At 31.3% G+C, this 57,671-nt stretch carries 53 protein-coding genes, 1 tRNA gene, 2 pseudogenes and 1 riboswitch (1 of these 57 cut by a window edge); of the genes and pseudogenes, 46 read left to right on the top strand and 10 right to left on the bottom strand.

Annotated elements, in window-relative coordinates:
* Nucleotides 1-144: 144 nt before the first annotated feature.
* The 8 genes and pseudogenes from IY230_RS06525 to IY230_RS06495 form a co-directional block, all read left to right on the top strand.
* Nucleotides 145-2,370: pseudogene (locus IY230_RS06525) on the top strand (heavy metal translocating P-type ATPase); the annotation flags it as partial.
* Nucleotides 2,371-2,373: 3 nt separating this feature from the next.
* Nucleotides 2,374-2,583 (top strand): heavy-metal-associated domain-containing protein, encoded by a 210-nt coding sequence (locus IY230_RS06520; protein ID WP_012243071.1) that lies wholly within the window; start codon nucleotides 2,374-2,376, stop codon nucleotides 2,581-2,583.
* Nucleotides 2,584-2,675: 92 nt separating this feature from the next.
* Complete coding sequence (locus tag IY230_RS06515) at nucleotides 2,676-3,335, top strand: DNA alkylation repair protein (protein ID WP_196370845.1); 660 nt, start codon at nucleotides 2,676-2,678, stop codon at nucleotides 3,333-3,335.
* A 77-nt stretch (nucleotides 3,336-3,412) separates the two neighbouring features.
* Entirely contained in the window at nucleotides 3,413-3,847 is a 435-nt protein-coding gene (locus tag IY230_RS06510) for an SHOCT domain-containing protein (protein ID WP_196370844.1), read from the top strand.
* Between the two features lie 16 nt (nucleotides 3,848-3,863).
* Nucleotides 3,864-4,238, top strand: coding sequence for an SHOCT domain-containing protein (locus IY230_RS06505; protein WP_196370842.1), 375 nt, complete (start codon nucleotides 3,864-3,866; stop codon nucleotides 4,236-4,238).
* Nucleotides 4,239-4,291: 53 nt separating this feature from the next.
* Nucleotides 4,292-4,579, top strand: coding sequence for a hypothetical protein (locus IY230_RS06500; RefSeq protein ID WP_196370841.1), 288 nt, complete (start codon nucleotides 4,292-4,294; stop codon nucleotides 4,577-4,579).
* Between the two features lie 57 nt (nucleotides 4,580-4,636).
* A pseudogene (locus tag IY230_RS06650) lies at nucleotides 4,637-5,080 on the top strand (GGDEF domain-containing protein); the annotation flags it as partial.
* Between the two features lie 27 nt (nucleotides 5,081-5,107).
* The gene (locus tag IY230_RS06495; protein WP_230852624.1) at nucleotides 5,108-5,890 is read left to right on the top strand and encodes an EAL domain-containing protein; all 783 of its coding nucleotides are present in this window, start codon (nucleotides 5,108-5,110) and stop codon (nucleotides 5,888-5,890) included.
* 49 nt (nucleotides 5,891-5,939) lie between these two features.
* On the opposite strand, the gene IY230_RS06490 is transcribed toward IY230_RS06495, so the two are convergent.
* A complete protein-coding gene (locus IY230_RS06490) occupies nucleotides 5,940-6,623 on the bottom strand; it encodes an SHOCT domain-containing protein (RefSeq protein WP_196370837.1) in 684 nt (227 codons plus the stop codon).
* A gap of 124 nt (nucleotides 6,624-6,747) precedes the next feature.
* Between IY230_RS06490 and IY230_RS06485 the strand changes: the two genes are divergently transcribed.
* Nucleotides 6,748-7,638, top strand: a complete 891-nt coding sequence (locus IY230_RS06485; protein ID WP_196370835.1) for a Ppx/GppA phosphatase family protein — start codon at nucleotides 6,748-6,750, stop codon at nucleotides 7,636-7,638.
* 39 nt (nucleotides 7,639-7,677) lie between these two features.
* On the opposite strand, the gene IY230_RS06480 is transcribed toward IY230_RS06485, so the two are convergent.
* Nucleotides 7,678-9,804 carry an ATP-dependent Clp protease ATP-binding subunit gene (locus tag IY230_RS06480; protein ID WP_196370833.1) on the bottom strand — a complete coding sequence of 709 codons (2,127 nt, stop codon included), beginning with the start codon at nucleotides 9,802-9,804 and terminating at the stop codon, nucleotides 7,678-7,680.
* 168 nt (nucleotides 9,805-9,972) lie between these two features.
* Between IY230_RS06480 and trhO the strand changes: the two genes are divergently transcribed.
* The 5 genes from trhO to IY230_RS06455 all read left to right on the top strand — a co-directional run bounded on the left by trhO (nucleotide 9,973) and on the right by IY230_RS06455 (nucleotide 12,499).
* Nucleotides 9,973-10,929, top strand: coding sequence for an oxygen-dependent tRNA uridine(34) hydroxylase TrhO (trhO, locus tag IY230_RS06475; RefSeq protein ID WP_196370831.1), 957 nt, complete (start codon nucleotides 9,973-9,975; stop codon nucleotides 10,927-10,929).
* Nucleotides 10,930-11,034: 105 nt separating this feature from the next.
* A tRNA-Cys gene (locus IY230_RS06470) sits at nucleotides 11,035-11,109 on the top strand.
* Nucleotides 11,110-11,296: 187 nt separating this feature from the next.
* Complete coding sequence (locus tag IY230_RS06465) at nucleotides 11,297-11,572, top strand: transposase (RefSeq protein ID WP_196370829.1); 276 nt, start codon at nucleotides 11,297-11,299, stop codon at nucleotides 11,570-11,572.
* A gap of 255 nt (nucleotides 11,573-11,827) precedes the next feature.
* A complete protein-coding gene (locus tag IY230_RS06460; protein ID WP_196370827.1) occupies nucleotides 11,828-12,316 on the top strand; it encodes a DDE-type integrase/transposase/recombinase in 489 nt (162 codons plus the stop codon).
* A complete protein-coding gene (locus tag IY230_RS06455) occupies nucleotides 12,317-12,499 on the top strand; it encodes an IS3 family transposase (RefSeq protein ID WP_196370825.1) in 183 nt (60 codons plus the stop codon). It begins immediately after the preceding gene.
* A 119-nt stretch (nucleotides 12,500-12,618) separates the two neighbouring features.
* On the opposite strand, the gene IY230_RS06450 is transcribed toward IY230_RS06455, so the two are convergent.
* Nucleotides 12,619-13,335, bottom strand: coding sequence for a hypothetical protein (locus IY230_RS06450; protein ID WP_196370823.1), 717 nt, complete (start codon nucleotides 13,333-13,335; stop codon nucleotides 12,619-12,621).
* A 257-nt stretch (nucleotides 13,336-13,592) separates the two neighbouring features.
* Here IY230_RS06450 and IY230_RS06445 point away from each other — a divergent pair, with 257 nt between their 5' ends.
* From IY230_RS06445 to IY230_RS06415, 7 genes are all read left to right on the top strand, one after another.
* The gene (locus tag IY230_RS06445) at nucleotides 13,593-13,859 is read left to right on the top strand and encodes a helix-turn-helix transcriptional regulator (protein WP_196370822.1); all 267 of its coding nucleotides are present in this window, start codon (nucleotides 13,593-13,595) and stop codon (nucleotides 13,857-13,859) included.
* On the top strand, nucleotides 13,860-14,069 hold the full coding sequence (locus IY230_RS06440) for a hypothetical protein (RefSeq protein WP_196370820.1): 210 nt from the start codon (nucleotides 13,860-13,862) through the stop codon (nucleotides 14,067-14,069).
* On the top strand, nucleotides 14,066-14,332 hold the full coding sequence (locus IY230_RS06435; RefSeq protein ID WP_196370819.1) for a hypothetical protein: 267 nt from the start codon (nucleotides 14,066-14,068) through the stop codon (nucleotides 14,330-14,332). The genes IY230_RS06440 and IY230_RS06435 overlap by 4 nt, the downstream gene beginning before the upstream one ends.
* A gap of 762 nt (nucleotides 14,333-15,094) precedes the next feature.
* Nucleotides 15,095-16,234, top strand: a complete 1,140-nt coding sequence (locus tag IY230_RS06430) for a C39 family peptidase (RefSeq protein WP_196370817.1) — start codon at nucleotides 15,095-15,097, stop codon at nucleotides 16,232-16,234.
* Between the two features lie 133 nt (nucleotides 16,235-16,367).
* A complete protein-coding gene (locus IY230_RS06425; RefSeq protein WP_196370816.1) occupies nucleotides 16,368-17,372 on the top strand; it encodes a YeiH family protein in 1,005 nt (334 codons plus the stop codon).
* Nucleotides 17,373-17,456: 84 nt separating this feature from the next.
* Nucleotides 17,457-18,044 (top strand): hypothetical protein, encoded by a 588-nt coding sequence (locus IY230_RS06420; RefSeq protein WP_196370815.1) that lies wholly within the window; start codon nucleotides 17,457-17,459, stop codon nucleotides 18,042-18,044.
* Between the two features lie 159 nt (nucleotides 18,045-18,203).
* A complete protein-coding gene (locus IY230_RS06415) occupies nucleotides 18,204-18,635 on the top strand; it encodes an acyl-CoA thioesterase (protein ID WP_196370814.1) in 432 nt (143 codons plus the stop codon).
* A gap of 45 nt (nucleotides 18,636-18,680) precedes the next feature.
* Here IY230_RS06415 and IY230_RS06800 read toward each other — a convergent pair whose 3' ends face one another.
* A complete protein-coding gene (locus tag IY230_RS06800; protein WP_374978447.1) occupies nucleotides 18,681-18,776 on the bottom strand; it encodes a hypothetical protein in 96 nt (31 codons plus the stop codon).
* Between the two features lie 326 nt (nucleotides 18,777-19,102).
* On the opposite strand from IY230_RS06800, the gene ribD reads away from it, so the two are divergent.
* The 4 genes from ribD to IY230_RS06390 all read left to right on the top strand — a co-directional run bounded on the left by ribD (nucleotide 19,103) and on the right by IY230_RS06390 (nucleotide 23,054).
* Nucleotides 19,103-20,176: a bifunctional diaminohydroxyphosphoribosylaminopyrimidine deaminase/5-amino-6-(5-phosphoribosylamino)uracil reductase RibD gene (gene ribD / locus IY230_RS06405; protein WP_196370813.1), complete on the top strand. Its 1,074-nt coding sequence runs from the start codon at nucleotides 19,103-19,105 to the stop codon at nucleotides 20,174-20,176.
* Nucleotides 20,177-20,364: 188 nt separating this feature from the next.
* Nucleotides 20,365-20,709, top strand: a complete 345-nt coding sequence (locus IY230_RS06400) for a CidA/LrgA family protein (protein ID WP_196370812.1) — start codon at nucleotides 20,365-20,367, stop codon at nucleotides 20,707-20,709.
* The gene (locus tag IY230_RS06395; RefSeq protein WP_196370811.1) at nucleotides 20,702-21,391 is read left to right on the top strand and encodes an LrgB family protein; all 690 of its coding nucleotides are present in this window, start codon (nucleotides 20,702-20,704) and stop codon (nucleotides 21,389-21,391) included. Before IY230_RS06400 ends, IY230_RS06395 begins: the two co-directional genes overlap by 8 nt.
* 79 nt (nucleotides 21,392-21,470) lie before the next feature.
* Nucleotides 21,471-23,054, top strand: coding sequence for an ABC-F family ATP-binding cassette domain-containing protein (locus tag IY230_RS06390; protein ID WP_196370809.1), 1,584 nt, complete (start codon nucleotides 21,471-21,473; stop codon nucleotides 23,052-23,054).
* Nucleotides 23,055-23,098: 44 nt separating this feature from the next.
* On the opposite strand, the gene IY230_RS06385 is transcribed toward IY230_RS06390, so the two are convergent.
* Nucleotides 23,099-23,977 (bottom strand): GNAT family N-acetyltransferase, encoded by an 879-nt coding sequence (locus tag IY230_RS06385; protein ID WP_196370807.1) that lies wholly within the window; start codon nucleotides 23,975-23,977, stop codon nucleotides 23,099-23,101.
* A complete protein-coding gene (locus IY230_RS06380; RefSeq protein WP_196370805.1) occupies nucleotides 23,974-24,441 on the bottom strand; it encodes a methylated-DNA--[protein]-cysteine S-methyltransferase in 468 nt (155 codons plus the stop codon). Before IY230_RS06380 ends, IY230_RS06385 begins: the two co-directional genes overlap by 4 nt.
* A gap of 91 nt (nucleotides 24,442-24,532) precedes the next feature.
* Here IY230_RS06380 and IY230_RS06375 point away from each other — a divergent pair, with 91 nt between their 5' ends.
* The 6 genes from IY230_RS06375 (at nucleotide 24,533) to ald (ending at nucleotide 29,788) form a co-directional block, all read left to right on the top strand.
* Complete coding sequence (locus IY230_RS06375) at nucleotides 24,533-25,480, top strand: metal ABC transporter substrate-binding protein (protein ID WP_196370803.1); 948 nt, start codon at nucleotides 24,533-24,535, stop codon at nucleotides 25,478-25,480.
* Nucleotides 25,481-25,484: 4 nt separating this feature from the next.
* On the top strand, nucleotides 25,485-26,180 hold the full coding sequence (locus IY230_RS06370; protein ID WP_196370801.1) for a metal ABC transporter ATP-binding protein: 696 nt from the start codon (nucleotides 25,485-25,487) through the stop codon (nucleotides 26,178-26,180).
* Nucleotides 26,173-26,988 (top strand): metal ABC transporter permease, encoded by an 816-nt coding sequence (locus IY230_RS06365; protein WP_196370799.1) that lies wholly within the window; start codon nucleotides 26,173-26,175, stop codon nucleotides 26,986-26,988. Before IY230_RS06370 ends, IY230_RS06365 begins: the two co-directional genes overlap by 8 nt.
* Complete coding sequence (locus IY230_RS06360) at nucleotides 26,989-27,354, top strand: Fur family transcriptional regulator (RefSeq protein ID WP_196370797.1); 366 nt, start codon at nucleotides 26,989-26,991, stop codon at nucleotides 27,352-27,354. It begins immediately after the preceding gene.
* Between the two features lie 74 nt (nucleotides 27,355-27,428).
* A riboswitch (purine riboswitch) is annotated at nucleotides 27,429-27,531 on the top strand.
* Nucleotides 27,532-27,662: 131 nt separating this feature from the next.
* Nucleotides 27,663-28,661: an oxidoreductase gene (locus tag IY230_RS06355; protein WP_196370796.1), complete on the top strand. Its 999-nt coding sequence runs from the start codon at nucleotides 27,663-27,665 to the stop codon at nucleotides 28,659-28,661.
* Between the two features lie 20 nt (nucleotides 28,662-28,681).
* Nucleotides 28,682-29,788 carry an alanine dehydrogenase gene (gene ald, locus IY230_RS06350; RefSeq protein WP_196370794.1) on the top strand — a complete coding sequence of 369 codons (1,107 nt, stop codon included), beginning with the start codon at nucleotides 28,682-28,684 and terminating at the stop codon, nucleotides 29,786-29,788.
* Between the two features lie 47 nt (nucleotides 29,789-29,835).
* Here ald and IY230_RS06345 read toward each other — a convergent pair whose 3' ends face one another.
* From IY230_RS06345 to IY230_RS06335, 3 genes are all read right to left on the bottom strand, one after another.
* Nucleotides 29,836-31,266 carry an O-antigen ligase family protein gene (locus IY230_RS06345; RefSeq protein WP_196370792.1) on the bottom strand — a complete coding sequence of 477 codons (1,431 nt, stop codon included), beginning with the start codon at nucleotides 31,264-31,266 and terminating at the stop codon, nucleotides 29,836-29,838.
* 93 nt (nucleotides 31,267-31,359) lie between these two features.
* Nucleotides 31,360-32,697 carry an NADP-specific glutamate dehydrogenase gene (gene gdhA / locus IY230_RS06340; protein WP_196370790.1) on the bottom strand — a complete coding sequence of 446 codons (1,338 nt, stop codon included), beginning with the start codon at nucleotides 32,695-32,697 and terminating at the stop codon, nucleotides 31,360-31,362.
* A gap of 119 nt (nucleotides 32,698-32,816) precedes the next feature.
* Complete coding sequence (locus tag IY230_RS06335) at nucleotides 32,817-34,061, bottom strand: 6-phosphofructokinase (protein ID WP_196370788.1); 1,245 nt, start codon at nucleotides 34,059-34,061, stop codon at nucleotides 32,817-32,819.
* 273 nt (nucleotides 34,062-34,334) lie between these two features.
* Here IY230_RS06335 and pfkA point away from each other — a divergent pair, with 273 nt between their 5' ends.
* The 9 genes from pfkA to IY230_RS06290 all read left to right on the top strand — a co-directional run bounded on the left by pfkA (nucleotide 34,335) and on the right by IY230_RS06290 (nucleotide 46,493).
* Nucleotides 34,335-35,285, top strand: coding sequence for a 6-phosphofructokinase (gene pfkA / locus IY230_RS06330; RefSeq protein WP_196370786.1), 951 nt, complete (start codon nucleotides 34,335-34,337; stop codon nucleotides 35,283-35,285).
* A 17-nt stretch (nucleotides 35,286-35,302) separates the two neighbouring features.
* Nucleotides 35,303-36,673 (top strand): pyruvate kinase, encoded by a 1,371-nt coding sequence (gene pyk, locus IY230_RS06325; RefSeq protein WP_269059433.1) that lies wholly within the window; start codon nucleotides 35,303-35,305, stop codon nucleotides 36,671-36,673.
* 85 nt (nucleotides 36,674-36,758) lie between these two features.
* Entirely contained in the window at nucleotides 36,759-37,244 is a 486-nt protein-coding gene (locus IY230_RS06320) for a nucleoside deaminase (RefSeq protein ID WP_196370782.1), read from the top strand.
* A gap of 57 nt (nucleotides 37,245-37,301) precedes the next feature.
* Complete coding sequence (locus tag IY230_RS06315; RefSeq protein WP_196370780.1) at nucleotides 37,302-39,653, top strand: ABC transporter ATP-binding protein/permease; 2,352 nt, start codon at nucleotides 37,302-37,304, stop codon at nucleotides 39,651-39,653.
* 55 nt (nucleotides 39,654-39,708) lie between these two features.
* A complete protein-coding gene (locus IY230_RS06310) occupies nucleotides 39,709-39,990 on the top strand; it encodes a hypothetical protein (protein ID WP_196370779.1) in 282 nt (93 codons plus the stop codon).
* 118 nt (nucleotides 39,991-40,108) lie between these two features.
* A complete protein-coding gene (locus IY230_RS06305; RefSeq protein ID WP_196370777.1) occupies nucleotides 40,109-41,965 on the top strand; it encodes a polysaccharide biosynthesis protein in 1,857 nt (618 codons plus the stop codon).
* Between the two features lie 17 nt (nucleotides 41,966-41,982).
* Entirely contained in the window at nucleotides 41,983-43,122 is a 1,140-nt protein-coding gene (locus IY230_RS06300) for a nucleotidyltransferase domain-containing protein (RefSeq protein ID WP_196370775.1), read from the top strand.
* Nucleotides 43,123-43,168: 46 nt separating this feature from the next.
* Nucleotides 43,169-46,129, top strand: a complete 2,961-nt coding sequence (locus IY230_RS06295; RefSeq protein WP_196370773.1) for a DEAD/DEAH box helicase — start codon at nucleotides 43,169-43,171, stop codon at nucleotides 46,127-46,129.
* The gene (locus tag IY230_RS06290; protein WP_196370771.1) at nucleotides 46,113-46,493 is read left to right on the top strand and encodes a (deoxy)nucleoside triphosphate pyrophosphohydrolase; all 381 of its coding nucleotides are present in this window, start codon (nucleotides 46,113-46,115) and stop codon (nucleotides 46,491-46,493) included. Before IY230_RS06295 ends, IY230_RS06290 begins: the two co-directional genes overlap by 17 nt.
* Here IY230_RS06290 and IY230_RS06285 read toward each other — a convergent pair.
* A complete protein-coding gene (locus IY230_RS06285) occupies nucleotides 46,488-47,066 on the bottom strand; it encodes a recombinase family protein (RefSeq protein ID WP_196370769.1) in 579 nt (192 codons plus the stop codon). The genes IY230_RS06290 and IY230_RS06285 overlap by 6 nt on opposite strands.
* A 224-nt stretch (nucleotides 47,067-47,290) precedes the next feature.
* Here IY230_RS06285 and IY230_RS06280 point away from each other — a divergent pair, with 224 nt between their 5' ends.
* The 6 genes from IY230_RS06280 to IY230_RS06255 all read left to right on the top strand — a co-directional run.
* On the top strand, nucleotides 47,291-47,614 hold the full coding sequence (locus tag IY230_RS06280) for an SHOCT domain-containing protein (protein ID WP_196370767.1): 324 nt from the start codon (nucleotides 47,291-47,293) through the stop codon (nucleotides 47,612-47,614).
* A gap of 83 nt (nucleotides 47,615-47,697) precedes the next feature.
* Nucleotides 47,698-47,949, top strand: coding sequence for a hypothetical protein (locus IY230_RS06275; RefSeq protein WP_196370765.1), 252 nt, complete (start codon nucleotides 47,698-47,700; stop codon nucleotides 47,947-47,949).
* 169 nt (nucleotides 47,950-48,118) lie between these two features.
* Nucleotides 48,119-48,364 carry a GlsB/YeaQ/YmgE family stress response membrane protein gene (locus IY230_RS06270; protein ID WP_196370763.1) on the top strand — a complete coding sequence of 82 codons (246 nt, stop codon included), beginning with the start codon at nucleotides 48,119-48,121 and terminating at the stop codon, nucleotides 48,362-48,364.
* A gap of 189 nt (nucleotides 48,365-48,553) precedes the next feature.
* Nucleotides 48,554-49,987 (top strand): flotillin family protein, encoded by a 1,434-nt coding sequence (locus IY230_RS06265; RefSeq protein ID WP_230852619.1) that lies wholly within the window; start codon nucleotides 48,554-48,556, stop codon nucleotides 49,985-49,987.
* 424 nt (nucleotides 49,988-50,411) lie between these two features.
* A complete protein-coding gene (locus tag IY230_RS06260; RefSeq protein ID WP_196370761.1) occupies nucleotides 50,412-52,553 on the top strand; it encodes a UvrD-helicase domain-containing protein in 2,142 nt (713 codons plus the stop codon).
* 461 nt (nucleotides 52,554-53,014) lie between these two features.
* Nucleotides 53,015-57,671 carry the 5' portion of an InlB B-repeat-containing protein gene (locus IY230_RS06255; protein ID WP_196370759.1) on the top strand. The gene runs 1,082 nt beyond the window's last position, so only the first 4,657 of its 5,739 coding nucleotides appear in the window; the start codon lies at nucleotides 53,015-53,017; its stop codon lies off the right edge, out of view.

Raw genomic sequence — 57,671 nt, 5'->3', positions numbered from 1 at the left:
AATGATAAGACTTGCTGAAAGTCTTTTTTTTATTTTTGAGTCTGATCCTTGACAAATAAGCAGTAACTAGTGTAAGATATACATACCCCCCATATAGGGGTATAAGAAAGACAAGGTGATTGAATGAAACATGAAAATTTAAGTGTTAAAGGTATGACATGTGCTGCTTGTGTAACATCTGTTCAAAAAGCAACAGCTAAATTAGATGGTATAACGAATGTGAATGTCAATTTAACGACTGAAAAATTAACCTTTGACTATGATATAGATAAAGTTTCAATTGATGATGTTAAAAAAGCTGTGAAAGCTGCTGGATATGAAGTCCTAACAGAAACAGAAACTGCCGATGAGCATCAATTAAGAAAAGAAAAAGAAATTAATAATTTATGGACAAGATTTTTAGTATCAGCAATTTTTGCATTACCACTACTTTATATTGCGATGGGTCCTATGATTGGTTTATGGTTACCAGATTTCATACATCCAGATATTAATCCATTAAATTTTGCGGTTGTACAAATTATTTTAACTACGCCTGTCATGATAATGGGTTATTCATTCTTTAAAGTAGGTTTTAAAACCCTTTTTAAACTAAACCCTAACATGGATTCATTAATTGCTATCGGAACATCTGCAGCCTATTTGTATGGCATCTACGCACTCATTATGATAATCAATGGCAACCATCACTTTGTACATGATCTTTATTTTGAATCAGCGGCTGTAATTCTAACCCTTATTACATTAGGTAAATACTTAGAGGCTATTTCAATTGGTAAAACATCAGCTGCAATTAAAAAGTTAATTGGGTTATCACCAAAAGAAGCAATTGTCTTAAAAGAGGGCATAGAAGTTAAGGTTGCTATTGAAAATGTAGTTGTAGGCGATATTATCGTTGTCAAACCTGGGGATAAACTTCCAGTAGATGGGGTTGTCACCTTTGGTCATACATCGATTGATGAATCGATGTTAACAGGTGAATCTATTCCAGTAGAAAAACAAATTGGTGATTTAGTTGTAGGTGCAAGTATTAACAAGTTTGGTACGATACATTATAAAGCAACTAAAATAGGTAAGGATACAGCACTTGCTCAAATTATTAAACTGGTTGAAGATGCTCAAAGTTCTAAAGCTCCAATTGCAAAACTAGCAGATATTATCAGTGGATACTTTGTACCGGTTGTTATTGGACTTGCTATTATATCAGGATTACTTTGGTATGTATTTGGTGGCCAAGATCTAAACTTTTCAATGACAATCTTTATCGCAGTATTAGTGATTGCATGTCCGTGTGCACTTGGACTTGCAACACCAACTGCAATCATGATTGGTACGGGTAAAGGTGCGGAATATGGTGTATTAATTAAGGGTGGAGCATCACTTGAAACACTTCACAAAGTAGATACAGTCATTTTAGATAAAACAGGTACCATCACGCAAGGTAAACCCGTTGTTACAGATATAGTTACGACGAGTGAAATTGATGGACTAAATCTTCTTAGATTAGCAGCATCAGCAGAAAAAGGATCAGAGCATCCATTAGGTGAAGCGATTGTACTAGATGCGACATCAAAGGGTATTGAATTGACCACGCCTTCTAAATTCCATGCAATACCAGGACATGGTATTGAAGTGGTGATAGAAGACCAAAATGTTTTACTAGGTAACCTAAAACTTATGAAAGAACAATCCATTGATTTATCTGAATTATTTGATCAATCTGAAATCTTGGCTAACCAAGGTAAGACACCAATGTTTGTAGCAATCAATAAAAAGTTAGCAGGTATTATTGCAGTAGCTGATACCATCAAACCAACTTCTAAACAAGCCATTGAGAAACTCCATCAAATGGGTGTAGAAGTAGTCATGATAACAGGTGATAATAAACTCACCTCAGATGCAATAGCAAAACAAATTGGCATTGATTTAGTCTTATCTGAGGTGTTACCGGAAGATAAGGCATATGAAGTTGAAAAACTTCAAAATAGCGGTAAAAAAGTCGCTATGGTTGGTGATGGTATAAACGATGCACCTGCACTTGTTAAAGCTGATGTGGGTATTGCTATTGGAAGTGGTACGGATGTTGCAATTGAATCGGCTGATATTGTATTAGTAAAAAATGATTTATTAGATGTAGCAAATGCAATTCACTTAAGTCAAAAGACAATTAAGAACATTAAAGAAAACTTATTTTGGGCATTCGGGTATAATGTACTTGGTATACCTATAGCTATGGGGTTATTACATCTATTTGGTGGACCATTATTAAATCCAATGTTTGCAGCAGCAGCAATGAGTTTAAGTTCTGTATCAGTACTTGCGAATGCATTAAGACTAAAACGATTTAAACCAATCGTAAAGAAAGGATAAACTATGAAAACAACAGTATACATTGATGGTATGCATTGTAAAAATTGTATGGCTAAAGTAGAAAAATCACTTTCAACAGTTGAAGGGGTTCAATCTGCTAAAGTGAATCTTGACAAAGGTTTTGCGGTTCTAAAAACTAAAGACCCAGTCAATCATGATGTCATTTTAGATACAATCCATACACTTGGTTACGAAGTTAAAGAAATTAAATAAACTAGATCAAAAGTATATTGTCATATCAATGTACTTTTTTCATATCTTAAAGATATAATCTAGGTATCTATAAATACGAAAGGAATAAATATATGACTGTAGAACAAGTAATGAGTGATTTGAAATCAAACTCAAACCCTTCTAGGAAAAAGAGTTTATTAAAAGCGGGTGCAAGTGAAAATACCTATGGTGTATTATTAGGCTACCTTAGATCTTATGCAAAAAAGATAGGGGTGAATCATGAACTAGCATTCAAACTTATGTACACATTAAATACAGATGCCATGCTACTTGCTGTAATGTTGTTTGATGTATCCAAATTAAGTGCTAAAGAAGCGTATGATGTTTTGAGTATTATTACATTTGAACAAGTACTAGACGATTTTATGTTTAGAGTGGTTACATTGATTGAAGAAGTAGATGTATTATATGATATGTTAAAGGATAGTGACTCTGATATGATAAAACGTGCACTTTGGGCGATTAACGTCGAGCGTGTTCGACATAAATCAATTGATGATAATGAAGTTCTATACCTTTTAGAAGTAATAAAACGTAATTTGGTAAACGAAACACCTAAAGCACAGTGGATGATGAATCGTTGTTTTGCACAAATAGGGATTACTTATGAAAAATATCGAACAAAAGTGTTGGATTTATCAGAAAAACTAGGTGTTTATAAAGAGATGAAAGTATCTCCAGGTTGTACATCAGCCTATGTTCCTAACTGGATACATGCAGTTATAAAATAAAATTATCAATTACTTTTGAAATATCGAACTAATTATAATATAATAATTTATGTACGTACGAAAGGGGATTATTCTAAATGAATAAAACGTTATTAACAATATCTCAGGTGTTTGTAGCTATCGGTGCTGTAGTGATAGGTATTTATGCACTAATCTTTATGTTTGTTTTAGGACAACTTGAAAGTGATGTCACCTTCAATATCGTTGGTTTGGTGATGCTTATCATTGTAGGATTTAATATCTTTGTGTTTATAAGAATTGGTCAAGCTAAAGATAATCCATATATGAAAACTGAAATTATCGTATATAGTGTTATACTTTTGATTACTTCAAACATACTAGGTGGTGTATTTGCACTACTTGGTGTGATGATTGAAAATACTGATCAAAATCAAAGTGATAATTCATCGTTGGAAAAAAGATTAAAAGACCTAGATAATTTGTTTGATAAAGGCTTAATCACTTTAGATGAGTACCATGAACGACGTAAAAAAATAATAGAAAGTGTCTAAAAGGGGCAAAAAAAATATGAATAAAACATTTTTAACTGTAGCACAGGTATTCGCGATTATTTCAGGGGTACTATTTATTTTCCCGGGTGGATTATTAATCTTCCCACTCGTTCTAGCATACTTTAACTTTAAAGCAGCATCAGTATTTGATAAAGCTAAAAAAGGTGAAGCAACAAAGGAACAAGTTACAAACTATAGTATTTACCTAATATTCACTTCAACAATTGGTGGTATATTTGGTTTACTAGCTGGAACTGGTGTGAGTTCAACAGATACTGAACCAGTAACTGTAGAACAAAAATTAAAACAATTAGATGGATTGTTTGACCGTGGTGTGATTTCAAGAGAAGAATATGAAGCACGCCGTAAAGTAATATTAGAAAATATATAGAACTACTATCTTCATGAATTTCACTCACACTACATAGACCAATGGAGTTACAAATGCAAAATAATGTTCATCAGGATGACAAAAAAGTAAAATCAGCGTTTAGAGAATCAACAGAAATCACATTATCATACTTTATACTTGTTTATGCATATATATGGTTTAGTGATTGGTTGATTTCAAAATATGTATTAGATCCAAGCACCGCTCAAGTGATTCAATCGATCAAGGGATTTATTTCTCTGGGTCTTATTGGTTTGGTGTATTATATCATTGTGTATAGAAGAGTTAAGAAATACTTATCAAACAACGAACAATTAAAAAAAGTTCTATTTGAATTATAATATCAAAACAAACAACTCGCCACCTTAGAAGAAAAACACTTCAATTTAGCTTATTTTGACGCTTTAACAGGCTTAATCAATCGTAACCGATTAGAGATCAGGATAAACCGTTTAATTCAAAATAAAACTCCTTTTGCGCTTCTTTATCTAGATATTGATGACTTTGGTGCAATCAATGAATTGAAAGGTCATAAATGGGGTGATGAGGCATTATTACTCATTGCTAAAGAACTTACGAAGGTTGGTAAAGAACATATTGTAGCTCGAATGAGTGAAGATTCATTTGTTCTAGTATTCTATCAGTTTGAACATCTAGATGAAATTAAGACACTTGCTGATGTAAGTATCAATAAAGTAAAAAACTTAATGTCTAAACAAAGTGAGGCTTACTTTTACTCAGCATCAGCAGGGGTGGCACTTTACCCAGATCACGGTCTTGTATATGGAGATATTTTAAGACACGCAAATCTTGCATTATCAGCGGCAAAGAAAAACGGTAAAGACCAAGTAGTTTTTTATAATACCTTCATGCACCAGTCTAAGGAACGTGAATATGAGATTACAAACGCCATCAAACCTTCACTTCAAAACGATGAGTTTTATGTAGTCTATCAACCGATTCTTGATTTTAAATCAGGTGAAATTAGAAAGTTAGAAGCACTACTTAGATGGAATCATTCATCCATGGGTTATATTCCACCGAATGATTTTATTTATCTTTCTGAAATATCAGGGTCTATATTAGAACTCACACATCTCTTATATGATAAGGTATTTGGTCAAATTAAAACTTGGAATCAGATGGGTAAATACTTTACAGTGGATATTAATATCTCACCCAAAGTATTAATGCATCCAACATTCATAGAAGATATTGAACGTTACATCGAAAAACATGAAATTGATAATAAACAAATTATTATAGAAATTACTGAATCGATGGCACTTGAAAATATTGATCAAACAATCATCGTCTTAAAACAACTCAAAGATAAAGGGTTTTTAGTCGCACTAGATGATTTTGGTAGCGGGTATTCTTCATTAACTTACTTTAAACATTTACCAGTAGACATCATTAAGATGGACAAGGACTTTATAGCTAAAATTGATAAATCACCAAGTGAAAGACATTTCTTAAAGTTTGTCTTAGACTTATCGCATGCGATGTCTAAAAAAACTGTTTTAGAAGGTGTTGAAACAATTGAACAAGTAGAGATATTAAAACTACATGATGTAGACTATGTCCAAGGTTTTTATTATCATAAACCACTTGAAGTATCACAATTAAATAAAACTATTCAATCCAAATAAAAACTGCGTTATATCCTAACTTAAGATATAACGCAGTTTCTTTTTAAAATTATTCTTTATCAATTAAATCTAATCTTGTTTGATATTCTTCTTGAGTAATGATACCACGTTCGTATAACTTGGATAACTCTAATCTTTTATTTGGCACTGCTTTAGCTGGTGCCTCAACTACAATCGGTGTATCTGTAACCATTTGTTGGATACAAAAATATAACATTGCAATAGAAATAACAGAGAAGACCATACGAATAATGGATTGAAAAGTCATAAATGTAACAAGTGGTGTAATAGAAATAAGTAATACAAGTGAAACTAATAATGCAACAATGACAAACTTCTTAGTGAACTTATACTCAAATCTTTGTTGAGTTAAGTGAAGTAGTACAAAGAGTACCGCAATTTCAAATAAGACATGTCCTAATAATAAACCTAAGATGAAGATCACTTCAAGTTCTGTTGAATTGATCACATCAGATAAAGTCTGACTACCTACAATACCATAGAGGATATTAAAGGCACCATAGATGACTAGTACGATTGCTGCAATCTTATCAAATGATTTGAATTGTAAGATGAGCATAAATGCGACTGCGATTAATACAAATGTATCAAATGTGAAACTCAATGTCAGAAAAGATTCTGAAAAGTAATCCTGTAGCACAAATGAAGCAATCAGTGCGAGCATTAAAGAAATACCACCTGTTAGTAAACCTAGATTATATGTTTTTTTCATTGTTTAAATCTCCTTTAGTTAATGATACCAAGTATTCTACATATTTTCAAATCATTTATATGTAAAAAATGCACATAAAATGCATGTTCTTTGATATTATATAATTAAAGGGGCGGTGATGTATATGAACTATGGCATTATTGATTTAGGATCTAATTCACTTAGGTTAGAAATATTCAAATATGAGAATCATAAACTAACCAATATATATTCAAAAAGAGAAGTGGTTGGTTTAGCGAGTTATTTATTACCGGAAGGCTATTTATCTGATTTAGGTATTGATTCTGTGATTCGGGTCGTTAAAGATTTCATCGAAATTAGTCAAAGTTATAAATTAGAAAAACTATTTATGATTGCGACTGCAACGATTAGAGAAGCACGCAATCAAAATGAAATTTTAACCCGTATTAAAACAGCATCAGGTATGAAAGTAGAGTTACTAGATGAAGAAAAAGAAGGCTATTACGGTTATAAAGGTATCTTAATTGATCACCAAATTGATAGAGGGTTAATCGTTGATATTGGTGGTGGTTCCACGGAACTATCACTAGTTACTGATGGTAAGCTTAAAGACTCTGTATCGTTAAATTTAGGGTCGTTAAATACCTATATTACCTATGTAAAAGAGATATTTCCGACAGCACTTGAAGCAAAACGTATTTCATCCGCAGTAGTTTCAGCATTAAAACTACATAAGGTTGATAAAGTGGATGTAAAGGTTTGTTATGGCATTGGAGGCACGATTCAAGCAAGTCTTGTATTACTACAAAACTTTTACCAAAAGAAGTTTGATAAGTTAACACGCCATAACATTCAAGATTTAATCTCAAAGATAGATCCTACTAAGAAAAAGACGTATCTATCAATTATTCGTATGATTCCAGAACGTATTCATACCATTATGCCAGGTCTAATTATTCTAGAAACTATAATGAATCACTTTAATATTGAAGAAATCATTGTAAGTAAATCGGGTATTAGAGAAGGTTACCTGTTAGAACAAATCCAAAAATAAAAGTATCCCTATCACAGTTTGTGATAGGGATATCTTTATTTAAGAGACTAGATGAATTTTTAAATTATCGTTATCTACTAAGACTTCATAGTGATGATTTGGTAGTAATTCTTCTGAAATGATTGCTTTTGCAATAAATGTTTCTATATCTCTTTGGATATAACGTTTAAGTGGTCTTGCACCAAATTGTTCATTAAATCCGTTTTTGATAACGTATTTTTGAACATCTTCACCAAGTTTAATGTAGATATTTTCTTCTTTTAATTTATCAGAAAGTTCATTGAGTAGTTTTCTTGTGATATCCACTTGAACTTTAAATCCAAGGGAGTTAAATGTAATAATTTCATCAATTCTATTTAAAAATTCTGGTTTAAAGGATTGTTTTAGCAGCTTATCTATTTTTTCTTGGGCATCACTTGCGTTTTCTAGTAGATATTGACTGCCAATATTAGAAGTCATAATAATGACTGTATTTTTAAAGTCTATTGTGCGACCTTGTCCATCTGTTAAGTGACCATCATCTAATACTTGAAGTAGAATGTTAAATACTTCAGGGTGTGCCTTTTCAATTTCATCAAATAAGACGATTGCGTAAGGCATACGTCTTATTTTTTCTGTAAGTTGACCGCCTTGATCATAACCTACATATCCTGGAGGTGCGCCGATTAAGCGTGAGACACTATGTGATTCCATATACTCTGACATATCTATACGAACAATATGATTTTCTGAGTCAAATAAATTTTCAGCAAGTGCCTTAGCGGCTTCTGTTTTACCAACACCAGTAGGACCTAAGAATAAGAAGGAACCTATAGGTCTATTTGGGTCTTTAATACCTGCACGATGACGTAGTATGGCATTACTAATAAGTTCTAATGCATGATCTTGACCTAATACTCGTTTACCTAGGCTTAAACGTAGGTTTTTAAGTTTTTCTCTATCACCAGACACTAGTTTTGTTACAGGTATGTGGGTCCATTTACTTACAATTTCAGCAATCGATTCAGGGGTAACAGATTCTGTTAGTAGTTTATCATCTGTTGAAGTATCTGATAATTCAGATATTTCTTTTTCTAGATTAGGTATTTTTGAATATTGAAGTTCTGCAGCCTTAGAATAGTTACCTTCGTTATAAGCAGTATTAAGTTCGTTTTTAAGTTGTTCTAATGTTTCTTTTTTGCGTTTTGATAAATTAAGTTGAGATTTTTCTTTTTCCCATCTACTTTTTAGACCGGCTTCCTCTAATTTTAAATCATCAATCTCGGATTTAATTTTAGATAGACGCTCTTTACTTAATGTATCAGTTTCTTTACTTAAAGCAGATTTTTCAATTTCGAGTTGTAGTATCTTTCTTTGGACATCATCGAGTTCCACTGGCATAGAATCAATTTCCATACGAATAGAAGCACATGCCTCATCAATAAGGTCGATTGCTTTATCTGGTAAGAATCTATCAGTAATGTAACGTGCCGATAGGTTTGTAGCGGCTATAATGGCACCATCAGAGATGTGGACACCATGGTGTGCTTCAAAACGATCTTTAAGACCACGTAAGATAGAAATGGTATCCTCCATGGTTGGTTCAGTTACCGTGATTTTTTGAAATCTTCTTTCGAGTGCACTATCTTTTTCAATATATAAGCGGTATTCATTTAATGTTGTAGCACCAATACAATGTAGTTCTCCACGTGCAAGCATTGGTTTTAAGATGTTTGAGGCATCCATAGCACCATCCGCACGACCAGCACCTACAATATTATGTAATTCATCAATAAATAAGATGATTTGGCCATCACTTTCTTTAATCTTATTTAAGACAGCCTTAAGACGTTCTTCAAACTCACCTCTAAATTTTGCACCTGCAACTAATTGAGCTAAGTCTAGTTCATAAACAATTTTATTTTGTAGACTTAAAGGTACGTCTTTATCAACAATTCTTCTAGCTAGACCTTCAACAATCGCTGTTTTACCAACCCCTGGTTCACCAATTAAAACAGGGTTATTTTTAGTTTTTCTAGATAGAATTTTAATAATACGTCTAATTTCTTCCTCACGACCGATAACCGGGTTGACTTTACCTTCTTTAACCAGTTCTACAATATTTCTACCAAACTTCTTTAGAATGTCCGGATCTTTAGAATAATCATCCATTGGGTTAAATTGCATATTATTTCCTCCCTAAAATTCTATAATATAACATTATTATATGCCTAATAATTGGCACTGTCAAGTGATGAGTGCTAATTATTGATGATATAGGCAAATGTTTTGTAAGACTTACCACAATTATGTATAATAAATCGGTAAAAGAATGAACAAAAAAGGAAGATTTAAATGCAAAAAAATTATAGAGTGCTTTTATATTATAAGTACACAGCCATAGAAAACCCTGAAAAGTTTAAAGATGAGCATTTAGCATATTGCAAGAGCCAAAACTTACTTGGGCGTATTTTAGTATCTAGTGAAGGTATTAACGGTACCTTATCCGGTACATTTGAACAAACAGAAAATTACATGAACTATTTAAAAAGTCTTCAAGGTTTTCAAGATACCTTCTTTAAAATTGATGAAGTTGATGCGCACGCATTTAGCAAAATGCATGTAAGAGTTAAAAAAGAATTAGTAAACTTAAGTTTAGAAGAGGATGTGAATCCACTTGAAATCACAGGTAAGTATTTGGAACCTATTGAGTTTTATCAAAAACTACAAGATCCTAATACAGTAGTTATAGACGCTAGAAATGACTACGAGTTTGATCTTGGTCACTTTAGAGGTGCAATCAAACCTGAAATTAAAAATTTTAGAGATTTACCAAACTGGATTAGAGAAAATGAAGATCAATTTAAAGACAAGGAAATTCTAACATACTGCACCGGTGGTGTAAGATGTGAGAAGTTTAGTGGCTGGTTAATTAAAGAAGGTTTTAATGTGGCAGGTCAATTGCATGGTGGTATCCACAACTATGGTACAAGTAAAGATACTGAAGGCAAACTTTGGGATGGTAAAATGTATGTATTTGATGAACGTATTGCAGTAGATATCAATAAACACGAGCATGTCGTAGTTGGTAGAGATTACTTTACAAACGAACCATGTGAACGTTATATTAACTGTGGAAATCCAGAGTGTAATAAACAAATACTTGCAAGTGAAGCATCTGAAAAAAAATATTTAGGATCATGTTCACATGCTTGTAGAATCCACCCAAATAATAGATACGTAAAAAAACATAATCTTACTGTAGATTTTGTTTTACAACACATAGATTCTAATCTAGAACCTCAAATTTAAAAGTACAACAACCTACAAAATGAGTGAAACAACTCACTCTCGTTTGTAGGTTGTTTTTATCATTGACATTTACGGTTTCAAAACGTATAATATAATAGCGTGTTTGGCCCCGTAGCCAAGCGGTAAGGCATGGGTCTGCAAAACCTTGACGCGTCGGTTCAAATCCGATCGGGGCCTCCAAAATAATCTTGAATTGGTTCGATAAAACGGACTAATTACACAAATTTATGCCCTTATAGGGCATTTTTTAATAAAAAATAGTCCATCTGAAAGTCTTTAACGACCGACATGATGGACTTTTATTTTTGTGAACTGATACCAAAAACCTGTACTTTGATACAATATAAGTATATGCAGGAGGTATCAGATGAAGGATAAAAAGAAAAAGAATAGATTATGGAGTGGAGCATTCAAATTAAAGGTCGTTTTAGACATCATTGAAAATGAACTCTCATACAGTCAAGTAGCGCGTAAATATGATATGTATTTATCATCAGGGAGTTTAAATGATACACTACCAGCCAGATGGGTTTATCAATATAGACTTTATGGGAAGGAACGGTTTTATCAGACACCAAAAGATTACCGTAAGAATCCAGTTAGAAAGTTCCATACACCATCCAAAGAGGTAAAAAAAATTTAGAGCTCAAAATTAAACACCTAGAAATGGAACTAGAATACTAGAAAATTACTTATCGCCAAAGTTTAAAAAACAGGAACAAACAAAAATACAAGGTAGTTAAAGAACTAAGGCGAAAATATGCATTAAAAGATTTACTTCTAATATCAGGACTTCCAAAATCTATTTACGATTATTATGAACATCAAAATGAGACTGATAAATATCATGATATTAAGATACTTATTTCAGAAATCTTTGAATCTAGTAACAAAACATATGGCTATAGATGTATTAAACTCGCACCTTAAAAACTTCTATGAGGTCAAAATAGCGTATAAGACGGTTGTGAAGTTTATGAAAGAGCTACACATCGTCTGTAAGGTAAGAAAAAAGAGATATCGCTATATCTCTCAAATATCAAACAAAATTACACCCAATCTACTTAAGAGAGACTTTAAGAAAAAGAAACCAAATATTGCATGGGCAACTGATGTATCAGAGTTTAGATTTAATCGTAAACGATTATATCTATCTGTAATACAAGATCTTTACAATGGTGAAATCAAAGCATACCAAATCTCTAGGAGTCAAAATCAAGGCTTGATTCTAAAAACTCTTAAGAAAGCAATCAACCCAAATGAAGACTTATCAAAGCTTCTCATACACTCTGATCAAGGCATTCTATACCAATCACCTAAATATCGTAATTACCTTAAGAAATCATCATTTACTCAATCTATGAGTGCTAAAGGTAATGCCTATTAAATGTCAGTAATTGAAAGCTTCTTTGGGACACTTAAATGCGAAACCATCTACTTACAAAAGGTTAAATCATTATCTGATTTAATTAGAACAATTGATGAGTATATCTATTGGTATAATCACGATAGAATAAAATTAACTCTAGGTGGTTATTCACCTATCCAATATAGACTCATGAATCAATAAATGATACAATAACTACAAAGAACATAAAGTACAAGAAAATGGTATCAATTCAATTCCTACGATTATTCATCTATAAATCTAATTAAGGTTACCTGCACTAACATAAAGGATTTTAGTCATCAATTATTTTCGTGATTTATAGATTGGTGTAATTGCTTTTTTTCTGTGCGTCTTAAGAAGATGAATGCAACAATAGATACAACAGCAGCACCGAGGGTTCCTAATATTAAATCAACCATAGTATCTAAAAGACCATATCCTTGTGGGAAAATCTCACTTGGATTTGACCATAGATAGCGCTGCATGTTGGTAGGGTTTTGTGTAAAAATAAATGTTAATGTATCTGAAGCAAACTCATAAAACTCCCATAATAGCAGAAGTGAAACAGTAAAAGTAAATGAAAAGGCTATGATAAATAATGCAGGAATAACCTGTTTTTTATTATTTGAAATGTAGTGTGCATAAATAGTTACTGCCTCAAGAGCTACAAGGGATATGACAATACCACTGACGGTGTGTACAAGCTTATCAAAGCCTCTAATAGTGATATAAAACTCTTGGATAAAACCTAAAACGATTGAGATAAATAAGAATACTAAGACTAAAATTTCTACCGAGTTTTTAAAGGTCACATTAAACTTAGTTTTTAAATATCTAGGTACACTCATAAGTGATATAGCTAAAAGAGATAAAAACACGTTATTAATTGCATTATCTCTAGAGGTTCTAGAGGTATTTAAAATAATACCTAAAACAGATGCAATTAACTCAAGTAAAGCTATGCTAACAAATAAGTAATAGTAGGCGTTTGGGTTTCTAAGTATTTTCTTTTTCATATGCACCTCGACAAAGTATGTCTAAATAGTAACATAAAATATGCCATATAACAATGGATTGTATAATGTATACCGATATCTATAGTAATATAAAAAGAGGATAAGGCGGTTACTAAGCGATGTTACAGTGTTAAATCATTTATTAGTTATCTTATTAAGTTAAGACAAATAATATTAGAATATGTTAACTTGCAACTCATTGTTGCGTGACAAATTTATTCAATAGGTTAAAAATAGATTTGTAGGAGGGTATTTACATGGTAGATTTTTATAAAGTAGGGAATAAAATAAGTACATACCGAAAACTCAGTCACATGACACAAGACGATCTAGCAGAAAAATTAAATGTTACAAGGCAAGCGCTATCCAAATGGGAACTAGGTATTAGTGCCCCATCAATTAATTCTTTATTATCGCTTTGTGCAATATTTGAAACAAGCTTTGAAAATCTTTTGTGTCTAAATGATAATGATCGAAAAAATATTAATCTAGATAATATTTTTGAAAATCATACTAGGAGTTAAGTGATTAATCAAATTATTCGTGGTGAGTTAAAGTTAAATATTCATAAAATACTTTATCAGTTATCACCTGTTGAACGGATGCAAGTCCTAAAAGCAATTAAAGAACAAAAGATAACATGTGATCATGTGAATTTAAGTGCTGTTCTTACACCAGCAGAACACAGTTTTCTGTACAATCAAACAATCCATATAGGAGGAAAGTATACATGATTATTAAAAAAGTAAATATTGGTGACGAGATTATTAATGTACAAATCACCAAAGAAGAAGCACTAAAAAGTTTAATGAATAATGAAACAATCATTTTTACAGATGAAACCGAAAAAAAGGAAGTATATCAATTATTTCAAGATTTAAATGAAGATAAATTAGTTACTCATAAAACTGAACTATCAAAAAATATACGATCTAAAACATCTAGATTATCTTCAGTATTACCATTTTTAAGTGGTGAAGATATCAGGGTTTATTAAATAAAGTATTAACCGATGATGAATCACTTAAAGCTGTTGACCTAACTATCTTTTTACCCTTTATTGAATCTAAAGATGCAACTGCATTATTTAAAAAAGCCATTGAAGGCGATTTAAATATCAATCCTTCAAGTATTACACCCTTTATTGATGAAACAGATTTGACACTGATTGTAGATGCGTATTTAAATGGTGCGCATCAAAATTTAAATGTAGATGCCTTGTACCCTTTTTTGGATAGTAAAGATGTTAAAAGATTATTTGAACATTTTCTGAAACAATAGACTAAATAGATATTCGTTAAAATGAATATCTATTTTTGTGTTGAAAAATAGTTGCCACCTTAAAATTATATACTGACCAGTATGATATTGTATCAAATGATTCGAGTTGTGTATAATATGAGTGTATAGACCGTTATATAAAATATTTTAAAAGGATGTGTAGGATGAAATATACTGAAAGAATTAACTACTTAAAAAATCTTAAAATTAAAGTACTCAAATATGAATTAGATATAAAGGAAGCATTATATTTAGATTTAGGAAAAACAACTTAAATTAAAGAAGTTAAAAGAAGCACAACAAAAGCTTAAACAAAATATAAAGTCAAATGTTACAAAAACATTAACGGATTATAAAAATAAAAGATAAATATAAGCGTATCTACTTAGCTAGATACGCTTATATTTTTGATAGAATCCATGTGATGATATAATAAATGTATATTTTCAAAGTTATACACTTTAAGGAGTTTAAATTTATGAAACGTTATGTAATAGCTATACTTACTATATTATTATCAAGTCTACTAACTGCATGTAGTCTAGGTGATTCTAATAAAGATGAAGAAATCATCGAAGAACCAGTTATAGAAGAACCTATTGAAGTAAAGGTAGATAAAACTAAAACGATTTATGCAGATGAACTATGGCATGTAAAAGATGAGGCTGCCATAATTAATTTAGCACTGGATTCAAATAAAAATATCGTATTAGAAGATACAGTTCAACAAGCTACTTATGAAAGTACACCGATTGAAGTGAATCACTTTAATGAATTGGTTTTATCATGGAACGTTAAAAACTTAAAAGATGCAAGAATTACCTTCTTTGTTTCTTTAGGTGATGGAACTAATTTTGGTAGTTACCAAGTCATGGGTTTATTTAAAGATGAAAACCATATGTCATTTAATAGTTCTGATGATTCTTATGGTCGTGTAAGTATTGATACTTTAATTAATAAAGATCCAAGTAAAAATAATTTCATTAAACTTAAATTTACGGTCATTGCAGGTAGTGCAGATAACTTAGAAATTAAAAATATCAGTGTTACAACCAAAAGCGTAGATAGTACTTTAACTTATGATGCATCAAAACTTATTGATAAAGTCATTGATGTAGCCCCGATGCAACAATTAAGTATACCAAGTATTGGTAATGTGATTTGTTCACCGACTTCGGTTGCTATGGTACTAAATCATTATGGCTATACATTTACACAACAAGAAATGGCTAAAAAAGTATATGACAATAGTCAAAGGATCTATGGTAACTGGACTTTTAATGCAAGTTATGCAGGTTCTTTAGATGGTATATCTGCAAGAGTTGAATATATTGAAGACTTTAGTGTTGTTATAGACTATATCTTAAATGATATACCTGTTATCTTTTCAATTTCGACCACATCAGCAGATCAACTAAATGGAGCTATCATGGCATTTCCTGCAGGTCATTTGATTGTCTTAAAAGGATTTGAAGAAATCAATGGTGTATGGCATGGTGTCTTCAATGATCCTGCTGAATATGAAGATAGTAAAGTTGAAAGAAAATATCCAATGGATCAAGTCTTAAATGTTTGGCGTCAATATACCTATATAATCGTAAAATCTGAGATAATTTAAATCATTAATAGTTTCTCAACACTATTTATTTTTATTTGTTAAAATAGAGTTAACTAAATATTACCAAGATAAAGACTTCGTGACGAAATATTCGTTATAGGGGTTTTTATTTTATGAAAAGATGAGGAGCGTCATGATGATTAAAAAATATGTACCAGGTATTTTGGTTAGTCTTATTATTGCAGGTGTATCACTTGCTATCAACAATGTGTTACCAGTAGATTTAATTGGTATGGCATTAATTGCTTTATTATTAGGGATCTTATTAAATCCACTGTTGCATAAGTACGATGTACTAGATTCGGGTATTGATTGGTCTGCTAAGTATATTTTAAGAACAGGTATTATTTTAGCAGGTATATCTTTGAGTTTTAGTCAAGTATTTGAAGTAGGAAAGTATGCGTTTATATTATTAGGATTTACATTTATTACTGCATTTGGTGTAGGCTATATTTGTAGAAAAATATTTAAAATTGACTGGAAATTGACAAGCATGCTATCTATTAGTACCGCCATTTGCGGTGGTACTGCGGTTGCTACTTTAGGTCCAGTCATTGAAGCAGATAATAAAGATATGGCTTACGCACTATCAGCAACATTTATCTTTGACTTACTTACTGTAATTTTATTTCCTTGGATTGGTGTTTTTCTTGGCATGACAGATACCACATTTGGGCTCTGGGTAGGTACAGCTGTAAATGATACATCATCCGTTGTTGCAGCTGGTTACGCATTCTCAGAACTTGCGGGTGCACTAGCAACGATTGTGAAACTCACAAGAACTTTATTTATTGTTCCAATTGTTATTATATTCTCATATATCTACGCACGTAAAAGTCAAAAACAAGGTATTTCAAAGACAAATCAAAAAGTAAATGTATTAGCAATATTTCCATGGTTCATATTAGGGTTTATTGCATTTATTGGTATTAGAAGTTTAAATATATTATCTGATGATTGGGTCGTATCTATTTCAAATATCTCTAAATTTTTCATGGCAACCGCACTTGGTGCCATTGGTTTAAAGACAAGCTTTAAAGAATTAACAAGTGTTGGTGTTAAACCAATGATGGTTGCTATTTTAATTGATGTGTCTGTTGTGATTGTTTCATTTATTGTATTATCTATTATGTTTTAAATGTTTCATTTATTTCCTTTTATATTCATGTTAAAATATGAACAGGCTTATAAGTTACATATTCATTTAAGGGGAAAATAAAATATGCATAAATTAAAAGAACTAGCCAAAGAAGATTTAAAAGATACGAGTAAAACTGAAAAAGTAAAATATGTAGAACCTATCGATGATCAATCGTTTAAAATGGTAACATACATATTTATGGGATTAATGTTTGTGAATCTATTCATATTTTTCTTACCATTTGTAGATTTTGAAGGTGGTATGACATCAAGTGATACAGGGTATCTCGTCATAACTTGGTTTAATACATCGTTTGAAGAAGGACCGATTATCGCTTTATGTATTACAGTAATCTTTATCATTTCGATTGTTGCACTATCTCTACTTATATTTACTTTGATTAGTCATGGTGAAGTCACCAAGGCTATAGCTTATAAATACCTGAAGAAGTTCAATTATGTATACATTGCGCTCGTACTAATTTTATTAATTATTGTATTTAATATGATTGAGGTCATGCGCTTTAGATTATCGGGTGAGATCTATGAACTTCCGTATCCAGGTATTGGTCTTCATATGTTACTTTGGGTGAACATGATTGTTCCAATCCTACTAGGGTTTGTATTTAAGGTCATTCGTGCTAAAAATCAAGATAATTTTATACCATAAATTAAAGTCTAAAGGGAAGTTATCATCATAACTTCCCTTTTTATATGTAACATAATATATCATATTTTACAAAGGTCAGTTTCGATTAGTTGAAATGATTACGTGTAAATGATATCCTTATACTAGTAAAAATAGTGAATCAATAGAAAAGAGATAAACATGAAAAGTATTCCAAAATTAAACTTAAATGAATTTCCATATATCACACACGATAAATTAAGATACGGTGATACCGATAAACAAGGCCATGTAAACAATGCGGTGTTTACTACATTTTATGAAACTGGTCGAGTAGAAATCGTTTATGAACCTAAACATCAAATATTAAGTGAAAACTGTTCTTTTGTGATTGCACATATCGAAATGAATTTCATTGCTGAAATACATTGGCCAGGTAAACTAGAAATAGGTACAGGTATTACAAAAATTGGTAATAGTTCTGTAACCTTTTTACAATCACTATATCAAGATGGTAAATTAGTATCGACGAGTGAATCTGTTTTAGTTCAAGTAAGTAATGATACTAAAAAATCGGAAGCATTAAGTGAAGATTCAAAAAACAGATTAGAAAAATACATGATGAATAGATAACTTATAAATAAAACGCACTCATAAAGTGCGTTTTTTTATATGTGTTTAACAAATCTCACATGTAATATCATCATGACTTAAACCATGAATCTTTACATAATTTTTAGATGACTGTGTAATGACACCGTCTTTTTTTAATATTGTAAATTGACGAGATAAGGTCTCGGGAGTAGTACCTAAACTATTAATAACACTAGGTGTACATGGTGCAGTTCAGTTTACAACGGGTATTACAAAGTCAAAATATATAGTTGCAATAAACAATAATCCAAAAGCCCCAATATTTGACATAGCTGACTACGGATTTGTAGGAGATGCTAAAACTTTTGTTGAAGCACTACTAAAACTCATACAATAAGGTAGCACACATCGATAAATAAAAGTAAATGTCTATACTTCTATTTATTATAAAGGTAAAATAGAACATATAAATTTCTCTTATAAATAGAGTAAAGAAGGTAAGATATATGGACTTAAAATTACAGACGAAATACATAAAACAAGCGTTTAATTTAGCAATAAAAGGCGAAGGATTTGTGAATCCAAACCCGCTCGTAGGTGCTGTTATTATTAAAAATGGTAAAGTCATCGGCAAAGGATATCATAAAGCATTTGGTCAAGTACACGCTGAAGTGGATGCAATCCAAAATGCTACAGAAGATGTTGCTGGTGCAACGATGTTTGTAACACTAGAACCATGTAGTCACCATGGTAAACAACCACCATGTGCGTTTAAGCTAATCGAAAAAGGCATTAAAGAAGTTTATATTGCAAACTTAGATCCAAATCCACTTGTCTATAAACAAGGCGTTAAAGTACTAGAAGATGCAGGCATAAAGGTGCATTATGGTATCTTAGATGACCTAGGTTTAAAAGTAAATGATATATTCTTTCATTACATTACAACTAAAAGACCTTTTGTAGCTATGAAGTATGCGATGACTCTAGATGGTAAATTAGCAACTAAAGATTTTGATTCTAAATGGATAACTAATGAAAAATCAAGAAAATACGTTCATGATTTAAGAAATAAATATAGTGCAATACTTGTTGGTGTGAACACAATCATTAAAGATGATGCAAAACTCGATGTTAGAAGAAGTAAGAAATCTAAAAACCCAGTAAGAATAATCTTAGACCCAAAACTACAAACACCAAAGAGTGCTTATGTTGTAAAAACAGCTAAAACCCAACCAACTTGGATAGTCTCTGAAACATATGATCAAAGCTATGTGGATCTGGGTGTTAAAATCATTCAAATGCCAACCATTAATTTAGATAAGCTTATGACGATTCTAGGTGAAGCAAAAATAGATAGTATCTTCATTGAGGGTGGTGCATATACGCATGCGAGTTTCTTAGAAGCTAATTTAGTGAATAAAGTTTATGCATTTATAGCACCTAAAATCATAGGTGGAAAAAATGCACTTACTCCAATAAGTGGAGAAGGTGTATCTTTAATGAAAGATGCCCATGTATTAAAAGATGTTACTTATACACAATTTGATGAGGACATCTTAATTGAAGGTTATCTTAAATAAACATCTTTGGACGAACATACATCATGTTCGTCCTTTTTATTAGGTATACATATACATGAAATGTATCGAAATGTAAGAAAAGTGAAACAAATTTACATAATTTGATTTTCATTATAGGATTTGATGCAACCAACTTTGAAATATCGTATAATAGTGACGCATCGAAAAATAACTTATAAGGACCACACATGAAGATTTTATTTCAGCTATTTATTTTAATCGTATTTACGTTACTAGGAGAACTTATTTCCTATTATCTACCATTTAGTTTTCCAGGTAGTTTAATTGGATTAATCTTACTTTTTTTAGCACTTTTATTGAAACTTATAAAGGCGGATCACATTAAAGAAGTAGCGTGTTTTCTTCAAAAATATATGGCGTTTCTATTTGTTCCACTTGCGGTGGGCTTAATGGAATACTTTGATTTAATTAGTCTTCATTGGGTAGAACTAGTTTTAGTATTAATTATTTCTACAACCATTACTTTAATCGTCACCGCACTACTAGCACAAAGAGGTATCAAACATGAATGATATACTTTGGACTGTTGGTTTAACCATTGGTATTTATGTAGGGTTTTATTATCTTCAAGATAGATTTAAAATCTCTTTACTAAACCCTTTATTACTCACCTCTACATTTATAGTTATATTTTTATGTGTAACAAACATTAACTATGACACGTATCAAGAAGGTACTAAAATGATTTCGTTTTTCATAGGACCTGCAACAGTTTCGCTCGCACTTCCTTTATATGAAAAACTACCGATTTTAAAGAAACATTGGAAGACCATTATTAGTGTTTTAATTGTAGGTGTTATCGTACATGCATTAACCATTGCAGGTATTGTATTTATCCTACATACGACAGATGAAATGATTGCAACCATGATACCTAAGTCAGTAACTACACCGATTGCTATGGCAGTATCTGAAAGCCTAGGCGGTATTAAAAACTTAACGGTTGTTATTGTTGTGTTAACAGGTGTGTTAGGTATTTTAATTGCACCACCTATCTTTAAATTATTTAAAATTACATCCCCAATTGCACGTGGTTTATCCTTAGGTGCTGCATCGCATGCAGTAGGTACAACCAAAGCGATTGAATATAGTGATCTTGATGCATCCGTTGCAACTCTTTCCTTAATCATTACAGGGCTCTTAACTGTGATTGCTGCACCACTGATTTATCAAATATTAACATGGATTGTATAAAAATATAACATATAAATAGAATAAAACCTCCACTTGTGATATGATATGTAAGGTTTATCATGTTGGAGGTTTTTTTATTATGTTAAATGTGTCAAATGTTACGTATCAAATCGGTAAAGATATCTTATTTGAAGATGTCAATTTAAAATTCACTAAAGGTAATTGTTATGGTGTAATTGGCGCTAATGGTGCTGGTAAATCAACATTACTAAAAATATTGGCTGGTAAGTTACCTACTACAAGAGGTACCATTACAATGGACCAAAATCAAAGATTGTCTTTTTTAGAGCAAGATCAATTTAAATATGATGATTTTACTGTAATTGATACAGTCATTCAAGGTAATAAAAAATTATACCAAATCATGATAGAAAAAAATGAAATCTATGCCAAACCTGATTTTAGTGAAGAAGACGGTATTAAAGCTGGAGAACTAGAAAGTTTATTTGATGATATGAACGGTTGGAATGCCGAGTCTGATGCAGCTATTTTACTCACTGGATTAGGTATTGAAGTAGAAAAACATTATGAACTTATGAAAGACTTATCAAGTAATGATAAGGTTAAAGTATTACTCGCTCAAAGTTTATTTGATCAACCAGATGTTTTATTACTAGATGAACCAACCAACCACTTAGATACTAAAGCTGTGTTATGGTTAGAAAACTTTTTAATGGACTTTGAAAATACTGTTATCGTTGTATCTCATGATAGATACTTCTTAAACAAAGTGTGTACACACATTGCAGATATTGACTATAAACAAGTAACTCTTTATGCTGGTAACTATGATTTTTGGTATGAGTCTAGTCAATTAATGTTAAGACAAGCTAAAGAACAAAACAAAAAGAGTGAAGAAAAAATTAAAGAATTACAAGACTTTATTTCTCGCTTTAGCGCGAATGCTTCTAAATCTAAACAAGCAACATCAAGAAAGAAAGCATTAGAAAAAATTGAACTTACTGAAATTAGACCAAGTACAAGAAGATATCCATATATTAACTTTAAGTACGAAAAATCCTTAGGTGATGATATCTTAAAGGTAGAAAACCTAACTAAAACCATTGATGGTGTGAAAGTCTTAGATAATGTAACATTTACATTAGGTAAAACAGATAAGGTAGCGTTTATTGGTTTAAATGATAAAGCAGCAACTGTCTTATTTAATATTTTAAATGAAGTAGATACACCAGATTCTGGTTCATTTAAGTGGGGAGAGACAGTTATTAAAGGTTATTTTAGAAAAGATAACAACTTTGAATTTAAAAAGCCAACCATCATGGTTGACTGGTTAACAGATTATTCTAAAAATAAAGAAAATACGTATGTAAGAGGCTTCTTGGGTCGTATGCTATTTAGTGGCGAAGACGCTTTAAAGAAAATTAATGTATTAAGTGGTGGAGAACGTGTAAGACTCTTAATGTCTAGACTTATGATTGAAGAAAAGAATACACTTATCCTTGATGAACCAACGAACCACTTAGATATGGAATCTATTACAGCACTTAATAAAGGCTTACAAGAATTTAAAGGTGTATTATTATTTACAACACAAGATCATCAATTAGTTTCAACAACGGCTACACGCTTATTTGAAATTGATGAACACGGTAAGTTCGTTGAACATATCGTCGATTATGAAACATACTTAGAAAACAGATAATAAATTAGGTGAAATCATAAAGTCATGATTTCACCTATTTTTTTTTAAGACTTTCTTTCATACACCATAAGTGCAAACTTTTGAACGATTTCAAATCCTGCACTTAAATAAATATATTTAGCAGCGTTTTTATTTCCTGTAAAAAGTGTCATATACTTAGCACCCATTTGTTTAAGGGTTTGACAAAGTTTTTGAAAAAGAATTTTACCAAGTCCAAGACCACGTACTTCATCTACAATTTCTATACCAGAAAATATGCCTCTAAAATCATCAGCTATGAGCAGTGGTCCTGAAAAGCCCATTACCTCATTATCCTTTATGACAATTAGGAGTGGATCAGGTCGTCTTTTAGATAAATTAGCGATAATAGCATTTCTAAATGATTCACTTTGAAGTCTTGTTAAAAACTTATCCATACCAGTATGTTTAAGTGGATTATAAAGAGTTACATCATAACCTTGATAATTAAGAGATTCTAATTTCTCACTAATGGATTTATCCAACTTGAATTGTTTTAAATCTAAAAAGTAGGTTTCTTGGATAGAAGTTTCTTTAAAACCTAACTCAAGGTAGGTTTTATGTAACTTACTATCATAAACAACCCCTTGTTCATTTGGGTGAACCATATGTTCCTTAGCATACCATGCTAAGTGATATGGTTTATGATAGTGAATACGTATATCTTTAGTGGTCTTAGCAATTAATGCTTGAATTAAAGGCTTATAGCTAGATGTCTCACCAATAACTAAATTAATATCTACAAACTCATCTACACTGTAGATGAGTAGACCATTAATTTCATTATCTACTCGGTGTACAATGTATTCTAATTTTGTAAGCATATCACCAAACGCTTCAAAATTAAGTTCAACATAATGAGTATGTTTCACTTGGCTTAGATAAAAATCATAAAGTTTTTTCATAAATATGTTGCCCTTTCTTTATTTAATAAATCTATTTTTAATTGGATATCTGATGAGAATCCACCTAATTTGCCATCAGCTTTAATAACTCTATGACAGGGTATGACAATTAATAAAGGATTACTACCAACAGCATTACCAACTGCTTGGAATGCTTTTGGTTTTGAAATACCTTCGGCAATATCTTTATAGGATAGCGTCTTACCGTAAGGTATTTCCATAAGTTTATGCCATACTAATCTTTCAAATGACGTACCTTGTAAATCAAGTTTAATATCTTTAGGTATAGGTATACCATTGAAATAGTCTTTTAGTATTTTAATATAAGGATGGGTCAATTGTTGATTCATAGACAAATTCGAAAGATCTTCATTTGTATAGATATCAATAGATTTTAAACCGAATTTGGTGACTTTAATGATGAAAGTCCAATCACGATAATTTATAAAATCATAATACAACATTTTCTACACCTTTCTTTTGCAAATCGTTTGCAAAGTTGAATTAGTGTGCTATAATACTTTTGCAAATGATTCGCAAAAGAGGAAATTCATTATGAAAAAACTATTTGTTACACTTTTTATTTTATCACCTTTATTTATTTTACATGCTTGTGGCTCATCATATACATATGATATTGTAGTTTCAGACTACTTCACATATGATATTGTCAAACAAGTTACAGGTGATGAACTTACCATTAAAACCTTACAACCCATTCATATGGACTATCACACTTATGAACCAAGTAGTAGTGATTTAGTAGACTTAAAGAAATCAGGCGTATTTATCTATATATCGATTAATTCATCCCCTTGGTTAGTATCTGATGATAAGGTATCAAATGTTCTTGGTAAAGGTACTTATACATCTTTTGAAGTGCTGCTTGATTTAGAGGTTACACACGAAGAAGAAACTTGGCATGACCATGAATCAGAAACTGATCATGGTGATGAAGATAATCATGATGATCATGATCATGGATTTGATTTTATATCTAATCCATTTTATGTAGCAACAATTGTTCAAAATTTAAGTGACTACTTAGGTGAACTTTATCCAGAATTAAAACAAATTTTTGATCTAAATGCGCATGATTATCATGATAAACTTATTAATCTCATTACACCATATCATGATATGAGAGAACAATTAGCACCCTTAGATGTCTATTTTATTGGACATAATGCATTAAATGGATTTAGTAAAGCATTTAATTTAAACATTATTGCTTTAGATGAAAATGTATCACCTAATACTGAGGCAACCAGTGCACAAGTACTAGCGTTTGTAAGTGCTTTAAAAAATAATGGTGTTACAACCATATATACGGAAGAAGCACCAGATCCAACAACACTCAATTATATAAGGGCTCAAATACCTAATATAAAAATACTTGAATTACACACCTTCCATAAAATATCTAAAGAAGATTACAAAAATGATATTGGTTATTATGAATTAATTGGAAGAAATATTAAACACTTAGAAATGGAAAGTTAAAACTATGAAACCTGATTGTTCAAAATGTTTAATTGAATATAAAGATGTCACACTTTCTTATGGCTATTTGGACGTGGTTAAGCATGCAAGTTTTACCGTGCACCAAAAAGATTTTTTAAATATCGTTGGACCAAATGGTGCAGGTAAAACGACCTTAATTAAAAGTTTAATTCATCAAATTAAACCAAAACATGGCGAAATTATTATGCAAGATTTAAAAATGGGCTATGTACCTCAAAAATTAACAATCAAAAGAAATATTCCTTTAACAGTATTAGAGTTTATTTATACAGGCTTTACTAAACAAAGTTTAATCATTTCTAAAACAGATAAAGCGCTTATTTTAGATTGGTTAATCAAAATGAAGTTAGATAAATCACTTTTAAATGAAAAAGTAAGTCACTTATCAGGTGGTCAGCTACAACGTGTTTACTTAATAAGGAGTTTAATCTCTAATCCAGAAGTACTTATATTAGATGAGCCTGCCAGCGCGCTTGATCCTAACTTTAGAGAATATTTTTATGAACTTATTAAAGACATTAGACGGAATAATAATTTAACAATTATTCATATTACACACGATTTAACGGATGTCATATTAGAAAATAGTTTAGTCATGTATGTGGACCAAGAAATTAAATTTTTTGGTACATACATTGACTACAACAAATTTGAACACGAGGGCCACCATCATGACTGATTTATTAATGACCTTAAATATCTTAAAATATGGTATCATGATCGTCTTACTACTCGGTCTTACTGCTAGTTTATTAAGTCCTTTTGTTGTATTAAATGACCAAAGTTTAATAGCTGATGGATTAAGTCATGTGAGTTTTGCAGCACTTGTTGTAGGTATCTTTTTTATCGATAACCCATTTTATATAGCAATACCGATTGTTGTTGTAGCATCTATATTTATTAGATGGCTTATTAGGTATACAAAAATCCATGCAGATAGTGCAATCGGTATTGTTTCTAGTGTGGGTTTTGCAATTGGTTTAATCTTAATTAGATACACAAATTCAAGTATAGACTTAGAAAGTTTAATATCCGGTAACTTATGGTTTAGAAGTGAGGTAGATCTGTATTTAACACTTTCTTTACTTACGTTAACAACATTATTTATTGTATTTAGCTATAGAAAGCTCATTAGTATTACCTTTGATTATGAACATGCGAAATTTAGTGGTATTAAAGTTAATGTATATAACTACATTTTTGCAGCATTAACTGGTGTCTTTGTAGTGATTGGCGTACGTAGTATTGGGGTTTTACTTATAACAAGTTTGCTGATATTTCCTGTTGTAATATCTAATTTGTTTGCTAAAAGATTTCCAGATCTTCTAATTATTGGAAGTGTGGTGTCAATATTAGTAATTAGCATAGGACTAATCCTAGCACACATTATGAAACAACCTGCAGGTAGTGTAATCGTCTTATTATATACACTTGTGTTTCTTGTATTATTTCTGATTAAAAAAGTCATTTTTAGGAGGGCTATTTAAATGAAGTTAACAACTAAACGACAAATGGTGTATGACACCTTAAAAAGGGCTAAAAAGCCTCAAAGCGCTGATGACATCTATAACACCTTAGGTGGAGAAAAACTTAATTTGTCTACGATTTATAGAACATTGGAAATATTTCATCAAGATGCACTTGTTTCTAGAAATTACTTAGATAATACTGCATATTATTATTTAAATGAAGCGGAACACCACCATTTCATGGTGTGTGAGATTTGTCATAAGAAATATGAGTTTGATTGTCATATCGATGGTTTAATTAAAGAGATTAAAGAAACTTACGGATTTGAAGTTCAACATCACGATTTAAATCTTTACGGTATATGTAAAAACTGTCAAGGATAAGATTGTGTGAAGTTTTGACAATCGAAGTTATTATAAAACAATAGGCTTTACAATTTAGTGTGAATAGGTTATAATTTCAACATGTATCTTATGTACCGTATAATTAACTAATATTCGGTAGTTAAGTTTCTACCTTAGTTCCGATAAACTAAGACTACGTACATACTCCTTCTTAAAATGAATTAAAATAAACATTCAATCCACCGCTAAAGACGGTGGATTTCAATTACTGAGGTATAGGATTTTAAGTTATTTAGACAATGTAATGATATTTTAAGTGTTAAAATAGTAGTAAACGGAGGTTAAATATGAAATTATTAGAACCAATTAAGGTTAAACACACAGAGTTTAAAAACCGAGTGATGATGAGTCCTATGTGTATGTATTCTGTAGAAAAACAAGATGGAGTAGCTACTGATTTTCACTATGTACATTATGTTACAAGAGCAATCGGCGGTGTAGGTTATATTATGCTTGAGTCTACTGCGGTACTACCTAATGGGCGTATTAGTTATGAGGATTTAGGTTTATGGGATGATAAGCATATAGAACCACTAAAGAAAATTGTTGATGAAGTCCATAAGTATGGCGCAAAAATTGGAGTTCAATTATCCCATGCAGGTAGAAAGTCTCGTACAGACAATATTGTATCTAGTACAAACGTACCTTTTTCAGATAAGTATTTAACCCCAAAAATGTTAGATGAAGCAGGTATTAAGGAAATAGTTAAAGCATTTGGAAAGGCCGCACGTCGTGCACATGAGGCAGGCTTTGATAGTATTGAACTTCACGGTGCACATGGGTATTTAATTGCACAATTTATATCTGATGTCACCAATCAAAGAATAGATAAATATAAAGATGGCACTTTATTCTTAAAAGAAATTATTGATGAAGTATTACTTTGTTTTCCAAAAGAAAAGATACTTCAAATTAGAGTTTCAGGGTATGAATACCATGATCTAGGAATGACCCCTTATGATTGGGCAAGTATTTTAAATAGGTTTAAAGATAAAATTGATATCGTAAATGTATCAAGTGGTGGTATTCTACCATCACCTGTTAAAGACTATCCAGGATACCAGCTACCTTATGCAAAGATTATTAAAGAAGAAACAGGCCTAATAACGATAGGTGGTGGGCAAATTAATGATCCTTATCTTGCAGAAGGCGCGATTTTAGATGGGACAATGGATATGGCGTATTTTGGCCGTAAATTATTAAAAGAACCATATTTTATATTAAACTTAGATGACCAATTATTACCTAAACAATATACAAGAGCCAGGGGTCTTATATCCGAATAAATTATAAAGGAGTAAAACACATGATTATTGGATTAGTTAGAGAAGTAAAGGATAGCGAAGATAGAGTCGGGTTAACACCGGATGCTGTTAGAGCTTATGTTAAAGCAGGTCATACTGTTTTAGTTGAAAGTGGTGCAGGTAAAACCTCAGGTTTTAGCGATGCAGCATATAAAAAAAGAGGTGCTCTAATTATAGAGAGTGCAAAAGAAGTTTGGCGTAAGTCAAAAATGATTATTAAGGTTAAAGAACCGGTACGTAGTGAGTATCCACTCATTAGAACCGGTCAAATAATTTATACTTATCTGCACCTAGCAGCAGATGAGCCTTTATTAAAAACATTACTAAAAAAACGCGTATCAGCAATTGCATATGAAACAGTACGTGATGAAACAGGGCTCCCATTATTAAAACCTATGAGTGAGGTTGCAGGTAGACTATCTGTTTTAGAAGGTGCTAGATTTCTATATAAAAACAATGGTGGAAATGGGTTATTAATTTCTGGTGTAACAGGCGTAAATCCTGCAAAGGTGACCATCATAGGTGCTGGTGTTGCAGGTACTGCAGCACTTCAAAATGCTTACGGATTAGGTAGTGATGTTACCATATTAGATATTAATGAACAAAGATTAAATGATTTAAAACAAATGTATCCTAAATTAACAACACTTATTTCAAATGAAGAAAATATTGTTGCTTCTTTAAAAGATGCAGATTTGGTTGTTTCAAGTGTCTTATTACCAGGTAAAAAGGCGCCTAAGATTATTAAAAAAGCATATTACAAAGAAATGAAGAAAGGTGCGGTGATTGTGGATATTGCAATTGATCAAGGTGGTTCAACTGAGGTCAGTAGACCAACCACACATAAAGAACCGGTCTTTAGATTTTCAGGTATTACACACTACTGTGTAGCAAATATACCGGGTATCGTGCCTAGAACATCAACAATTGCACTAAACAATGCAACTTTAAAGCTCGGGCTAGAGATTGCAAATAAGGGTTTAGAAAAATCAGTAGAAGAAAATCCTTCAATCAATGAAGGACTCAATACCTATAAAGGATACATCACTCAAAAAGATGTAGCAGAAAGTTTTCATAAAGAATTTATAACATTTGAATCCTTAAGATAAATAAAACCGTGTAGACACATTGAGTCTACACGGTTTTTTATGTCTTATTATGAGATATTTTTAGTAACTTGAAGTTCTTTTGGTACAAAGTCATCTTCATTACCTAAATTATCAAATACCGCAAAGGTAATATATGTGATTACAGAAAAGTGGATCATGTACTGAGTATTATCAAGTAAGCCATGAAGTTGACTTAATACATAAGTTAGTAAGAATGCAGAAACGGCCTTAAAGCGAATATTTTTTATAAAGATACGGCCGATACAAACAAATTGATAAATAAGCGCTCCAATGCCTACAACACCACCGGTTGCAAGTACTTGGAAAAAGGTTGAATGGTAAATAGTAATACGGTTTTGTGCTTCACCTAGTATCCATATTTGGTTATACCATCCGGTACCTACTATGGGGTGTTTTAAGAAGGATAACCAAGCAGAGTCTTCATGGAAGAACCAAAGGGTGAGCCTGCCACTTAACATGGAGTCTGGATTATCAAAATCAATAGTTCCAAAGAAGGAGTCCCATATTTGTTGTACAGTAGGTAAAAATACTAGAAGGATAATTCCACAAATTACTGCAGTAACTAATAAGTTAATAAGTTGTCTCTTATTACGTTTAAATACTGCATAAATAACCGTACCTACACCAAGGACTGAGACTGTAACCATAGAACCTCTGGCATTAGACACATAGATCCAAAAAGCAGAGAAAGTTAGATATAACCAAGGAAATAGTTTGGTAGGGTATTTATATAAGTAATAGATAACACTTGCAGAAAATAATACCAAGTGGATGGTTAAATCATTCATATTACCCCAACCTGGTACACTTCCTGTACCAAGATTAAACATGTTCATAAAATCTAATGTGAAGTCAGTACCTTCCCAAGCTAGAAAACCATCATACCACATTAAGATTATCTGGAATGTTAACATAAGGCCTGTTAGCATAAAGATACGCATTAAATAGTGTAATTGATTACCTTCAATGGTATTAGCATAATATAAGTAAATAATTAAATATAGTACACCTAATAAAGATAACATAAAACCTACAGGAATAAAGGGTTTTGAAAATTCTGGTAAGATAAAACTAATAGATACGATAATCATAGAAGCACCTAGTGTTTTAAGTTTAAAATTTGTTTTAAACTTAATCACATGAACAATCATACCTATAATGATTAAACCAATATTTAAAAATCCGATGAAAGCTAAATCAAAGGTGTCTAAATTTATATTTTGGATACCTAAAGAAAATACCATACCAAATATAATTGGTAAGGTATATATAGTATTTTTATAAAAAAATGATATTAGAAAAAATGGAACACTTAACAAAAATAAACTAAAAAAGGAGACCACTATTAAGTGTTCTGTAGGTATGAAATATCTGTAAGACCAAATCATAAATGATATAGCTATCATTAAGATTGGGAATATACGTCCACCTAATTGTTTTTCAATTTTTTCTTTCAAGTGTGTACCTCATTTAAATTTTATTCAGTAATAAAAATTATAACATAAAAATCAGAATCTTAAGTCGTAAGTAACATAAGATTATGCTTCATTTTATAAACCTTGTTCAAGCATAGCTTGATAAATACGTTTGAAGGATAAAATATTAGCACCCTTAACTAAATTTTTATCATCGCCATAGCTTTTTGCTGTCTCATACATGTCACTGAAAATACGATTCATTATGGTTTGTAGTTTTTGATCAACTGTATCAAAATCCCAATAAGTATGTAATGCATTTTGCTGCATCTCAAGTCCACTGACGGATACCCCACCTGCATTACAAGCTTTACCTGGCATGAATAGAATGTTGTTATCCATAAAATAATGAGTGGCATCTAAAGTGGTTGGCATATTTGCACCTTCTGCAAGTAGCATAATACCGTTTGATACTAACTTTTTAGCATCCTCAATATCTAATTCATTCTCTGTTGCACAAGGTAGTGCAATGTCACAGTTAATTTCCCAGATACGTTTAGGGTTTTCAGCAAAAATAGCAGATGGATACCGTAAAGTATAATCCTTAATCGATAAATTATTCTCTTTAATATATTCTAAGTAAGATACATCAATACCAGTTTCATGGTGTATCACACCATCAATAGAAGACATAGCAACCACTTTAGCACCCATTGCTTGTGCTTTGTAGCCTGTATGTAAAGCAACATTACCACTACCTGATATAATAACGACTTTGTCTTTTAAGTCGGTATTAAAATATGTTTTTAATGCAGCAAGTACCATGTAGATTAACCCGTAACCTGTAGCCTCTGTTCTAGCAAGTGAACCACCATATTTAGTGCCCTTACCAGTAAATACACCTTCATGTTTTTGAGTTAAACGTTTATACATACCAAACATATATCCAACGGTCTTTTGAGAAACACCTAAGTCTCCAGCTGGAATATCCATGTTAGGACCTAAAAATTTATGTAGCTCCATCATGTAGGATCTACAAAACCTCAGTAGTTCTGCATCACTTTTATGTTTTGGATCAAAATCAGCTCCACCTTTAGCCCCGCCTAAAGGTATACCCGTTAAACTGTTTTTAAAGGTTTGTTCAAACCCTAAGAACTTTAAGATGGATTCATTAACTTTGGGTGTAAACCGAATACCACCTTTATAAGGTCCTAGTGCTTGGTTAAACTGTACTCGGTAACCGGTATTAACGTGTCTAGCACCTTTATCATCTTCCCATGGTACTTTAAAGGTGATGATACGATCTGGCTCTACAATGTTACGGATAATATTTGTTTCAATGATTCTTGGATCCTCTCCAATAACATCTGAAATGGATTCGAAGAATTCATAAACAGATTGAAGGTATTCAGTTTGATAACTATATTTTTTGTGTAATTCATTATAAATAGATATTAAGTGTTCATGCATCATAAATGAGTTAGCTCCTTTATCGTTATATCTATTGTATCAAATATCAAATAAAAAGAGTTTATAAGCGTCTAAAAAGAAAGAAGCCTAACCATAATGGCTAAACTTCTTTAGTCTAAAACTTATTTTTTAGGTGCTAAAATTTTATTTAATTTAGCAAAACGAGGTAACCCGTTTACTTTTTCTAATTTAGTTTCACCTTGGATTAATGGTAATGCATAATCAATAAAGTCTTGAGTTAAACCTTTTCCATCAGGTAAGATCCACTCTAGTGGTACTTTACGTTCTGCGTTAGCAACAATCTTTAATGGAAGTAGAGGATACTTCACTTTGTATTTATCCCCAGGAACTCTTTGGATACCTACAAATTTGTTTGTTGTACCATTGATTGCTTTTTTAACAGCAATTTGTCCAACTTTGAATGCTTCATTGATATCTGTTTGAGATGCAATGTGAGCAGCTGATCTTTGTAATAATGAAAATTCAATAGCACGAGTTTTAACACCGAATTTTTCACCTACGTGGTTTGCAAGTACACTTGCAGTACCACCTAAGTTCGCATGTCCGAATGCGTCACGAGCGATTTCTGTTTCATATTCAGGGATGTATTTACCTTCAGCAGTTTTAATACCTTCTGATACAACTACAAATACTGATTTACCAGTTTTTAGTAAGTCACCTACTTGGTTGTAGAATTTGTCCATATCAAATGGAGTTTCTGGTAAGTACATTAAGTCTGGTTTAACACCACCAACTGAAGCAAGTGCAGCAGCAGCTGTTAACCAACCTGCATTTCTTCCCATAACTTCAACAATAATGAATTGTTGTGTGTTATAAACTGTAGCATCTAAGTATAATTCCATGATAGAAGTTGCAACATATTTAGCTGCTGAACCATATCCTGGTGAGTGGTCGATACCTGCTAAGTCGTTGTCAATTGTTTTAGGTACGCCAACAACGCGCATTTCCCAACCAGCTGTTTTCATAAATTTAGAAATTTTTAAACATGTATCCATTGAGTCATTTCCACCATTATAGAAGAAATAACGAATGTTATATTTTTTAAAGATTTCTAATAATTTATTGTAGTCTGTTGGATCTTTTTTGTAGTCTTTTAATTTATATCTTACAGAACCAATTGCAGATGAGGGTGTATATTTTAATCTTTCTAGTTCTTCAACATCTTCTTTTCTAATATCGTAGAAGTTTTCATCTAAGATACCTTTAATACCGTGTTGAGCACCATAGATTTCTGTAATCTCATCATGCTTTAAACTCTCTAAAAATACACCTGCAGCTGAGGCGTTAATCACTGAGGTTGGACCTCCAGATTGTCCTAGTAGCGCAGCACCAACTAATTTTTTCATAGTATACCGTCCTTTTTATTATTTATTAGTAAAATTCCACTAATAAGTTTATCAAAGAATACCCTATATTGCAAACACTTAAGCGTTAAATGTTCAATTATTGCAACATTTGTCCTAAGAAAGTGTTTAATTCTTGTAAATTGTTGCAAAACAGACTCAAGATTCCCATTAATTTAGAATTATTTATTCATTGGAAGAAATATTCATGATTTTGCACATTTTCTTAAGTAAAACATGATATAATATGTAACGGCGTATAAGGAGGTGTGACATATGAAGATAGCAGTTTTAACTTCTGGCGGCGATGCACCTGGAATGAACGCAGCAATTCGTGCAATTGTGCGTGCAGGTATTGCAGAAGGTCATGAGATGTTTGGTATTATGGATGGTTACAGAGGTCTTTTAGAAGATCGTTTTATCCCTCTATCTGCCAAAGATGTTTCAGGTATGTTGAGCATTGGTGGTACAAAACTTGGTACTGCAAGAGTATCTGAGTTTAAAGAAATACCGGTTCAAATGGTAGCAATCGATAATCTACGTAATCGCGGTATTGATGCTTTAATCGTTATTGGTGGTGATGGTAGTTATAGAGGTGCACAAGCACTCCATGAACTAGAATTCCAAACCATAGCTATTCCTGGAACAATTGATAATGACGTTTATGGAACAGATTATACAATCGGATTCCATACTGCATTAAATACAATTGTAGAAGCAATTGATAAACTAAGAGATACATCATCGTCACATAGACGTTGTAGTATTATTGAAGTTATGGGTAGAACATCAGGGGACTTAGCATTATATGCAGGAATCTGTGGTGGTGCTGAGTTCATTATTACACCAGAAAACCCAATTAATAAAGATAAGTTAATTTCAACATTAAAAAAACATAATGAAGAAGGTAGACGTCATGCCATCATCGTTGTAACTGAACAACAATTTGATGTGCATAAACTTGCTGCTGAAATCTCAATTAAATCTGGATTTAGTTCACGTGCAACCGTACTTGGTTACATCCAAAGAGGTGGCACACCAATTGCTGAAGACCGTATCTTAGCATCACGTATGGGTGCATTTGCAGTCGATATGCTTACAAAAGGTGTAAGTGGACAATGTGTTGGTATAAAAGATGATAAACTAGTAACATCACCATTATCTGATATCATCAACCATCCAAAAGAACGCGTTGAACTATATGATCTCATTAAGAAATTAAGATAATAACAAAAATAGAATATATGAAAGGTAAAAAATATATGAGAAAAACAAAAATTGTTTGTACATTAGGGCCTGCATCAGAAGATAAGGCAGTTATGACACAACTTGTTAAAGCTGGTATGAACGTAGCACGCTTTAACTTTTCACACGGAGACTATGAAGAACACGGGAAGCGTTTAAAAACGATTCAATCTATTAACGAGGAGTTAGGCACAAATGTTGCTTACTTACTTGATACTAAAGGACCAGAAATTCGTACACACGAATTTGATGGTAAAGTAGAAATCCAAAAAGATTCAATCGTTAGAATCGCATTTACACCAGTATTAGGAAACAAAGAGAAATTCTCTGTTTCATATCCAGGGTTATTTGACGATATGAAAGTTGGAGAATTTGTTACTGTTGATGATGGTTACCTAACATTAGAAGTTATCGAAAAAGATACAAAAAATAACGAATTAGTAACTAAAGCATTAAATACACATACAGTGAAATCAAGACGTGGTGTAAACGTACCAGGTGTTGTTCTAAATATGCCTTTCATTTCAGAAAAAGATGCAAGCGATATTAAATTTGCTGCAACTATGGGATATGACTTTGTTGCTGCTAGTTTTGTAAGACGTGGTGAAGATGCACAAGCTGTTCGCGATATCTTAGATAACAACGGTGGTAAAGACGTTCAAATTATTGCTAAGATTGAAAACCAAGAAGGTATGGATAACCTAGATGACATTTTAGATGTTGTTGATGGTATCATGGTTGCACGTGGAGACTTAGGTATCGAAGTTGAAGGTGAATTAGTACCAATGTATCAATCAGAAATGATCGACAAATGTTTAGAATTAGGTAAAACGGTTATCGTTGCTACTCAAATGCTTGAATCTATGCAAAAAAACCCACGCCCAACAAGAGCTGAAGTATCTGACGTATTTAACGCAGTTAGAGAAGGAACTTCTGCAACTATGTTAAGTGGTGAATCAGCTGCTGGTGATTACCCTATTGAATCAGTTAAGAAAATGGCAAGTATTGATTCAAAAGCCGAATCAACATTAGACTATGAAGTGTTCTTAGATGGTTACTTCATGGGAGATTCAAATATTGATGCAATCGCTCAATCAGCTGCTAAATTAGTATTAGAGTATGAAGTAGATGTTGTTATAACAAATGGTGTTGAAGTAGCTAAATCTTTTGCAGCTTACCATACACAAGCAATTAACATTGCTGTTGTAAAAACTGCTAAAGAAGCTAGAGCATTAGCACTACACTTTGGTGTATACCCAGTATTAAGTAAAGATGAAGCATCTAAGTTCTTAGATAAATTAGGTTTAGTTGAAGGTGACTTTGTATTAGAAGTAACTAATAGTTCAACAAAATTATTAGAAATTAAATAAAAAAAACATGAATAAATAAGCACATCAAATTTGATGTGCTTTATTTCTCATTAATGGGGGTGTAGAGATATTTTAGGCGGCATATATGATAACAAATAAGGATTTAAAGTATTTAAAAAGGGCGGTAGAACTTGCTAAAATTGCACTTGATAATGGTGATCAACCATTTGGTTCGGTTTTAGTAGGTCAAGATGGGCAGATACTTTTTGAAGACCACAACCATGTCAAAGATGGTGATCATACAAGACACCCGGAATTTGAAATTGCTAAATGGGCAATGCAAAACTTAGATTTAGAAGATAGAAAGTCTGCAACTGTGTATACCTCTGGTGAACATTGTCCAATGTGTGCTGCAGCACACGGATGGGCAATGTTAGGGCGTATTGTTTATGCATCAAGTTCTAAACAACTAACTACTTGGTTAAGTGAGCTAGGTGTTAAAACAGGTCGTGTTAAAACATTGAAAATAGAAGATGTTATAACAGATACAATAATTGAAGGACCGGTTGATGAACTCTCAAAAATAATCAAGCAATTACATGTTGATTACTATAAAGATAATGTTGAGTAAAACTTTGATATAATAATGACATAATACATATTCAAGTAGAGTAGGGGGATATTGACTATGTTGATGCTTAAAGAAGTGAGTAAAGTATACAATACTGGTGATGAAGATGTACTTGCATTAAATCAGTTAAATATAATGTTTGATAAAGCTCAGTTTGTTTCAATACTTGGTCCATCTGGTTGTGGTAAAACAACATTATTAAATATACTTGGTGGATTAACTAGGTTTAATAAAGGGGAAGTTTTTATTAACGGTTTATCTACAAGTCATTTTAAGGAAGATGCTTGGGATAGTTATAGAAACCATCAAGTTGGCTTTGTTTTTCAAAGTTATAACTTAATAGAACATATATCGGTATTAGCGAATGTTGAACTTGCACTTTCACTAAGTGGCATAGGGAGTAAAGAAAGAAGAAAAAAGGCTAGAGAAGCTCTGATTAAAGTAGGATTAAAATCCAAACTAAATAAGAAGCCAAAACAACTCTCTAATGGTCAAGTTCAAAGGGTTGCGATTGCTAGAGCACTTGTAAATGATCCGAATATAATATTAGCAGATGAACCAACTGGTGCATTAGATACCGAGACAAGTATACAAATACTAGAATTACTTAAAGCATTGTCTAAGGATCGTTTGGTTATCATGGTGACACATAACAGTGAATTAGCCAACATTTATAGTGATAGGATCATCCGTTTACTGGATGGACGAATCACTGAGGATATCCTATTAAAGGATTCAAATAAACCACTGGTTTTAAAGGATGTTCATTCAAAAACATATATGAATTATATAACTGCTTTAAAACTCAGTTTTTTTAATTTGATTAAAAAAGTTGGTAAAACTGTAATGTCTGCCGTTGCTGGGGGCATAGGTATTGTTGGTATTGGTTTAGTAATTGGTATCTCGATGGGTTTTTCCAAATATGTTCAGATCGTACAACTTACGTCAAACACGAATACGCCAGTTATTATAGAAAATAAAACAGTTATTGAAGCATTTCCAGATCCGGATAATCCTGCTATCCCTCGTCCACAACTGTTTCCTCATAATCAGTTATACATTACTTCTCAACAAACATCGCCACCTAGAATTTTTGAAGAAGTTACAAATGTTATTACACCGGAGTATTTAGCATATCTAGAAAACATGGATCAAAACCTATATCATGATATTAAATTTTACTATGATATAACATATCCTACTTTTCTACGTAAAACTGAAGCAGATGAAATAAAAATCGTTAACTATAGTTTATCAAACACTGCCGATATTGGTGAAATACCTTATGAAGATCATGCATATATGACACAGATATTTGATGTACTTTATGGCAGATTACCTAGTAATACAGTCTCTATGGATCGCGTTGCTGAAGCAGTGCTAGTTATTAGTGACAGAAATCAATTACCTGATAACATGTTAAACAGATTAGGTTTTGATGGAAGTGATTATGAAAAACAAATTACTTTTTCAGAACTACTTGGTTTAGATATTAAGATTGCGCATAGTGGCATGATATATGAAGAGCATATAGACACACAACGATATCATAAGAAAAGTAATGCATCAATTTATGAAGATGATTTAATTATAACGCTTAAAATTGTAGGGGTTATACGCAGAAAACAAAACGCAGCTATTCCACAATATCAAGGTATACGCTATACATCTGCAGTAAATCGTTTTATATTAAATGAAACCAAAATATCTGATATTGTCATTAAACAACAACAAATTATAGATGATCATTTAGTAAATGATACAGTTTTATATTCTGTTTTAACGGGACTTGAAATAACTTTAGATGAAGCGATTGTATTACTTAGAACATTGGGCGTAGAACAAGATCCTTCTAGAGTGCTTATTTATCAAAAAGATGGCATTTCTAAAGAACAAATTAGAACGTATCTAGAAGCATATAATCAAAATTTAGATCGTAAAGATTACATACTACTTAATCAGGATAATACGGTGGATACTAGACTTGTAGATAGTACACTTTCATCTATTAATGTTGTATTAGTTATTATTGCAGTTATTGCACTATTTATATCTATTTCATTGCTTTCGATATTATCTTATATATCTGTCTTACAAAGAACTCCCGAAATAGGGATATTAAGAAGTATAGGTGCAAGGAAAAAAGATATATTCAGAGTGTTTAGTTCCGAATCTTTTGTTATTGGATTTGTCAGTGGGTTATTTGGTCTTTTATTATTATATGTTATGTTACCAACATTTAACACAGTTTTTGAGGGTGCTTTAAGGGTTCAACAATTGATAGTTATAGATTATTTAATGGCTTTTTATCTTTTATTAGGCAATATATTGTTATCATTAATGATTGGTTTTATACCTGCATATATTGCTTCAAACAAAGATCCGATAGAAGCTTTAAAATCAATTTGATTAAATTATGATTTAAACTTAATTAAAAAGTGGTTTTTCGATACGATTTTTTAGTATGTATGTTATAATTTTATATTATTTACCGTGTCTACTTGACAAGGGGCTGTTCACGTTAGATGATCAAATACAAAATACTTATTATATCATTGGAGAGTCTGAGGCTTCTGGTGAATTAAAGTTAGATGGTTTGGCTTATGGATTAGAAAACACTTTACTTATTAATGGTGGGGAAGAAGTTCAACCAATACTACCAGAAACACCAGGACAATATAAAGTTAAAATATATATCGGAGAAGAGTTTTATCTAGGGCATATTATTATTGAGGTCAAAGCATAAGGTTCATTTAGTAAGGGGATTAGATGAACAATAAGTTCTATAAAATTTAGGATTTATGATATACTTTTATTAGTTAATATGTTTTAATAAGAGTAAAAATGAGGCTAGTATAAACAAAATGAAAAAATTTAAAGAATATTTAAGAGTATATAAGTATGTTGTATATGATATTGCAACAATCATTTTATCTTACTATTTGACCATATGGATCTATTTTGGGGATGGAACAACTTTTCCATATAGTCATAAGGCACTTTGGTTAGCGCTTATTTTTATCATACCTGGAAAGCTTTTATTATTTGCCTTACTAGGCATTTATAAAATTATGTCACGTCATGCATCGTTTGAAGACTTTTTTAGAATTGTACTTGTTGTAACAGGTTCTAATTTACTTTTACTGCTTATTACGCTATTTATCAATCGCCCGTTTATTGATGAACGTGCCTTTGTGTTAGTAACATTTATTGAAGTCACTGGTATTTTATTTCCTAGAATTTTAAGAAGATCGATGGAAGTTGTTAATTATAGGGTTAAAACATTAAAAAACGTTGGTGATAAAACCTTAATTATTGGTGCGGGTTCTGCTGGTGAAATGGCTTTAAAAGAAATGGTTAAAAACGATAAACTTACCAATATACCGGTCGCCTTTTTAGATGACAATCCAGAAAAGCTCGGTAAACAAATTATGGGTGTAAGTGTCGTTGGTACATTAGATGACCTGGATAAAGTAATTGACAAAATAGGCATACAAGAAGTGATACTTGCTATTAAGGAATTACCAAAACATCAATATCATGTATTGGTCAATAAATTAGTTGAAAAACATATTCGAGTTAAAAAGTTAAATTTAATTGAAGATGTTAAATCCAGTGAAACTGCATTGGTTGATTTGAAAATTGAAGACCTACTGAATCGACCTGTGATTAATTTAGATAATCAAGGTATTAGTGATTTTATTAAGGATGAAATAGTTTTAGTCACCGGTGGTGGTGGATCAATTGGTAGTGAATTATCACGTCAAATATTTGATTTAAAACCTAAACAACTTATCATCTTGGACATTTATGAAAATAATGCCTATGAAATTCAAATGGAATTAAATCGTAAAGTATATAAAGATAAAAATAAACATTATCCTAAATTAGATGTACGTATTGGAAGTGTTTATAATAAAGTGAGATTAGAAGAAATATTTAAGGAATTTAAACCAACGATTGTATTTCATGCAGCAGCTTACAAGCATGTGCCATTAATGGAAGATAGTGCAGTTGAATCTATTAGAACAAACGTGCTAGGGACATTAAATACTGCCAAGTTATCAACAAAGTATGGCGTTAAGAAATTCGTCTTAGTAAGTAGTGATAAAGCGGTACGTTCTACCAACATTATGGGCGCTTCAAAACGTTTTGCTGAACTCATTATCATGAATGAGCAAAAGATGAGTAAAACAAGCTTTACAGCGGTTAGATTTGGTAATGTGCTAGGTTCTAATGGTTCTGTAATTCCATTATTTAAAAAGCAAATAGAAGATGGTGGTCCTGTAACGGTTACGCATAAAGAAATCACAAGATATTTTATGACCATTCCAGAATCCGTTTCACTTATTTTACAGTGTGGTGCATTTGCTAAAAATGGTGAATTATTTATTTTAGATATGGGTGAACCAGTTAAAATTTATGAGTTTGCTGAAAAGATGATCCGCTTAGCAGGATACCGAGTAGATGAAGATATCAAAATTGAAGTAGTTGGACTTCGTCCAGGTGAAAAACTATATGAAGAACTTTTACTTGATACAAATGATCCAAACATTCATAAAACAGAAAACAAATTAATCTTCATTGAAAATGGTAATGGTAATGATCTAGAAATGAAACTAGTAGATGATTTGCTAAATAATCTAGATAGCCTAGAAAATGAAGAAGTAAAATTGAAAGTCTCTAACATTGTAAAGAGTTATAAACAAAACACTATATAAGGACAACTTTTAAAAAATTGACAGATAAAATCCTTTTTAGCTTGATTGCTTCCAGTTTTAAACACAATAAGATTACATTTGAGTGTGATAATGAACTGGAACTAACAAGAAACATAATTGAAAATGGTTTAGTAGGACTACTGTTTCAATCTATGGACAAGTCTAGTTTTAAGGTGCCCAAATACCACCAAATGCTATTAGATGCATTTGGTGCTTTTGTATCTAAAGATATCCAACAAATGAATCTAATAGATCAAATTAAGACTATCTTTAATGAACACAAAATTAAACATATATTTTTAAAAGGATCACACTTAAAAATGTTATATCCTGAAAGCTATATGCGTGGTATGGGTGATATAGATGTTTTAGTTTTAAAACAAGATTTTAAAAAAGCACAAGATGCTTTAAAACAAAATAAGTTTAAATATGTAAGCGCAACTTCTCATCACCATGGTTTTGAATCCATAGAAGGTATTGATGTTGAGTTGCATCAAAGTATCATTTCCAGTAATGAATATGAAAATGAGGCCTTTTTAAAAGATGTATGGCTACATACAACCCAATTAGATCAGTTTACTTATGGACTAAAACCTGAGTTTGAGTATGTATACTTACTTACACATCTTATAAGACATATAAGAACTTCAGGTGTTGGTATTAGAAGCTTACTAGATATGTATGTCTTTTATGAAAATAAGAAAAACCTGATAGATGAAACGTTATTAAATAACTATTTAATCGAAAATAATCTAGATAAATTTAACACCAAAGTAAAACATTTAAACCAAATATTTTTAAATGAAGTTAAGCCGAGTGAACTTGATTTAGTAATTATAGATTATATTAGATTTAGTGGTATACACGGTAAAGGCTTAAAACATGATATGTATCTGACTAAAAGAACTCATGAACAAACAAGATTAAAAAAATCTAAATTAGGATTTTTTTTGAGTGAAGTCTTCCCATATAAAGACAGAATCAAAGAGTCTTATCCTTACTTAAAGAAACACCCATGGCTTCTACCATGGGCGTGGTTTGTTAGAATACTAAAACAAGTCTTTAAAGTTAAAAATACTAAGAAGAGATTAAAATCTATATCTAATGATGCTGAAGTAGATAGTGTCAAGGGTGTTTATGATTATTTAGGTATTTAATATTTTAATTGATCAAAAAAATTTAACAAGAATATATGAGGTAGACGTGAAAATAAATCAGCAACCCGTAGAACTTCTTACGAACAATTTAAAATCAAGCTTTTATCATTACTTAAAAGATGCTTTGAATAGATGTCAAAGTTTTTCTTTTAGTGTGGCATTTATTAGTGACTCTGGGTTGCAGTTAATAATAGAAGATCTTATAGATGCAGGTAATAGGGGTGTTAGAGGTAAACTTCTAACAACCAATTATGAGTTTGGTACAACGCCTAGAGCACTTGAAATGATAGGTGACCAAAAATATATAGATGCAAAACTATACGATGCTTTAACAAGTATTAGAAAGTTTCATACAAAAGCTTATATATTTGATATGGGTAATCATTTTGAAATTGTAGTTGGCTCAAGTAACATGACTCAGTACGCACTCAAGAATAATCACGAGTGGAACTTAAAGTATGTTGCCAAAAATGATGACAAAATTAAAGATAACATTATTGATAACTTTAATGAATTGTTTAACGACCCTAAATCCTTACAATTAACACCTAAAGTTATAAAAGAATATAAATCACTCTATGAGAGTAAAAGAATGGTTGATCAAGGAAAAAAAGCTATGCTTGACTTCTTTTTTGAATTTATCAAGAGGAATCCTGATCATGAGATTGTTGAAGCGATACAAGGGTTTAGTATTGATGAGAATAATGAACTTAGAGATTTTATTGAACAGATAGATGTTAATGAAATAAAACCTAATGAAATGCAAGAAATGGCCTTGGAGGGCCTAAATAATATTAGAAACAGTGGATGTAATAAAGCACTTATTATTGCTGCCACTGGAACTGGTAAAACCTACCTATCTGCATTTGACGTATTACAGCTAAGACCTAAAAAAGTACTATTTGTTGTACATAGAGGAAAAATCTTAAGAGATGCACTTAGAACATTTAAAACAATTATGCCGGAAGTATCTATGGGTGAATTAGTAGGTTCGAAAAAAGACTTAGAAAGTGATTATCTTTTTGCATCTATTCAGACTATTTCTAAAATAGACAATTTGAACCTGTTTGATCCTAGTTATTTTGACTATATTATTATAGATGAGGCACACCGTAGTGCTGCAGACAGTTATCATAGAATAACGAGTTATTTTACGCCTAAGTTTTTATTAGGTATGACAGCGACACCTGAAAGAACAGATTCTAGAAGCATTTATGAATTATATGATAATCAGATTGCTGTTGAAATTAGATTAAGACAAGCTCTGGAAAAAGAACTTGTAGTTCCATTTCACTATTTTGGTATTGAAGATGTAACAACAGATATTGAAAATATAAATTTAAATACTGAGATAGATAAACTAGCTGAAAAACTAAACATCAAAGCTCGTGTAGAGTTAATCATTGACAACATCAATAAGTTTAAACATTCTGGTGACAAGACAAAAGCCCTTGGCTACTGTGTAAATATTTCACATGCAAACTATATGGCAGATGCTTTTAATGAAAGAGGATTAAAATCTATTGCCTTAACTGGTGAATCAGATGATCGCAACAGAGATGAAGCTGTTAGAAGATTAGAAGATCCTAATGATCCTTTATCTTACATATTTACAGTAGAGATATTTAATGAAGGTATTGATATACCATCGGTGAACTTAATACTGATGCTTAGACCTACAAATTCATCGATTATTTTCACTCAACAACTTGGTAGAGGTCTAAGGAAATATAAAGACAAAGAGTATTTAACAGTATTAGACTTTATTGCAAATCATAAGAAAAATTTTTTACTACCAATTGCACTCGTTGGTGATAAAGCTTACGATAAGGATGACTTGATTGTATCCACAGCTAATGATTTCTTTGATATACCAGGAGATACTTTTATTAGTTTAAATAAAGTATCTAAGGAAAGAATACTAGCACAATTAGAGGCTACTGACTTTAATGAAATTACTTATTTAAAGGAAGCATATCAAGATAAAAAGAAAAATCTAGGACGAATTCCTAGTTTAACAGACTTTGCATTTGATGAGTTTGATCCGATTAGGTTCATAAAGAAGAAAAAATCCTATATTTGCTTTGTAGCATCACAGGAAAAAGATATTTTTGACGAATCCTCATTACATAATGCATTTTTTAAGTTAATTGGATATCTAGATAGTATGTTACCGATTAAACGTCCTTATGAATATGCAATAATAAGAGAACTAACTCATCATAAAGCACTAGATATTAATGAATTATTTGCGAAAATAAGGAAATATATTGATAACCCTAACCTGGATAGCTTTAATCACTCGGTAAAAAACCTACTCTTAGAATTTGGTTCAGTAACAGATAAAAAGAATAATATAAAGGTTATAGAAAAATCAAATAATCAAATCAGACTATCCGATGATTTTAGTAATATTTTTGAAAATAATAGATACACAGATATTATCAACAATTCAATTAGTTATGGACTTGCTAGATATCATCATGAGTTTGATAGAAAAGTTGCACCTTATCCATTTGTAGAACTTTATCATGAGTACTCTAAGACTGAAATCTATACGCTATCATTGTTTGATAAAAATGTGTCAGGACTATTAATGTCAGGTTTAATTAGAATTGAAAAAGAATATTACTTAACAGTTAATTTGATAAAAGGTGATGTACATGATAGTATTAACTATGATGACTACTTTATAGATCAAAATATCTTCCATTGGCAATCACCAGGTTCTACAAGAACCACAAATGAAACAGGTAAGAATCTAGTTTACCATAAAGAATTAGGGTTTAACCTCCACTTATTTGTTAGAAAATCTGCAACAGAAGCAACTAAGGGCAAGGGCTATAGTAGAGACTTTACTTATTTAGGAAAAGTTTTTGTAGAAGAACATAAAGGTGAGGCACCAATTTCGTTTAAACTTAAATTTGAACATAGAGTACCGAATGATATTTATCAAAGACTTACATATGATTACACGAAGGAGAAAGAAAATGAAAAAGCAAATTGAAGTCGTTGCTGCAGTTATAAAAAAGGGTAATAAATATTTTGCAGCACAAAGAAAAGACCAAGGTGAACTCGCACGTAAATGGGAGTTTCCTGGTGGTAAAGTTGAGCAAGGTGAAACACCACAACAAGCATTAGCTAGAGAGATTAAAGAAGAACTGAATGTTGAAATTAAAGTAACTGACTTTTTGACAACTGTGGTTCACGAGTATAACTCATTTATAATTACACTGCATGCATATTTTGCTGAATATGTTTCTGGTGAATTTAAACCAAATGAACACTTAGATACAAAATTCTTAACGAAAGAAGAGATGGCTGACTACGATTTTGCAGCTGCAGATTTACCAATAATTGAAAAATTATAAATACTTATAAAATGTTGATTTAGATAATTCTAGTGTTGAAATGGCTTCACTAAGACTTATTTGTTTATCTTTAAACAAACTAACGATTTCATCAAAATTATAAGGTTTAACATATCTAGGGCGTCCCATATGGACGCCCTTTTCTTTTGCTATTCGAATACCTTCGGCTTGCCTTTGTTTAATATTATCTCTTTCATTTTCTGCAACAAAAGACAGTATTTGTAAAACAATATCACTTATAAATTTGCCCACCAAGTTTTCCGGATGTGACCTGGTATCTAATAGTGGCATATCAAGTACCTGTATATCAGCACCTACTGTACGTGTTATAGATGCCCATTCATCGATGATCATATGATAATTTCTACCTAATCTATCAATAATTTTAATGATGACTAAATCATCTTTTTTAATTTTACTTTTTAATCTTCTGTACTGTTTCCTATTGAAGTCTTTACCGCTTTCTTTATCTATAAAGATATGTTTGGTTGGTATGTTTAATTTAACTATCTCTGATAGTTGTCTATCAATATGTTGAGTCTTACTAGAAACTCTTATATATGCGTATGTCATCCTGCTAGCTCCTAAAATATTTTTATAGTTTTAATTCTAGCATTAAATAGCAATAAGAAAATACCTCTTTATTCCCAAAAGGTACACCTTGTAAGGATCAACTAAAGCACATCAAATTAGTTGAAAGTGTAGTTCTTCAACTATCTTCAAAAATAAAGTTTATAACAGGACTTAATATTTAGATTCAAATCATGTATACTATAATCACAAGGGGATTTAAATAAATGGATATAGTAGCAATAGTTTTGGTCGTATTAAAAAAATGGAAACCAGCAATGATTATCAGTATCATTGGGTTAATACTTTCATTTTTTCTAGCTTTAATATTACCTCTAATGTGGGTGTCATTCATTATCTACTTGATAACACTGCTTGTAAGTATTTCTGGACTTAAGAATGAAGGCAACACATACGTTACAGGTAGTAGTACAATAAGTAGTGGGGTTAGTATTGAAACACAATTAAACAAAATACAATCACTCTATGATAAAGGGATTATTTCCGAAGAAGAATACCATGAGAGTAGAAAACGTATTCTTGGTTTTTAATAGAAACTGCTAATTGCCGTATTGAAAAAAATTATGTGGTAAGATAGACTCAAAGAAATTCATGATATAGGGGGAATATAATCATGTATAAAACAGAAATCCTTAAAGGTATCAAAGATACAAAGCTACGTGCAGAAAAACTAACTGAACTCATCAATAATCAAACTAAAATTGGATGGGATTTTGAAGGTGCAATACATGCACATAAATATGATGTGATAGTAATCTTTAAAGAAAATCCTTCATATAAACTGAATCAAGATATCAACAAAGGTATCAAAAAGGTAACAAGTAAGTTTAACAAGGTTGTAGATGCTATCAACAACAAAGAATAGCCAATCAATAAAATAATAATTCTACTAGAAAAGGTATTTGATGAACATCGAATACCTTTTCATCTTTATAAGTCTAAACTAGTAACAATAAAACAAAATAGTGTGAATACTTATCAAATCTATGTTATTTAACATATAATGGAAGTATATTATTGTTGGAGGAAAAAAGATGAACTTGGTTATATGGATATTGTTTGGAGCAATAACAGGTATTGTTGCTGGATGGATAACGAAAGATAGAAGAGGACTTATTGCAGACATTGCAGTAGGTATTATAGGTTCATTTTTAGGTGGCTGGGCTGCTAGTGGATTTAAAGACTTTACAACAACCAATATTTCATGGCCAGGATTTTTTATATCCATTCTGGGAGCTGTAGTATTTATTAGTATCTTAAAATCACTTAAGAAAAGATAGTACTTACAAAATAACCCTATAAATTTGTGCATAAATATCACAAGTTTATAGGGTTTTTATTTTGTCTTAAGTTCTAGTATAAAAACTATGACAGAATTATTTATTGAATGATTAGGAAACATCTATAATTTCATGTATAATTATTTTAAAGTGTTAAAACATAACCATACGAAAGAGGGGAAATTAAATATGGAAGAAATCATAATTGGCATATCTATTGCCATAGTGGTCATTTTGATTGTTTTATTTGCTGCATCCTATGTCAAGGTTAAACCTAACCAAGCATATATTATTACAGGACCTAAGAAGTCAAGAGTTGTTATAGGAAAGGGTACATTACGTATACCATTCTTAGAAAGAATTGATGCGATTCCTTTATCATTAATTCAAACAGATATTAAAACAGATTCTGCTGTACCTACAAATGAATTTATCAATATATTTGTAGATGGGGTAGCAAATATCCGTATCATGACAGATGAGGACTCTATCCGTCTAGCAGGTCAAATCCTTTTATCTAGAGACTTAGAAGGTATCCGTATTGTTACTAAAGAAATATTAGAAGGTAACATGCGTGAAATTATTGGTCAAATGAAGTTAAAGGAACTAGTTCAAAACAGAGAAAAGTTTGCTGAACAAGTATATAACTCCGCAATGCAAGATATGAACCGTATGGGTCTTGAAATCATTAATATCACAATTCAAAACTTTAGTGATAAAAATGGTGTAATAGAAGACCTTGGGGTTGATAATGTTACACAAATTAGAAAAGAGGCTTCTATTGCCCGTGCAAACTCTGAAAAAGATGTAGAGATTGCAACAGCACAAGCAAAAGAATTAGCCAACGAAGCAAGAATTACTGCTGAGTTAAAAATTGCTGAACAAAATACTGATCTTGAATTACGTCAATCAGCCTTAAAACAAAGATCAGATACTCAAAAAGCGGTAGCAGATGCTGCATATCAAATTCAAAGTGCAAATGAATCTAAGAGTGTAAATATCGCAATTCAAGAAGCAGAGATTGCTAAACGTACAAAAGAGATTGAATTAAAACAAAAAGAAATTGAAGTTGAAGAAAAACGTTTAGATGCAGTTGTTAGAAAAGATGCAGATGCAAAACGTTATGCTGCTGAACAAAAAGCTTTAGCGGATCTTTATATTCGTTCTAAAGAAGCAGAAGCTAAATATATTGAAGAAGCTAAAAGAGCTGATTCTGTTAAGGTAGCTGCTGAAGCTCAAAGATTTGCTGAAGAAGAACGTGCTAAAGGTATTCAAGCAGTAGGGGTAGCAGAAGCTGAAGCAATTGAGAAAAAAGCGGTTGCTATGAAGTTGATGGAAGAAGCAGCTGTCTTAGAATTAATCTTAAATTCTGATGTATTACCTAAGATTGTTGGTGCTGCAGCATCACCACTTGCTAAGGTAGATAAGATTACGATGTATGGTGATGGTAACTCAACAAAGCTTGTTGGTGATATCGTCAATTCATCCACTCAAATCTTATCATCCATCCAAGAATCAACTGGTATTGATTTAACTTCTCTATTAGCAGGATATGCATCAGGTAAACTTACCAATAAACAAGTAGAACCGAAAGTTGAAAAAGATAAAAAGTTAGATAAATAGTAAATCATTAAACCTGAGTTAAGTATCAAACTTAGCTCAGGTTTTACATGATTTAATCAATTTTCATTTAAAAACACATCTAAAGTTACAATTTTTTCATTACTTGATAAAATCATACAATATGCCTATAATGGCTTAACAAAAGATAAAAAGTTTGTTATAATGATATCTGTGTTGTGAAAACGCTTTAAAATTATATTAATATCTTTATTGAAAAACCAAAATATAATTGAGATCATTAGCTAATCTCCCCGGATATGTAGATCTGAATTATATCATAGTGGGGATAAGGTTCTATGGACTTCAACCACTAATGTAAAAGCCTTGTATCTATTTAGATTCAAGGCTTTTATTTATTAAGTACCAAGTATATATCATGTTATAATACTACTATGACACAACAATAGAAGTTAGGGGACTTTCTATGAACTATAACTACACAGAAGATCAAAGGCACGCAATTAAAACAGATGCACCATATTTTTTATTAATTGGAAGTGCTGGTACTGGTAAGACACACGTTTTAGTAGAACGTATAGACTACTTAGTAAAACAAATTAAATTAAATCCTAAACATATACTTATACTTACAACAACAGTTAATGATATGTATAATATCATGAATAAGTTAGATGAACATTTAGATATTTCAAACATATCCATTTTTACACTGGAAATGTTTGCTTTAAAGGTTATTTTAGACCATGAAGGTTATAATAAAAAGTTTTTAAGCAAAGAAGTACTAGATAACATTAAAGATAACATCACTAAAGAGGTTATGATTACTAAGAAACAGTATGTAGCATATCAGATTAATCCAAATATTTTTATGAATTATAAGAGTAAAATCAATGAAAGTTATGAAAATTATTTAAAGACACATAAAGTTTCTTTAAATGAAGATTTTGTAAGTTATGCATTTAAACTCTTTTCTGAAGATAAGGAACTTCAAAATAAGTATCATAATATGTATAGCCATATCTTTATTGATAATGCACAAGATATCTATGGTACAAGTAAGTCGTTTGTCTATATGTTGTTTGACAATACCCAAAACATTTATGTTTTGGGCAATGATGATCAGTTAATGGAAGATATAGATATTAAGTCTACTTATTTATATGATGTGTATTTAGATAAAAACTTTGAAAGAAAAGTATTAGTTGACAACTACAAGACAAACCTTTCTATATTAAGGTTTGCTAGTATGATTGAAAAGAATACATCTCGCTTAATTCCAAAAATCAAATATATGAGACAAGATCACTTTAAACCAAATCTAAATATACTTTCAAGCGAAGAAGAAATATTTAAAGAAATGATAAGTACCATTAAACAACTTAATGAAGATGAGATTGAAACAGATCTTTCTGATATTGCAGTGATTGTATCAAATGAAGATAAACCATCAATGATTAATAGACTTCAAGAAGAGGGTTTATTAAATTATATAGAAAAAGAAGAAATGGTAGATTGTGATACATTAGTGGAAGGACTTTCTAACTATACAGAAGAACCTTTAATCGATAAAACAAACTTTTTAACCTTTATGCTACGCACGATGGATGAATTAGACTTAGATAAACAAACTAAGGCATCTTATATGAGACTAATTAGTATTTATCAGAAGACAACCAAAAATCTTTCAATTAAAAACTTTATTATCTTCTTACAAACTAAAAGTTATATGAAGGTTTACCAAGTAGAGCCTTCTAGTGTGAATGTGCTCACACTAGAAGAAACTAAGGGACTAGATTTTAAATATGTCCTCATTAAAGATCTAACAAGTCTATTAACTAATCAATTAGAACAATCAAGAAAGATTATGTATAACCTCTTATTTACTGCAAGAGATTTAGTCTATCTTTATGCTCTGAAAAATAGTAGCCATGAAGTATTAGAAGAACTTAAAAAGATAAAAGAAAACTGGATTAAAATTAGTGTTAAAAAGTCCATGTATAAAGATATTATATATACACCTACAAATACTTATTTAAGAATTGAACAACATCATATCTTTGAAGAAGTAAAACTAAAATATATGGTATACCCTAAACTATATAATGAACTTCTATACTTAATAGAACTCATCATAAACTTTGATAAGATATTAAATGAAAAACAGACAAAACCTAATATAGATATCTATATGCAAGCATTTAGATACTTTATTCAACACACATTAAAGGTGACATTTGATGTAGCGTTTAATGAAAAAAGAAACCGGATTGCAGGTTACTTATCCGGTGGCTCAGCTGGTGGGTTTAATATGGATAGGGACTACGATTATCTCATGAACCAAAAGTTATTAGATAAATCCTTTACCATCTCTGAGTTTAAGAGTGTTCATGATATCTATAGATATTTATCTGCAACACACCATAAACATGACTATGAAAAGTCTGTATCTAAAAACGAAAAAGCTCAAGCCAAGAAAAACATTGAGATCTACCAGGGTTTAACAAACAGAGATAAAATCAGGTATTATGTTGCTGTGATAAAGCTTTATCATGCACTGAATCTAAATGATAAACACTTAAGTTTAATAGATGCTAAAATAGCTTAAGTATAATCTAAAATAAGTTTAATAAAGACATCAAGTAAATATATAAAGGCGCCACGTTAATGGATATTCTAACTAAATTAGCACAAATCCCAGTAAAATTAAAAAACAAAGCCATTTATATTAAGACGTACAAAAAAGAAGTACTTAAAGAACTACCGGAAAAGATTGAATAAGTAACTATCGCGTCAAATTAACTTGTCAATCACGGTAACATCATTATTATTATAATTATTTACACTACTTATTATAAAAAGTGTTAAAATAGAACTGTAGCAACTAGAAAACTTCATCTTCTGCAAAACAACAGTTTGGGGGGGGAATTGTTGATGCAACTCATAAATTTACTTTTATTAAGTTTATTTTAACCAAGGAAAACATCCTATTGTAGGAAGTTTTCTTTTTGTCTTTATATAGCTTTTTAACGATTATTACCATAAAATTCAAGAAAGGGATGAATTTATATGAAAAGATTATTTATCATCTTTAGTACAATCTTATTCGTATGCATACTAATAAGCTGTACAGAAACAAGTTACACGGTTGACTTTGATAGTAATGGGGGCACAGGAGTTTTAAGCCAAACCGTTTTATCAGGAGAATTTGCTACCAAGCCTCAGGATCCAACTTATAAAGGACACACGTTTATACATTGGGCGCTTGAAGGTGTTGAGTTTAAATTCGACGAATATCCAATAGTTGCATCGATTACACTTACTGCTGTTTGGGCGCCTGATGAAGGTGTCAATAAGCATACAGTTACCTTTGATAGCCAGGGGGGTTCGAGTGTTAATGCCCAAGAAGTTGTCGAAAATGGATTTGCTACTAAGCCTACAAATCCTACGTATGCTGGTCATATCTTTTTATACTGGGCATTAAACGATAACGAATTTAACTTTGAAACAACACCAATAACAGCCGCTATTACATTATTAGCTGTTTGGGAAGTAAATCAAGAAGTTATTACCTATACTGTAACATTTGATAGTAAGGAAGGTTCTAACATACCTAACCAAACCGTAGAGGCTAACACCTTAGTAATTAAACCAGCTGATCCTACTAAAGCACTCTATGACTTTGGTGGCTGGTATATTGGTGAGGTTTTATACGACTTTAACACGCCAGTAACTTCCAATATCACACTAGAGGCTAAATGGACTTTAACACCAGAACCAACTTATGTAGAACTTAGTTTTGCTGAAGGTCTACTTAAAATGCTTGGTGTGGAACAAAAAATCATTTATAACACCAAATATGAAGCAACCTTGAAACAAACCCAAGGCGAAGAAGAAATGTTAATTACAGCTAAAATTGACTTAGAAACCAACTATGAAACTAGAAATAGCCACATCATGATGTTATATAATGAAGAACTTCAACAAGAAATCTACGTGATGCATGGTAAGTTCTATATCGAAGATTTCTTGGAAGAAACTAAACTAATGAGTCCAGATATTATTTCAGACCAATTTATTGGTAACTTTATGGGTATGGCTAGTATCGTAGATACACCAAACTACTACTTTAAATCCTTCATCGAAAACTTTAACGCCATTGACATACTATCAAATATCAATACCAATAACTTTAAAGTTTATCAAAAACTAAACAGCTATAAAGTAGAAGTTATCTTAAACGAACAAACCATACCACTTCAATATAAAGAGATGTTTATGGAAACTGAAATCATTGAAGCAAAACTTACACTTTGGATAGAAAATAACCAAATCATTGGTATCGATCTAAATATCACAGTAGAAGATGATATCGGTATGGATATATCTATTCTACAAAGTGATTATGATGAAGCCTATATAGAAACAATTGACCCATTAACTTACGAAACCATCTACGAACAAACCTACACATTAAAAGTAGATTATGGTGTAGATGGTATCGTTCAAGAAATAAGTTACAATGAAGACTTCGATAGTATCTATGACAATGGCTTTGATGACATCACATCCTTTAGACGTGATGGTTATGTATTAGAAGGTTATTACTATGATAAAGAATTTACTGAACCACTTGATCAAACCTTAATGGATAAACTAGCACTAAACCCTGAAATTACCATATATATTCAGTGGGTGCCAATAAACTTTATGGTAGATGAACTCCTAACCTTTGGTGATGCAAATAACTTCATGGCACTTGAAACAGATGAAAATCCAAGAGATTTAAATGGTATCTACCAATTAAACGAATACATCGTCTTTGTTGATGTATTTAAAAACTATACAGGTTATGCAGTTGTCTATGATATGAATGAAAGTAAGTATTACTTAATTGATATGGTTTACGGAGAATATATAGCAATCCTCTATACTGATATTCCTGAGTTAACCTTATTTATTGAACAATTTGATTCATTAACAAATGAAGACTTCATTAGATTAGGTGACTTATATATCGAACAACATAAAGGTATATTAACCACAAGTCATATGATAAATCTATTAAATGATTCCTATGAATTTTACTACAATACTTACTACATGAATACTTATGATGCAGCAGTCTTTGAAGCGCGTTATGATGAACTTAAAAATATCATCACCAATCACTTGATTGATGAAGACATCGTATTTGAATCTATTAGCTTAGATACAGTGCATCAATACTATGATTATGAACTGGATGCAACAGTCTACGTATTTGATAAAGATCATATGATAGATGATATTACAATTATTACTAGAGACTCAGCTGGTATGTATAAAGATATTAAGTTATCAGACCTTGATGAAACAGAGTATACCTTAGACTATACATACAATGAAAACCTAGAACCAATATTTGTAGAACTTACCTACGAAGGTATAGAAATCTCATACTTTGCAGTCATTTATGATTATGATACCAATGGTCGTATTTATATTAGTGATAATGGTATAGGTTATGTATCAAACTTCTTAACAGATTTTATGATACCAAGCTACTTAAACATTGAAGAAGTTAACATCAATGGTAGATACTATGAAGAAGCTTCTATGGATATAGCATTTGTTGGTAACTTACTTGATCAAAGTGATCAAGCGGTAAATTACTTAAACATTTACTATACACTAAAAGACTACACATTCTTCCAAGACTATCTATCCACAGTAGACATGGTAGAAATAACAGATGACTTTGGAGAAACAACTATTTACTACAACTTGACTGAAGATATCTTATTTAATGAAAACTTCATGATAAGTTTTACAACAAGCACCATCACCTTTATATCTGAAAAATTTAGTTTGAGTGTACCTGCTAAAGACTTTAATCAAGTAGGGTTCATAGAAAGTTTGCCAAGTAGTATGTTGGATGAAATGAACATAAATATCTATAACATATTTACTATTAGAGAGATCTATAAGGGTCTAGTAATTGGTAGAACTCATGAATTTGATGATCGAGTATACACATTTGGCAACTCGAATTATGAACTTAGACTAAGTAGCGATGAATATAGTTTTAACTTTAATTGGTTAAACATTAAAGAAACTAAAGAAACAATAGATTTGCCAGATATAACCACATTAGGACGAACCTATGAGTTTAGAAATAATAAAGATGATCATATCATCTATATTACATTTGATAGTCTAAACATGGGTAATGGTGATAGTTTTAATTATGCACCAAATTACTTATACATGTTAAATGTTATGTTAAATGATGATTCGATCTTAGTTTATTATAAGGACATGCCTACAACAACCACCGGTTACGTCATCAATTACGAAAATATATACGTTGTAAACATCAATCTCATGGCGGATTATTACTACTATGATGAAACTTTAGGTGACAATGTATACATCGTAGATATATTAAACCCACTAGAAGCTATTAAGATAGTGATCAGATACAATAACGGCTACGATGTCACTACAGATTTAGTAACACTAGAAGGTTATACACATGAACTGATAAATGTTGAAGGTAGTATATATACACTCACAGTTGTATATGAAGATATCACCATAGAAGTCTATGTGGATACACATGATTATGTATTAGATGGCCAAGTATTTATCATTAATGGTAATAAATATAGTTATAGTGATCTAGATACTCTAGAGACTTTAAATATTTCAACGCTTTATATTATTTGGGATGTTGTTGCTCATCGTGAACTAAATACATTAGAAGATCTAAAAGATTACATCCTAGAAACGAATGAGTCCATCTATATCCTCGAGTTTGTATATAGAATTATCAGTGAAGATGATTTATTACAAGAACTTCAAACAAACATCATAAACTTAAAGGCGTATGACGCCAACTACTACATGGATTTAACCAATCAAATCATTATTGGTGATAATTTCACCTTCAAACTTGAAGGTGAGTATGTCATCTATGAAAATAAAGATGTTATCTATAAGTTTTTAACAACCAATTTTGATAGAGCTGCATTATATGATGTTATAGAATTTGATGATATGTACATTATAGAAATAAGCTATATGTTAAAAGAGTTGTTACAAGGTAGATACCAAAACGCATATCGAGGAAATAACCGTATCACATTCTATTTTGAGGAAGCGCTACTTGAAATAGAAGATTATGGTAGTTTCATGATACTTAGAACAGAATCACCTTACTTCTACACCGATTTTGAGTTTGTTGACGTATTACCTAAAAAAACATTTACCGTTAAAGCAAACACCTACACCATTTATAACAATATTGATAGCAGTCACTACATCATCAAATCAAACAATTTAGATAATATATTAGGTGTATATGGTGATTTTATGTTAGACGGTTTATTTACAGATAGTAGTTTTGAAACAGAAGTTACTGGAGAAGAAATAGGTAACATCAATTTATATGCATATTACATTGAAAATGTTGTTACTAATTTAGAGTTTTACATGGATTCTTATATATCGTTAGACGGCATAGAAGAAGATATCGTCTTTATGATTACTTACTTAAATGGGGATACTTACACCCATAGACTAAGTGATTTAGATCCTTTAACGTATACACTAGAAGTTTATACAAATACTAACTTAAATGAAACCTATTTTACCTTAACCCATAAGGGATTTACGAAAACACTTTATATTCCCATTTATGATGCATCACTTGGTGTTATGGCAATCGATCAAACAGATTATA

The organism is Acholeplasma laidlawii (genome assembly GCF_015709225.1).
GTDB classification, from domain to species: domain Bacteria; phylum Bacillota_I; class Bacilli_A; order Acholeplasmatales; family Acholeplasmataceae; genus Acholeplasma; species Acholeplasma laidlawii_A.
This window is presented reverse-complemented; position numbering and strand designations above follow the sequence as displayed.

Coding starts and splice junctions, on each gene's coding strand:
- ald (WP_196370794.1), top strand. CDS start 28,682: ATGATTATTGGATTAGTTAGAGAAGTAAAGGATAGCGAAGATAGAGTC.
- IY230_RS06355 (WP_196370796.1), top strand. CDS start 27,663: ATGAAATTATTAGAACCAATTAAGGTTAAACACACAGAGTTTAAAAAC.
- IY230_RS06285 (WP_196370769.1), bottom strand. CDS start 47,066: ATGACATACGCATATATAAGAGTTTCTAGTAAGACTCAACATATTGAT.
- gdhA (WP_196370790.1), bottom strand. CDS start 32,697: ATGATGCATGAACACTTAATATCTATTTATAATGAATTACACAAAAAA.
- ribD (WP_196370813.1), top strand. CDS start 19,103: ATGGACTTAAAATTACAGACGAAATACATAAAACAAGCGTTTAATTTA.
- IY230_RS06455 (WP_196370825.1), top strand. CDS start 12,317: ATGTCAGTAATTGAAAGCTTCTTTGGGACACTTAAATGCGAAACCATC.
- IY230_RS06400 (WP_196370812.1), top strand. CDS start 20,365: ATGAAGATTTTATTTCAGCTATTTATTTTAATCGTATTTACGTTACTA.
- IY230_RS06465 (WP_196370829.1), top strand. CDS start 11,297: ATGAAGGATAAAAAGAAAAAGAATAGATTATGGAGTGGAGCATTCAAA.
- IY230_RS06510 (WP_196370844.1), top strand. CDS start 3,413: ATGAATAAAACGTTATTAACAATATCTCAGGTGTTTGTAGCTATCGGT.
- IY230_RS06315 (WP_196370780.1), top strand. CDS start 37,302: ATGTTGATGCTTAAAGAAGTGAGTAAAGTATACAATACTGGTGATGAA.
- pfkA (WP_196370786.1), top strand. CDS start 34,335: ATGAAGATAGCAGTTTTAACTTCTGGCGGCGATGCACCTGGAATGAAC.
- IY230_RS06430 (WP_196370817.1), top strand. CDS start 15,095: ATGAAACGTTATGTAATAGCTATACTTACTATATTATTATCAAGTCTA.
- IY230_RS06275 (WP_196370765.1), top strand. CDS start 47,698: ATGTATAAAACAGAAATCCTTAAAGGTATCAAAGATACAAAGCTACGT.
- IY230_RS06500 (WP_196370841.1), top strand. CDS start 4,292: ATGCAAAATAATGTTCATCAGGATGACAAAAAAGTAAAATCAGCGTTT.
- IY230_RS06495 (WP_230852624.1), top strand. CDS start 5,108: ATGCACCAGTCTAAGGAACGTGAATATGAGATTACAAACGCCATCAAA.
- IY230_RS06395 (WP_196370811.1), top strand. CDS start 20,702: ATGAATGATATACTTTGGACTGTTGGTTTAACCATTGGTATTTATGTA.
- IY230_RS06380 (WP_196370805.1), bottom strand. CDS start 24,441: ATGTTGTATTATGATTTTATAAATTATCGTGATTGGACTTTCATCATT.
- IY230_RS06425 (WP_196370816.1), top strand. CDS start 16,368: ATGATGATTAAAAAATATGTACCAGGTATTTTGGTTAGTCTTATTATT.
- IY230_RS06280 (WP_196370767.1), top strand. CDS start 47,291: ATGGATATAGTAGCAATAGTTTTGGTCGTATTAAAAAAATGGAAACCA.
- IY230_RS06460 (WP_196370827.1), top strand. CDS start 11,828: ATGGCTATAGATGTATTAAACTCGCACCTTAAAAACTTCTATGAGGTC.
- IY230_RS06415 (WP_196370814.1), top strand. CDS start 18,204: ATGAAAAGTATTCCAAAATTAAACTTAAATGAATTTCCATATATCACA.
- IY230_RS06335 (WP_196370788.1), bottom strand. CDS start 34,061: ATGAAAAAATTAGTTGGTGCTGCGCTACTAGGACAATCTGGAGGTCCA.
- IY230_RS06505 (WP_196370842.1), top strand. CDS start 3,864: ATGAATAAAACATTTTTAACTGTAGCACAGGTATTCGCGATTATTTCA.
- IY230_RS06265 (WP_230852619.1), top strand. CDS start 48,554: ATGGAAGAAATCATAATTGGCATATCTATTGCCATAGTGGTCATTTTG.
- IY230_RS06480 (WP_196370833.1), bottom strand. CDS start 9,804: ATGCAATTTAACCCAATGGATGATTATTCTAAAGATCCGGACATTCTA.
- IY230_RS06375 (WP_196370803.1), top strand. CDS start 24,533: ATGAAAAAACTATTTGTTACACTTTTTATTTTATCACCTTTATTTATT.
- IY230_RS06360 (WP_196370797.1), top strand. CDS start 26,989: ATGAAGTTAACAACTAAACGACAAATGGTGTATGACACCTTAAAAAGG.
- IY230_RS06520 (WP_012243071.1), top strand. CDS start 2,374: ATGAAAACAACAGTATACATTGATGGTATGCATTGTAAAAATTGTATG.
- IY230_RS06385 (WP_196370807.1), bottom strand. CDS start 23,977: ATGAAAAAACTTTATGATTTTTATCTAAGCCAAGTGAAACATACTCAT.
- IY230_RS06290 (WP_196370771.1), top strand. CDS start 46,113: ATGAAAAAGCAAATTGAAGTCGTTGCTGCAGTTATAAAAAAGGGTAAT.
- IY230_RS06320 (WP_196370782.1), top strand. CDS start 36,759: ATGATAACAAATAAGGATTTAAAGTATTTAAAAAGGGCGGTAGAACTT.
- IY230_RS06310 (WP_196370779.1), top strand. CDS start 39,709: ATGTATGTTATAATTTTATATTATTTACCGTGTCTACTTGACAAGGGG.
- pyk (WP_269059433.1), top strand. CDS start 35,303: ATGAAAGGTAAAAAATATATGAGAAAAACAAAAATTGTTTGTACATTA.
- IY230_RS06390 (WP_196370809.1), top strand. CDS start 21,471: ATGTTAAATGTGTCAAATGTTACGTATCAAATCGGTAAAGATATCTTA.
- IY230_RS06435 (WP_196370819.1), top strand. CDS start 14,066: ATGATTATTAAAAAAGTAAATATTGGTGACGAGATTATTAATGTACAA.
- IY230_RS06270 (WP_196370763.1), top strand. CDS start 48,119: ATGAACTTGGTTATATGGATATTGTTTGGAGCAATAACAGGTATTGTT.
- IY230_RS06365 (WP_196370799.1), top strand. CDS start 26,173: ATGACTGATTTATTAATGACCTTAAATATCTTAAAATATGGTATCATG.
- IY230_RS06485 (WP_196370835.1), top strand. CDS start 6,748: ATGAACTATGGCATTATTGATTTAGGATCTAATTCACTTAGGTTAGAA.
- trhO (WP_196370831.1), top strand. CDS start 9,973: ATGCAAAAAAATTATAGAGTGCTTTTATATTATAAGTACACAGCCATA.
- IY230_RS06370 (WP_196370801.1), top strand. CDS start 25,485: ATGAAACCTGATTGTTCAAAATGTTTAATTGAATATAAAGATGTCACA.
- IY230_RS06490 (WP_196370837.1), bottom strand. CDS start 6,623: ATGAAAAAAACATATAATCTAGGTTTACTAACAGGTGGTATTTCTTTA.
- IY230_RS06305 (WP_196370777.1), top strand. CDS start 40,109: ATGAAAAAATTTAAAGAATATTTAAGAGTATATAAGTATGTTGTATAT.
- IY230_RS06260 (WP_196370761.1), top strand. CDS start 50,412: ATGAACTATAACTACACAGAAGATCAAAGGCACGCAATTAAAACAGAT.
- IY230_RS06450 (WP_196370823.1), bottom strand. CDS start 13,335: ATGAAAAAGAAAATACTTAGAAACCCAAACGCCTACTATTACTTATTT.
- IY230_RS06515 (WP_196370845.1), top strand. CDS start 2,676: ATGACTGTAGAACAAGTAATGAGTGATTTGAAATCAAACTCAAACCCT.
- IY230_RS06445 (WP_196370822.1), top strand. CDS start 13,593: ATGGTAGATTTTTATAAAGTAGGGAATAAAATAAGTACATACCGAAAA.
- IY230_RS06420 (WP_196370815.1), top strand. CDS start 17,457: ATGCATAAATTAAAAGAACTAGCCAAAGAAGATTTAAAAGATACGAGT.